Here is a 55,743-nt window from a genome sequence, read left to right as displayed (position 1 = left end):
CGCGGCGAGCCGAGCATGGACACCGTCGCCTCCCTCGCCCCCGACCTCATCGTCGCCACCACGGACCTCAACCCGGCCGCCGTGAAGCAGCTGCGCGAGGTCGCCCCGGTCATCGAGGTGACCTCCGCCGACGGCACCGGTCAGATCGACCGGATGCTGGGGAACGTGGACCTCATCGCCAAGGCCACCGGCACCACTGACCGGGCGAAGTCGCTGCGCGAGGACTTCGAGGCCAAGGTCGCCGAGGGCAAGAAGGCCCTGGCCGACGCGGGGATGGCCGGCAAGGACTTCGCCTTCGCCGACGGCTACGTCGCCTCGAACCAGGTCTCGATCCGCCCCTACACGGCCACCTCGCTCATCGGTGAGGTCAACGAGGCCGTCGGCCTGAAGAACGCCTGGACGGTGAAGGGCGACGAGGCCTACGGTCTGGGCACCACCGACGTCGAGGGTCTGACCAAGCTGCCGAAGGACACCCGGTTCGCCTACATCGGCAACGACGACGACCCGAGCGCCACCCCGTTCACCGGTGAACTGGCCGACAACGCGGTGTGGAAGTCCCTGCCGTTCGTGAAGGCCGGCGACGTGCACCGGCTCGACGACGGCATCTGGATGTTCGGCGGTCCCGGGTCGATGGAGGCGTACATCGACGCCGTCGTCGGCGCCCTGACGAAGTAGCGGGGCCATGGCCGTCACCGCAACCGAACCCACCGCGGCCCCTCCGTCGACGGTTCCCACGTCCCGGTCGGGCGCGGCCGCGGTGACGGCCGGAATCGTCCTGCTGGTCGCCGTCCTCGCCGTCGTCGACATCACGCAGGGCACCGCCGCCGTCGGTCCGTCCGAGGTCTTCAAGGCCCTGACCGGGCGGGCCGACGCGGGCGACGCGTCCGTGGTCGTCGCCTCGCGGCTGCCCCGGATGACCGCGGGGCTGCTGGTCGGCGCCGTCCTCGGCATGGCCGGCGCGGTGCTCCAGGCGGTCAGCCGCAACGTGCTCGCCTCCCCCGACACCCTCGCGGTGAACGCCGGTTCCTACCTGGCGCTGGGAGTGGCCGGTGCGACCGGCGTGTCGCTGCCGATGCTCGCCTCGTCCGGGGTCGCCTTCGTGGGCGGACTCGCGGCGGCCGGCGTCGTGCTCGGCCTGTCCGGTCTCGGCACGGGCACCGTCCGGCTGGTGCTGGCGGGCACCGCGCTGATGCTGGGCCTGAACTCCATGACGGAGGGCCTGCTGCTGCTCTTCCCCGAGCAGACCGAGGGCCTCTACGCGTGGAACCAGGGCAGCATCGCCCAGAACGGCTTCGACGGCGTCCTGCAGATGCTGCCGATCGCCCTGGCCGGTCTGGCCGGGCTGATGCTGACGGCCCGTCGGGTGGACGCGCTGGCCCTCGGGGACGACGCGGCGCGCGGTCTCGGCGTCCCGGTCCGGGCCACCCGGGTCACGGTCGTCGTGCTCGCGGCACTGCTGTCCGCCGCCGCGGTCACGCTCGCCGGCCCCATCGGCTTCGTCGGCCTGTGCGCGCCCGCCCTGGTGCGCCCGCTCGCCCGCAGGTTCCGCGGCTTCACCCGCTCCCGCGGCACGATGCCCGCGGCCGCCCTCACCGGCGCGGCCCTGGTGCTGGGTTCGGACGTGCTGCTGCGGGCCCTGGTCGCCGGTGAACGCGCGGTGTCCGTGCCCACGGGCGTGGTCACCAGCCTGGTCGGCGCCGTGTTCCTGGTCGCCATGGCGCTGCGGGTGCGGGACACCGCCGGGGCCGGGGCGCCGGACCGGCTGCGCACTCCCGGGCGGGGAGTGTTCCTGGCCACGGTCACGGTCCTCGTGCTGGTCCTGGTCGGGCTGGTGATCGCCGCCGTGCTGGTGGGCGACACCAAGCTGCTGCTCGGCGACGTCGTCAACTGGAGCCAGGGACGGGCCGGGCGCGCCGTCTCCTTCGTGCTGGACACGCGGGTGCCGCGGGTGCTCGCCGCGCTGGCCGCGGGTGCGGCGCTCGCCCTGGCGGGCACGCTCGTGCAGGCCGTCACGCGCAATCCGCTCGCCGAGCCGAACGTCCTCGGCGTGACCGGCGGTGGCGCGCTGGGTGCGGTGATCTTCGTGACCACGGTGCCGGCCGCCGGGACGTGGGGCGTCGCGGGGGCCGCGTTCGCGGGGTCCGCCGTCACCGCCGTCCTCGTCTTCGGGCTCGCCGCCCGGGGCGGTTTCCGGCAGAACCGGCTGGTCCTCGTCGGGATCGGCGTGGCGTCCGGGACGGCGGCGCTGATCAGTCTGCTGATCGTGCTCACCGACCCGTTCAACGCGACCAAGGCGCTGACCTGGCTGTCGGGTTCGACCTACGGGCGGACCATGCCGGACGTCGTGCCGGTCGCGCTGGCCCTGGTCGCCGGCATCGGTGTGGCCGTCGCCCGGCGCACCGAGCTGGACCTGATCTCGCTGGACGAGGACACGCCGCGTCTGCTCGGCCTGCGGCTGGCTCCGGGGCGCCTCGGCTTCCTGGTGATGAGCGTCGTCCTCAGTGCGACCGCGGTGGCCTGCGCGGGCACCATCGGGTTCGTCGGGCTGGTGGCTCCGCACGCGGCACGCGCCCTCGTGGGCCGGCGGCACGTGCGGGTCGTGCCGGTGGCGATCCTGCTGGGCGCCGTCCTCGTCTGCGCCGCCGACCTCGTCGGCCGCACGGTCATCGCCCCGGCGCAGCTCGGCGCGGGCCTGATGACGGCCGTGATCGGTACGCCGTACTTCCTGTACCTGCTGGTACGGAGCCGTCGATAGGGAGTCCGCGGGCGGAAAACCGGGTGCCCCCGGCTCCGTGCCCCCGTACGGTGCCGCCATGGACCGGCGCGGCGCGGGCGGGGGCCACGCGGGCCTGTTGAACGTCATCGATCTCGAGGCCACCTGCTGGGAGGGGCAGCCGCCGCCCGGCGCGGTGAGCGAGATCATCGAGATCGGTCTCGCGGTGGTGGACCTCGACGCCCGGGAACGGGTGGCGCGGCACCGGATCCTGGTGCGGCCCGCCCGCTCCCGGGTCGGCGCGTTCTGCACGGAGCTGACCGGTGTCACCCAGGCCGAGGCCGACCGGGGCGTGAGTTTCGCCGAGGCCTGCGACACGCTGGTGAGGGACCACGGCGCCGGTGTACGGCCCTGGGCGAGCTGGGGCGACTACGACCGCAAGCAGGTGGTCCGCCAGTGCGCGGCGGACGGGATCGCCTACCCCTTCGGCCACCCGGCCGAGCGCGCGCACACCAACGCCAAGGCGGTCTTCGCCGAGGCCCACGGGCTGCGCAGGCGTCCCGGCATGGCGCGGGCGCTGGAGATCGCCGGGCTGCCGCTCGAGGGGCGGCACCACCGGGGCGTGGACGACGCCTGGAACATCGCGGCGCTGGTGCTCCGGCTGGCCGGCACGGGGGCCTGGCCCGGCTCTTGTTAGACACGACGTCAAGTTACCGAACCGTAACAAGTCAGATGCTACCCCTGGTAACCCCTGTCCGGTTACGGTCCCGTAACCCCACAGGAGCAGCGCGGCCACGGCCCTGACCCCACGGGACCGCGGACGAGCGGATCCGGCCCTTCCCCAGGAGGTTCGCCATGCCCCCACGACCACGCATGCTCGCCGCGGCGATCGCCGCCGCACTCGCCGTCGGTGCGCAGGCCGTCCCGGCCGCCGCGGCCGACGGCGCGGCCACCGGCCCGTCGGCCACGACGTCCCGCGGCATCGAGATACCCGCCTTCTACACCCCGCCGTCCGAACTGCCCGCCGCCGACGGCACGCTGATCCGCAGCGAACCGCTGCCCCTGGCGCTGAGTCTGCCCGGGATCGACGGACCCCTTCCGGGACGGGCGACGCGGCTGATGTACAAGTCCACCGACGCGAACGGCGCGGCGGTCGCCGTGACCGGCGCCTACATCGAACCGGCCGCCCGGTGGCGCGGCGACGGACCGCGCCCCCTGGTCGCCGTCGCGCCCGGCACCATGGGCCAGGGCGACCAGTGCGCCGCCTCGATGGCCCTGGAACACCCCCTGCGGCTCAACGGCCAAACGGTCTCCGTCGGTTACGAGGACCTGTCGGTGTACCGCCTGCTGCTGCGCGGCGTCGCCGTCGCCGTCACCGACTACGTGGGCCTCGGCACCACCGACCGGCTGCACACCTACGTCAACCGCGTCGACGGGGCCCATGCCGTGCTGGACGCCGTACGCGCCGCGCGCTCCCTGGACTCGGCGTCCGTCACCTCCGAGTCCCGGGTGGGGCTGTTCGGGTACAGCCAGGGCGGCGGAGCCACGGCGGCCGCGGCCGAGCTCCAGCCCTCCTACGCCCCGGACGTCGAGCTGTCCGGCACCTACGCCGGTGCCCCGCCCGCCGACCTGACGGAGGTGACGGAGGCGATCGACGGCGGCGACCTGGCGGGCGCGCTGGGCTGGTCGCTGAACGGCTTCCTGCAGACCGAACCGGCCCTGCGGCCCATCGCCGACCGGTACATCGACGAGGCGGGCGGGAAGGCGCTGAAGGACCTGTCGACCATGTGCGTCGGCGACGCCCTCTTCGGGTACGGCGGCCGGAGCAGCACGGACTGGACGAAGACCGGGCAGTCCCTCGGCGACATCATCCGGGCGGAGCCCGCTCTCCAGGCCTTCCTGGCCGAGCAGCGCATCGGCTCGCGGAAGCCCGGCAGCCCCGTGCGTGTGGCCACCGGCACCGGCGACGACCTGGTCCCCCACGCCCAGGCCCGGCGACTGGCCGTCGAGTGGTGCGACAAGGGCGCGAAGGTCACCTACGTCCCCGTGGTCCTGCCGGGCGTGGGCAGCGGCCTGCTCAACCACTTCGCCCCGTTGCTCGCCGATCAGGGGAACGCCGTCTCCTGGCTCACCGACCGGCTCTCCGGCAGGCCGGCCGGCTCCAACTGCTGGAGCATGCCGGTACAGCCCTGAGCCGTACCGCACCGCCGCTGCCCGGGGCACCAGCGCCGCCCCGGGCAGCGGCTCCGGCATGCGCCCCTGCGCGGTTGCGGCACAGAATTCGCTCAGGCGAACTGTGGCGGAGCGGCAGGAAGGCAGCGGCGTGGTCGACGCGAAGTCCGACGGCGGGTCCGGTCCCCTGGGCGGGGCGAAGATGCCGAGTACGGTCGCGCGACTGCCGCGGCAGGTGCGCGAGGAGCTGGCCCGCCGGCTCCGCCGCACCAAGCGGGCCTTTCGCGAGGAGGACGTCCAGGTCGTCGAGGCACCGCTGCTCAAGCGGGCGGTCGGGGCCTCGGCCCTCGGCAACTGCATGGAGTGGTTCGACTTCGGCGTCTACAGCTATCTGGCCGCCACCATCGGCAAGGTGTTCTTCCCCGGTGCCTCGCCCGGCGCCCAGGTGATCTCCTCCTTCGCCACCTTCGCCGCGGCCTTCGTCGTACGCCCGCTCGGCGGCCTGGTCTTCGGCCCGCTCGGGGACCGGGTCGGACGGCAGAAGGTGCTCGCCACCACCATGATCATGATGGCGCTGGGCACCTTCTCCATCGGCCTCATCCCCAGCTACGCCACCCTCGGCATCGCCGCCCCGATCCTGCTGCTGCTCGCCCGGATGGTCCAGGGTTTCTCCACCGGCGGCGAGTACGGCGGCGCCACCACCTTCGTCGCCGAGTACTCACCCGACCGGCGGCGCGGCTTCCTCTCCAGCTGGCTCGACTTCGGCACCTTCGTCGGCTACGCGCTCGGCTCGGCGCTGGTCACCGTCCTGAACCTGTCGCTGACCGACGATCAGATGCTGCACTGGGGCTGGCGGCTGCCGTTCCTGATCGCCGGGCCGCTCGGCGTCATCGGCCTGTACATGCGGCTCAAGCTGGAGGAGTCCCCCGCCTTCCAGCAGCAGCTCGACGAGCACGAGCGGGGCCTGGCGCAGGAGTCGTCGGGCAGCGAGTTCAAGACGATCGTGCGCGAGCACTGGCGCCCGCTGCTGATCTGCATGGGCCTGGTGCTGCTCTACAACGTCACCAACTACATGGTCACCGGCTATCTGCCGACGTACCAGACGGAGACCCTGGACCGCTCCAGCGGCTTCGCGGACGTGCTGGTACTGATCGGCATGGTCTGGATCGTGCTGCTGATCACCTTCCTCGGCCGGCTCAGCGACCACGTCGGCCGCCGCCCGCTGTACGCCGTCGGCGCGGCGGCGATGATCGTCCTCGCCGTCCCGGCGTTCCTGCTGCTCAAGTCGGACGGCGTCTGGGCGCCGGTCCTCGGGGTGCTGCTGCTGTCCACCCTGCTGGTCTGCTTCGCCGCGCCCAGCGCCGCCACCCTGCCCGCGCTGTTCCCGACCGCCGTGCGGTACGCCGCGATGGCCATCGGCTTCAACTTCGCCGTCGCGGCCTTCGGCGGCACCACACCGCTGGTCGCCGAGGCGCTGGTGAGCATCACCGGCGACGACCTGATGCCCGCCTACTACCTGATGGCCGCCGGCGCCATCGGGCTGGTCACCGTGCGGTTCCTGCCGGAGAGCGCCCAGGTGCCGCTGCACGGCTCGCAGCCCATGGTCGGCTCCCGGCAGGAGCAGCGCGAGCTCATCACGACCTCGAAGGACCTCTACAGCTTCTCCAGGGACCGCTCGAAGGCCTCCTGACGCCCGGCCCCGGCTCGCCGCCCGCGCGCCAGCGGCCGCACCGCTCCCGACCCGACGGCGACCCCGGCGAAGACCAGGGCGCTGCCCACGGCCTGCGCCGCGCCGTAGGACCCCGTGCCGACGAGCGGGGCCGAGCAGGCGGCGGCGACCGGGATCAGTCCGGAGAACAGGGTGGCGCGCTCGGCCCCGATCCGCTGCATGCCCATGTACCAGCACACGAACCCGACGACGGTGACCACCACCGCCTGCCACAGCAGCGCGCCCGCCTCCACCGCGTCCGGCCGGGGCAGCCACCCGGTGCCGTCGGCCAGGACGCCGACGACCGCCGACTCGGCCGCCGCGACGCCGCACACCACGGCGGACAGCAGCCGCGGTCCCAGCGGCCGCAGTACGGGCACGGCCAGCACGGCGAACCCGACCTCCCCGGCCAGCGCGCACACCGAGAAGGCGATGCCCGCGCCGTCGGTGCGCCCCCAGCCCTGGACCGTGAAGGCGCCGACGGCCACGAACAACGCCCCGTACAGGACCACCCGTTGCGGTCTGCGCCCCTCCAGGAGGGGAACGACGACGGCGACGACCACGGGCGCGCAGCCCACGAAGACGCCGGGTACCGCGGGTTCCGCGGTGCGTTCCGCGGCGAGGACGGCCAGGTTGAAGCCGACCATGCCCACGGCCGCGAGCAGCGCGAGGCGCACCCACCGGCCGGCGCCGAGCGCGCGCAGCCGGGCCGTGGCGCCGGGGCCGGCCAGGGGCAGGAGCAGCAGGAGGGCCAGGCCGTAGCGCAGGAACTGCCCGCCGGCGTACGGGTAGTCGCCGAGCAGGCTGTTGGCGGTGAAGGACCCTCCGACGAGGACACAGGCGAGCGCGGCGAGCAGGGCCCCGCGCGTGGTGGTGGCGTTCATGCCGACGACGCTAGGAAACGCGGCGGTCCCTCACGGGGTCCACTTCAGGGGCGTCATCGGGGACCACTTGCCGACCGCTCACCGCTACGGCGGCCGTCACCGGTCGCCGTTTCCCGGGCCGTCCGGCTCCCGCTCCCGGTCCGAGCGCGGCCACAAGTAGGGCAGGTCGTCCGGGACCCCCGGGAACAGCTCGGCGTACACGGCGGGCTCCTTGCGCACCAGGGCCGAGCGGTGGCTGCGGTGGAAGGCCTCGTCGCCGAGCCAGGGCGGCAGTTCCCCGGCATCGGCCAGCTCCCGCTGGTCCCGCACCGGCTCGCCCGGGCGGAACTCGGCGAGCCCCGCGACGAGTGAGGCGGCGCAGCTGTCCTGGTGGCCCTGTTCGCGCCAGACCCGGCAGACGTCGAGGCCGTAGCGGACGAGTGCCTCCTCGTAGCCCGTCCACATCCGCACCGCGGGGTGCCGGCGCCAGCCGTAGCCGGGGACGGTGAGTCCGCGCAGCACCTGGAGCGCCTCCACGCGCTGTTTGCCGAGACGGCGCCGGTCCAGGGTCAGTGCCGAGTCCCGGAAGCCGGGGTGGGGAAGGAAGGTCTGCATCTCGGTGCCGCTCCGTTCAGCCGGGGAAGAGACCGCGGGCGCGCAGCTGTGCGCGGCGTTCGGCACAGGCGAGGTCGTCGCGCCGCAGGCGGCCCGCGGTGGCCCGCGTCAGCGGCCGCGGCGCCGGTGCCAGGCGGCGGGCCAGGGGGGATCCGGGCCGGTCCGAGGCGGCGAGCACCGCCTCGACGACCGCGGTGCGCGGCCGGCCGTTCGGGTCCGGGCCGAGCGGCGGGGCGTGGCTCTCCACGACGGAACCGGTGCCCTCGCCCTCGGTGATGCGCATGACGACGGTGCGGGGTCCGGGCGCGGTGAACTCGGCTCGTACGGGGACGACGAGACGACCGGTCAGCCGGAAGGACGCGTCCACGACGAAGCGGTCGCCGTCCCCGTCGCAGGGCGTGCTCTCCCCGGATGCCTCGACGACGGTGAGGTCCACGAAGGAGTACGGGTGGAACCAGACGCCGTGCCAGGGGTCGAGCCGGTTGGCGACGACGTCCTCGGGCTCGCAGGTTCCCATCCCGCCCGCCCCTCGCCGCCGCGGTGCGGGCGGGGGCGCCGGTGAGGCGGGCCGGGGCCGGCTTCCCGGAGAGCAGTACGGTCGGTACGCCGACGCCCGGCGTGGTCCCGCAGCCCGCGAGGACCGCGTTGTCGGTGCCGCGCACCAGGGTGCGGGGCCGCAAGGGCCCGGTCTGGGCGAAGGTGTGGGCGACCGGGCAAGGGGTGCCCGCGGCACGCCCCTGTGCGGTCCAGTCGGCGGGTGTCACCAGGCACTCCTCCACCACGGCGGCGGTGCCAGTCGGTCCGCGGCGTTCCGGGGTGGCGAGGAGGCGGTCGCGGTAGCGGGGCGCGAGGTCGCTCCAGGCGCGGGCCCCGGGGCCGATGTCGGTGCTGGGGCAGGGCGCGAGGACGTAGTGGAGGTGGCGGCCCTCGGGGGTCATCGCGCCCCCCGGTCCGCGAGCGGTTGGTCCGGCCGGTGTCCGCCGTGGTCGACCGTGCTGCGTGGCATCGCGGATCCTCTCGTACGCGTCGGCGCCATGCCTTCCCCCTCGGCCTCCGGCGCGACGCCGCGGGGGCGGGTTCCCGCCCGGCGGTCACCCGCCCGGCGGTATCGCCTCCCCCGGCGGGTACCCGTCTCGCGCCGTCCAGCGCGCCGCACGTCGCACGGACGACGCCGGGCGGAATACTCCGCCGGACCGGACCTGGCCGGAGCGGCGGACGGAAGGGAAGGAGGCGGGCGTGCTCGACGCGGACATCGTGGTCGTCGGCGCGGGGGCGGCGGGTCTCTCCCTGGTGCACCGGCTGGCGGCCGACGCGCGGCAAGGCACGGCGCCCTCCGTCGTCCTGGTCGATCCGCCGCCGGGTCCGCTGCGCCCTCCACGGCGCACCTGGTGCTTCTGGGAGGCCGGGGCCGGCCGCTTCGACCGGGCTGCGACGGCGTCGTGGGAGGCGCTGCGGGTGCACGGGCGGGACGGGACGGCCGTGCGGCGGCACATGGCGCCCGCCCGCTACAAGATGATCCGCTCGGACGACTTCGAGGCGCTGGTGGAGCGGGACCTGAAGGACCGTCCGGGGCTGCGGCGCGTCGAGGCCACCGTCGGCGCCCTGACCGGCCTGCCGGACGCCACCGTGCGGGTGGCGGCCACGGACGCCGCGGGGGCGCCGGTCGACCTGCGCGCCCGCTGGGTCTACGACTCCCGTCCGCCCGGCCGGCTCCCGGCCGCCCGCACCCGGCTGCTCCAGCACTTCCGGGGCTGGTTCGTCCGCACCGGTCGGCCGGTCTTCGACCCCGAGGTGGTCGACCTGATGGACTTCCGCACCGCGCAGCCGCGGCGGGGCCTGTCGTTCGGCTACGTGCTGCCGACCGGGCGGCACACCGCGCTGGTCGAGTACACCGAGTTCGGCCCGGCGCCCTTGTCGACCGAGGCGTACGACGGCGCGCTGGAGGACTACACGCGCCGCGTCCTGCGCACCGGACCCCTGGAGGTCCTGTCGGCCGAACAGGGGGTCATCCCGATGACCGACGCCGTCTTCGAGCAGCGTGCCGGGGACTGCGACCGGGTCTTCCGGATCGGTGTCGCGGGCGGCGCGACCCGGGGGTCCACCGGCTACACGTTCGCCGCCGTGCAGCGGCAGTCCGAGGCCGTCGCGCGTGCGCTGCGGGCGGGCCGCCGCCCGGTGCCGCCGCCCCCGCATCCGGCGCGGGCCCGGTGGATGGACGCGGTGCTGCTGCGGGCCCTGGACACGGGCCGGGTCGACGGCCCCGACCTCTTCTTCCGATTGTTCGACCGCGTCCCCGCCGGGCGGCTGCTGCGCTTCCTCGACGGCCGCTCGCGGCCGTACGAGGACATCGCGGTCGGGGTGCGCGTCCCCGTCCTGCCGATGCTGCGCACGGCGGCCGAACTGCCGTGGGTGCCGCGCCGCCACCTGCCCGTCCGCTGAGCTCCGACCCACCCGGGAGTCCCCGACGCCCCTGCCGCGCGAGGCCGCGCCGACCGCCGGCTCCGGCCGCGGGCCAGGCCACCATGACCGCCTCGTCGCGCCCGGCCCGGGCTGCCGCGTCCGGTTGCGCCGCTCCGCGCGCCGGCCGGGCCGCACGGACGGCGGCGCCGGACGCCGGGTCCTGGACCCGGGCTGCGGTACGCGGGCCTCGACCACCGTGCCGGCGGCGCGCGCCGGCTCGGGGCGCGCTGACACGGGCGGGCCGCCGCACCACAAACCCCGAGGCACGGCCCGAAGCGCGCTCCGGGCCGACCGGCCGCGGCGGTTCGGGACGCGGCGATACGGGCAGCCCGCGATACCACGTCCCCCGACGCACATGCCTGGAGCGCACGCTAGCCGACCGGCCGCGGCGATACCGGGCGCACCGACACGGGCGGGCCACGGCGCCGCGGGCGCGGGGCGCGCCGGTTCGGGGTCCGCCCAAGCCGACCGGCCGCGGCGGCACGGGGCGCGGAGGAACACACCGACCCCGGCGGTTCCGGGCACACGGACACCGGGGCGCCTCGGGTCGGGGCGCATCGACATCGGCAGGCCGCGGTGGCGCGGTGGCTACTGCCCCGTGTCGGCCGCTCGGTCGGCCAGGCCGCCCGCGCCCAGCGGGCCGGTGTGGCCCAGCGAGCCCTCGGTCTCCATCCGGGGCAGCTCGTGGCGGGACAGCCGTACCACCACGGGCGGCAGGGTCACGCGTCCCCACTGGACCAGGCGCAGCCAGCCCGGCACGTACACGGCGGTGCGGCGGCGCTCCACGGCGCGCACCAGCCGGGCGGCGACGTCCTGGGAGGGGAAGGTGCGGCGGGCCGGGGGCGGCATGTGGGCGCGCAGTTCGCGCAGGACCGGGTACCGGTCGGCGTCGCGGATCATGTCGGTGTCGATCCAGTTGAGGTAGGCGATGCCCACGGCGACGCCCCGGTGGGCCACCTCGGCGCGCAGCGAGTGGGTGAAGGCCTCCACGCCCGCCTTGGAGGCGCAGTAGGCGCTCATCAGGGGCGCGGCGCCGAGCGAGGCCAGCGAGGCGATCTGGAGGTGGTAACCCGCCGTGTCGAGCAGGTCCGGCAGGAAGGCCCGGACCGTGTGGGCGCTGCCGGACAGGTTCACCTCGACGACGCGGCGCCACTCGGCGGGATCGGACGTGGCGAACGGACCACCGTGCGCCACACCGGCGTTCGCCACGACGACCGACGGCCTGCCCAGACGCCGGCGGGTCTCGTCGGCCGCGTCGGCCAGCGCGGCGGGGTCGGTGACGTCGGTCTCGACGGCGAGCGCCGGGGTCGGCAGGTCCGCCGCCAGGGCGTCCAGGCGCGGTTTCTCGAGGCCCAGGAGGGCGAGTCGGGCGCCGCGGCGGGCGCAGGCGCGAGCGAGTTCGGCGCCGAGTCCGCGTGCGGCGCCGGTCACCACGACGGTGCGGTTCTGGAGGGGAGTGTCTGTCACCGGTCGGCCCTTTCCTCGGAGTCGTCACAGGATGCGAGGACGCTTCCCCGCGGTCAGCACCGGTCGCCGGCCCGGTCCCGACGGGTCAGGGCCCGCTGCACCCGGGCGAGGGCCGCGAACCGGTGCTGGCGCAGGGCGGCTCGCGCGGCGTTGGCACCGGGTGCCCCGTGCACCCCGCCTCCCGGGTGGGCGCCCGCGGAGGCGAGGAAGAGACCCGTCACCGGCGTCTTTGGCCGTCCGGTGCCGGGCACGGGCCGGAAGAGGAGTTGCTGGTGCATGGCGGTGGTGCCGCCGTTGATCGCACCGCCCTCCAGGTTGGCGTTCATGGCCTGCAGCGTCGGCGGGGCGAGCACGCGGCGGGCCCGGACCCGTGCGCGGAAGCCGGGTGCGAACCGTTCCACCTGGCGTTCGACCCGGTCGGCCATCAGCTCCTGTTCCCCGGTGTCCCAGCTGCCGGTGATGCCCTCCTCTCCCGCGTCGGCGCGGATGTCCTGCGGGACGTGGGTGTAGGCCCAGGCGGACTCGGTGCCGCTCGGTGAGCGGGTCGGGTCGGTGGTCGTCATCTGGCCGAACAGCGCGAAGGGGCGGTCGGGGACCTGCCGCATGGCGATCTGGGCGGCGAACCGGGTCAGCTCGTCGAGGCCGTCGGCGAGATGCACGGTGCCGGCCCGCGCCGCCTCCTCGCACCGCCAGGGCACGGGTCCGTCCAGCGCCCAGTCCACCTTGAAGGTGGCGAAGTCCCACTGGAAGTGCCGCAGGTCGGTGCGGACCTGGTCCGGCAGGTCCGCCGGGGGTACGAGCCGACCGTAGAGGGCGGGGACGGAGACGTCCGCGAGGACGGCGCGGCGGGCCGCGACCGTCTCTCCGTCGGCGGTGCGCACACCGACCGCGCGCCGGTCGCGGACCAGGACCCGGTCGACGCGCCGCCCGCAGTGCAGGATGCCGCCCCGGGCGCGCAGCCGGTGGACCAGGGCCTCGGTGAGGGCGCCGGAACCGCCGACCGGGACGGGGAAGCCGTAGGTCTGGCCGAGCATCGACATCAGCCAGCCGAACCCGCCGCTGCCGGCCGCTTCGGGGGCGAGGTCGGCGTGCAGGGCGTTACCGGCCAGGAGCAGTTTGCCGCCCTCGCCCCGGAACTCCTCCTCGCCCAGGCGGCGCACGGGCAGGACCAGGGTGCGGGCGAGTCTGAGTCCGCCCGCGCCGCGCAGCCGCAGGGCCAGCCTGGCGCCGGCGCGTACCGGCGGGAAGGGGGTGAACAGGGCGTCCACGATGTCGGCCCGGTAGCGGTCCCAGACCCCGTGGAGCCGTTCCCAGGCGGCGCCGTCCCCGGGTGCGAAGGCGTCGAGCGAGGCGGCGGTGGTCGCGACGTCGCGGTCGAGGACGGCGCAGGTGCCGTCGGTCAGGGGGTGGGCCAGTACGTGGGGCGCGTGGGCCCAGCGCAGCCCGTGGTCCTCCAGACGCAGACCGCGCAGGATCGGGGAGGCGGCGGCGAGCGGGTAGAAGGAGCTGAACAGGTCGTTGACGAAGCCGGGGGCGACTGTGTCGTCGTGCCGCACCGCGCCGCCCGGCTCGGGCTGCTCCTCCAGGACCGCCACGCTCCAGCCGGCGTCGGCCAGCAGGTTCGCCGCCACCAGGCCGTTGGGCCCGGCTCCGACCACGACGGCGTCCACGGCATCGACGGCCTCAGGCACGGCCGGTTCCCCATCGATAGTTCACGGAACCCACCGCGTCGGGCGGATCGGGCCGGCACTGGTCACCGGCGCGGGACTCGCACAGTTTCGCGAGCCTGGCGAGCATGGCGCGGTGCCGCACCTGGATCAGCGCCTCGACGCCGACGTTGTGCATCAGGCCGCCCGGACCCCGCAGGGGGTGCTCGTCCACGATCACCAGGCACTGCTCGCCCCAGGGGCGCAGTTCCACGGCGATCCGGGCCGTGCCCAGCCGGCCCGCCTTGGCCTCCAGCTCCAGTTCCGATCCCTCCACACAGCGTCTGACCACCGACTCGTTGTGCAGCAGCAGCGGCCCGAGCCGCACCTCGTACGCGATCGTGGAGCCGACCTGCGGCCACTGCCCGGCCTCGGGGACGACCTGCGAGGGGCCGACCACCCATTCCACGTATCTGTCTCCGTCCGCGAGGACGTCCCAGACGGCCTCCGGGGTCGCCTGGATCAGCCGGTGCCGAACCGCCACATGTGCCTCCCACGTCCAGTGGCCGCCGCCATGGGGCCGTCATTGCCGGGACGGATCCTGAGTGCCCCGTCGGCGACCGGCCAACCGAGGCGAACGGCTCGCGGCGCCGGAGCGCGCAGACCGGCGGCACGGAAAGATGCCGCATTGGCATGGACCTGATGACAAGGACTGGCTAAGCTCGATGCGACCCGATGAGAGCGCTCTCAAACCGCGGTTGTTCCATGCCATCTGTTCCACCCCCACCTTGCTGGAACGACGAAGGGCAACTCCCGTGAGACGCAGCAGACTCAGGCGCCTCGGCCTGGCCGGCCTCCTCGTGCTCGGCAGCCTCACCGCGGTCGGCACCCTGCCGGCCTCGGCGGCCGACGCCCCCTCCGCCTCCCCCTCCGCCAACGAGCAGCCCGCCTCCGCCGGCCTCCTGGAGGCCATGCGGCACGACTTCGGCCTCACCCGGGCCGAGGCCGAGAGCCGGCTCGCGGCCGAACGCGACGCCACGGCACTGGAACCGGTGGCACGCCGGGCCGCCGGAAAGGCCTTCGGCGGTTCGTGGTTCGACGCCGACGCCGGGAAACTGACCGTGGCCGTCACCTCGGACGCCGCACCCTCGACCCTCCGCGCGGTCCGCGCGACCGGGGCACAGGTGCGCACCGTCGAGCACAGCGCGCGGCAGCTGGACGCGGCCAAGGCACGCGTCGACCGCCTCGACGCACCCGCGGGCGTCAGCAGCTGGCGCGTGGACCAGAGCGCCAACACCGTGGTCGTCGACGTGGTCGCGAGCGACCGTTCTGACAACGATGTCCAGGACTTCCTGAAGCAGGCCCGCGAGGCGGGACCGGTCACGGTGCGCTCGGTGCCGTCGGCCCCGCGGACCTTCGCCGCGGGCACCGTCGGCGGCGACCCCTACTACACCGGCAACGTGCGCTGCTCCATCGGCTTCTCGGTGCACGGCGGGTTCGTCACCGCCGGGCACTGCGGCCGGGCCGGCGCCGGTGTCAGCGGCTGGGACCGCTCGTACATCGGCACGTTCCAGGGCTCGTCCTTCCCCGACAACGACTACGCGTGGGTCAGCGTGGGCAGCGGCTGGTGGACCGTGCCGGTCGTGCTCGGCTGGGGCACGGTCTCCGACCAGCTCGTGCGCGGTTCGAACGTGGCACCCGTGGGCGCCTCGATCTGCCGCTCCGGCTCCACCACGCACTGGCACTGCGGCACCGTGCTCGCCCGCAACGAGACGGTCAACTACAGCGACGGCTCGGTGGTGCACCAGCTGACCAAGACCAGTGTGTGCGCCGAGCCCGGCGACTCCGGCGGCTCCTTCATCAGCGGTGACCAGGCGCAGGGCGTCACCTCGGGCGGCTGGGGCAACTGCTCCGGCGGCGGGGAGACCTGGTTCCAGCCGGTCAACGAGATCCTGAACCGCTACGGCCTGACCCTGCACACGGCCTGATCCGGCGGGGGCGGGGAGGGGCGGGCCGTGCACCGGTCCGGCCCTCCCGCACCGCCGGTTTCCGGGCCGCCCCGCCCCGACCGGGTACGCGGGCGGTTCAGACGTCGCCGGGACCGGCCCCCGGCTCCGGTCCGTCGAGGACCGTCGCCGTGGTCAGCCGGCGGTAGGCGGCCCGCGCGTGGACCAGACGGGCCAGCGCCGTGCCGGCGAGGGTCGCGCCGAGCAGGCAGGCCAGCCAGAACGCGTCCCGCCGGTCGGCCCAGGTGAGGACACCGGCCGGCGGTATGGCGAAGCCGTTGAGGGAGAGCCAGCACAAGACGGCCGTCCCCGGCGCGGCCGTGAACCGGGCACAGAGTCCGAGCAGGGCCGCCAGCAGGGAGAGCACGACCAGGGCGAGACCCGGCCGTCCCGAGCCCACGGTGCCGTTGAGGACAGCGACCAGGAACAGGGCGCCGCCGAACGCTCCCGCCCACACCAGGGGAGCCGCGACCGGCCTGGGAACCGGTCTGGCACCGCTGCCCAGGGGCACCCACTCGATCATGCTGACGGCTCCTTCCCATCCCGGACGCGTCCGACCACGGCGTCGCGACAACGGCCCTGTGGGCAGATTGTCCCACCGGGACAGGCGGTGCCCTTCCGCCCGGGACGACGACCGGCCACCTGTGTGACCTTGCCGGGACACCCTTTTCGGCCAACCGCTCCGCCGCCGCGTGCGCGGACAGCGAGGCTTCTACCGCCCCGCCTCCGCGTGCCCCGAGGCGGGCGAGGAGACGGACGGAGCGGAGGTCCCGGCCGGCACCGGCCCCCCGTCCGCCTCCGTCTCCTCGCCGGTCCCGCCGCCCGGCACCGCGACCGGTGCGGTCGTCCCGGGCAGCCGCCGGCCGGCGGCCCGCAGCGCGTCGGCGAGCAGGTGGGCGCGTCCCGCGACGACGGGTCCGAGGACGGCGAGGACGAGTACGTAGCCGGCGTTGAAGGGCGCGAGCCGCGCGTCCAGTCCGGCGCCCGCGGCCACGGCGGCGAGAATCAGCGCGTCCTCCACCAGGACGAAGCCCAGGGTGCGCGGACCGAGCAGGATGCCGGCGAGCCTGAACAGGGGGATCGTCGGAAGTCCGATCCTGCCGCCGAGGCGGGCGAGGAACGCGGCGGCCACGAAGGCACCGCCCATGGCACGCAGGGTGTCAGCGTGTCCCACGGGTCACCGCCTTCACCCGCGCGGAGGGCCGGGAGGGCTTGACTCGACTGGTTGTTCGCTGCGCAGTCGTTCGTTGCCGGGCTGGTCGTCGTCGGGGTGAGGCCACGTCGGGGGCCGGTCACGAGCCCGCACGACGAGGATCCGCGCGCGGGCCGCGTCCGCGGCGTACGCCACCGTGACCAGCCGCCGTCCCGGCACCCCGGTGCACACGGCACACCGCACCGAACCATGCGGAAGCGCCCGCGAACGGGAGGGGCAGGGCTTTCCGGAAACGTCCGCCGGCCCCCGAAAGAGCCCCGGAGCGCGGCGTCGGTCCAGGTCGCACGCCGGGCGGCCGCGCGGCCATCGGGGACGACACCCAACTGGTCCGAGGGCCGGCACCCGTCGGCCTGTCGGGCAGGAGAGCCGCTCGGCGGCCCGAGGAGGAGGCGCCGCGGCCGACTCGGGGATCCCGGCCGCGGCGCGCCCTGCCGCCCCGGGCGCGGGAGGACGGCGCGCGGCGGGGCATGACCGGCGTCTTCCCGCGCTCCCCACCACGACACTGCACCAACCGAGTGATCGTCAGGGGCCGCGCTCCTGCTCGCTGCTTCCCGGCCGGCCCTGCCGGGCCGTGGAGGCCCACTGGTCCCTCGCGGTCAACCTCGGTGGCGGCGCCCTCCTTTCGACTGACACCCGCCACGGACCGGACCGGTCTTCCGCCGCATCCCCGTGCGCCCGGCGTGGAATTGCCGTCCGCCCCGCCGCGGGAGGCGACGGGGCGGACGTTTTGCGGACGGTCCGTCAGCACGGTGTGGTTGCCATCAACTTCTCGAAGGAAGCCATGCAGTCCGGGCAGTGTCGCGCCCGTTCACCGTCGGATGCTTCTCTGCGTTCGCGGAGCTGCTGTCCGCAGAGTGTGGCCGCGGCCTGCTTGGCCAGTACGTGCCACACCAACGCTCCGCCCGCCTTCTCCGGGCCCACGCACATTTCGTACATGATCGGCCTCCCAGCCTGGACGCCGCTGACATCTTCCAGGAGACACCGGTTCGGCCGTGACCAGTAGCGTGCGGGGGCCATTCGGGTGATGACCGCTTCCGCCGCCCGGGGGCGACCGCACACCCGGACGGCTGCAAACGATCAGCCAACCGGTCCTGCACGGGTGCGCGTGACGTGTCGTCAGGGTGCGCGTACGCCGGTGACGGCGAAGCCGCTGCGGGGGCGGGTGGGGATGCGGTGCAACGGGATCCGCAGGTCCTGCTCGGGGACGGTGCACTCCAGGCGCGCCAACCGCACGGCCAGCACCTGGAGCAGGCCGACGGTGATGCGCTCGCCGGGGCAGCGGTGACCGCCGGCGGGGTCGCCGCCGCCCTGCGGGATCAGTGCGTCGGGGCCGGGGGGCCGGTCCAGGAACCGCGCGGGCCGGAAGGAGTACGGGTCGCCCCAGAGCTCCTCGTCGTGGTTCTGCCCGTACAGGGAGGGGCAGCCGCGGGACGACGCGACGTTGCTGATGTTCGAGTGGCGGCCGCCCTCGAAGGCCGGGCCGGCGTACCCGCGCCCGCTCCGGCGCTGACAGCCGGCGCAACGGAGCGGGCGGGAGCGGATTTCGGCCTCCCTCACACGGCGTTGCCCCGCGCGCGCAGCCAGGCGTGGACGGTGTCCTTGTCCGAGGGTGTGATCCTGACTTCTCCTGCCACGTAGGGGCCCTCGTCCTCGGTGAACCCGGTGTCCGTCACCCGGGCGGTGACCCAGGTGGCCAGGTCCTGCGCGGCCCGTTCGGACAGCGCGCCCCGCTCCCATCCGTCCCGCGCCTGCCCCGCGGCCTCGGGGTCGTGCCGTTCGGTCTCGGCCAGCCACGCCGCCACCAGCCGTTCCACGGTCCGGCCGGCCGGGTCGTTCTCCTGCCGCACGCGCTCGTCGCTCATGGCGACCGAGTGCCCGCGATCCCCGCACCACGCACCCGACACCGGGCACCGGCGACGGGGCGCGGTGTCGGCGGTACGGCGCCGGGTACCCGTTCGCGCGGGGTCGGTCCGTGCCGCCCCGCTCCTGCGACGGCGCCGGCCCGGGAAGGGGACAGCGATGAGGCAGCCCGCCGACGACCACGCCCACGACAGGCGCGCCGGCGTCTCCGAGCTGCACCCGGCCGCCGGGGACCCGGGCCCCGGCCGTCCCCGGCACGAGGCACCTCACGAGGACCTCCCCCTCGACCGCAATCAGGCGATCCTCCAGGCCGCCAAGCAGGTGGGCTCGATCCTCAAGAAGTCGGAGCACCCCTTCGCACTGGCCGGCAGCGTCGCCGTGTACGCGCACGGCGGCACCCAGAACCTCCAGCACGACGTCGACTTCTGCATCCGGCCCGAGGACGTGGACGCCGTCGCCGCGACGCTGCGGGAGGCGGGGCTCGCGGTATACACGCCGCCCGAGGACTGGCTGCTCAAGGCGGACTGCCTGGGGCAGCAGGTCGACCTCATCTTCGAGCTGGCGCACGAACCCGTGACGACGGAGCTGCTGTCCCGCGCACGGGAGCTGTCGGTCGACTCGGTGCTGATGCCGGTCCTGGCGCCGACCGATCTGCTGCACGGTCTGCTGGCGGCCTTCTCGGAGCACCATTGCGACTTCGGTGCGGTGCTGCCGATCGCCCGCACGCTGCGCGAGAAGATCGACTGGGAGGCGCTGCGCCGCGACTGCGGCGACGCCCCGATGCCGGCCGCCTTCTTCTTCATCCTCGAACGGCTGGAGATCATTCCCCCGGCCGGCCCCGCGGCCACCGCCCCGAAGGAGGAGCAGCCATGAGCGACCCCGCAGGACACCAGGGGCCCGCGGCGAGCGGACCCGCCTCCGCCGGCGGGAGCCCCGAACCCCTCGAAAACCCCGAGAACGTCGAGTACCGGGTGGCCCACCTGCAGGAGCGGCTCGCCGCGGAGGAGCTCGGTGAGCTCGGCGTGCGGGCCGAGATCCGGGCCGGGGCGGTCGCGGTCACGGGCACGGTGCCCTCGGCGCGGTGCCGGGAGACCGTGCTGCGCGTGGCCCGCGAGGAGCTGGCCGGGCTGACCGTGCACACGGACGTCGTGGTGGCGGAGACCACCAGCCCCGACCATGCCGAGGAGCTGTGATGATCCGCGTCGCCGCCGTCGGGGACATCCACATGGGACCCGACAGTCAGGGGCTGCTGCGGCCCGCGTTCGAGACCCTGCCCGACTGTGCCGACCTGCTGCTTCTCGCCGGGGACCTCACCCGGCACGGCACACCGGAGGAGGCCCGGGTGGTCGCCCGGGAGGTACGCGACCTGCCGGTGCCGGTGGTGGCTGTCCTCGGCAACCACGACCACCACGACGAGCAGCCCGAGGAGGTCACCGCCGTCCTCCGGGAGGCCGGCGTGACGGTGCTGGAGGGCGAGAACACCGTCGTGGACTGTGCCGGGGGCCGGGTGGGGGTCGCGGGCGTCAAGGGGTTCGGCGGCGGGTTCGTCGGCCGCAGCGCGGGCGAGTTCGGCGAGCCGGTGATGAAGGAGTTCGTGCGCACCACCCGCCGCTCGGCGGACAGTCTGCACGCCGCACTGAAGGAACTGGCCGAGGCGGGCTGTGCGGCGCGGGTGGCTCTGACCCACTTCTCCCCCGTCGCCGACACGCTCGCCGGGGAGCCGCCGGAGATCCATCCGTTCCTCGGCAGCTATCTGCTGGCGGAGGCCATCGACACCGCCGGCGCCGACCTGGCCGTCCACGGTCATGCCCACCTGGGTGCGGAGCACGGGATGACGGCGGGCGGGGTCCGGGTGCGCAATGTGGCGCAGCCGGTCATCCGCCGGGCCTTCAACGTCTACCGGCTGGTCGCGGCCTGACCGTCCCGCCGCCTGCCGCCAGGTCCGGCCGCGTCCTGCGTCGTACGCCCCAGGCAGGTGACGTCCGCCGGGTCGAGCCCGGACGCGGCGATCTCGTGGAAGCCCAGCCGGTCGTAGAAGGCCCTGGCCGGTGTGTTGGCCGTGGCCATGACGAGGTGGACGGCGGGGACGCCGCGCTCGCGCAGCGCGCGCCAGAACGTCCGCATCAGCGCCCGGCCGTGGCCCTGCCCCTGCCAGTCGGGGAGCAGGTCGATGTGCAGATGGGCCGGGTACGCGGCCAGCTCGGGCACGACCATGCGCTCGGGGTCGTGCAGCAGCCCGGCCATGACCTCGTCCGGGGTGCGGATGCCGGGCGGGCCCTGCGGCGCCGGGTAGCGGTCCGCCACCCGCGGCAGCCACTCGGTCCGGAAATCCTCGGCGAAGCGCGCGGTGTCCGCCGTCCCGAGGATGTAGCCGACGGCGCGGCCCTCCCCGTCGTCCAGCACGAAGGCCAGGTCCGGGTCGAGGTGGACGTAGGGGGCGGCGAAGATGGCGGGGAGGATGGCGGGGTCGGCGTACACGGGCCGGCTGTCCCGGCCGTTGTGCGCGGTCCGGACGCAGATGTCGTCGAGGGCCGGGGCGTCGGCGGGGCGATAGGGGCGCACGGAGGCAGTCGCTGTCACCGCAGCATCCTGCCCCTCTGGGAGCGCTCCCACAAGTGGTTCGCTTCGATCGCACCCGCCCGGGCACCCGCGGCCCGCAGCGCGGCGGAACGACGTCACGCGGACGGCGGTTGGCAGGAGGCCGACCTCGCCCGCTGGTCCCGCGAGCACGTACGGCGACTCGCCGAGGCCGGCGCGGAGCACGGCGTGCGGCTGGGCGACCCGCCGGACCACTCGCCGGACGGCGTCCTCGCGACACTGCGCGAGAAGGCGTCCGAGGCGGTCGCGCACCGGCCGGAACCCGGCCTGCTGCTCCTGCGGGAGTTGCACGTCGCCGCGGCGGAGAACTCACTGCACTGGGAGACGATCGCCCAGGCCGCCCAGGCGTCGAAGGAGAGCGGGCTGCCGGCGCTCGCCTCCGCGTGCCGCCCCCGGTCACTGCGCCAGATGCGCTGGACCAACACCATGATCAAGAACTTGTCGCCCCAGATTCTCACCAGTCTGTGACCTGCGTGTTCCCCGTCCGGTGCGGTGCCGGCGGACACCGGCGCCGCACCGGACGCCGAATGGCGCCGACCGCCGGGGGCACCTCATGATCCCAACGGGGCCACACCCCGCTGATGCCCCGTCGACCCTGACACCCCCTCGGAGAGAGCGAGACAGCGTCATGAGTCTTCTGCGTCTGGCCGGCCGGCCGATGCTCGCCTCGATGTTCGTCGCGGGCGGCCTGCAGTCGCTGCGCAGGCCGCAGGACGTGGCCCCGGCGGCCGAGCCGATCGTGCGGCCGGTGGCCGACCGCGTGCCGGTGCTGCCGGACAGCACCGAGCAACTCGTACGGCTCAACGGCGCCGTTCACGTGGTGGGCGGCCTGATGCTCGGGCTCGGCCGCTGTCCGCGGCTGGCCGCGCTGGCCCTGGCGGCGACGCTGGTCCCCACCACGCTGGCGGCCCACCGCTACTGGAACGCGGAGGACCCCTCCGACCGCGCCCAGCAGCGCATCCACTTCCTGAAGAACCTGTCCATGATGGGCGGGCTGCTGATCGCCGCCGACGACACGGGCAGCGCGCCGTCGCTGCTGTGGCGCGGCCGGCACGCCGCCCAGGGCCTGCGGCACGACGCCCACCTGGTGCACCGTTCGGCCCGCGCCACGGCCGGGCCCGCCGCCCGCGCGGGCGGCGTCCGCGCCGGGCTGGGCGCCTGAACCGGGCGTTAGCCCACCGCGCACGGGGGGACCCGGTCGCCCGAATGCTTCCGTGGCGGATCGGTCCCGCGACCGCCACGACCTTCTGGAGGTGGAACATGGGACACGGAGGAAACGTCATCGACGAGCTGACGACCGATCACCGTGAGGTCGAGGAGCTCTTCGGCAAGATCGAGGCACTGCCGTCCGGTCACAAGGACCGCAAGCTGTACGCCGATCAGGCCACGATCGAGCTGGTCCGGCACTCGGTGGCGGAGGAGGCGTACCTCTACCCGGCCGTTCGTGAGCACGTGGCGAACGGCGACGCCCTCGCGGACAAGGAGCTCGAGGACCACGCCGGGGCCGAGCAGATCATGAAGGACCTGGAGGGCTGTGCCGCGGACGACGCGGAGTTCGACCGGTTGATCGGCAAGCTGATGAGCGAGATCCGTGAGCACGTCGCCGACGAGGAGGGCAATCTGTTCCCGAGGCTGCGCGAGGCGTGCCCCGCGGACGCCCTGAACCAGTTGGGCGAGAAGGTCCGGCAGGCGAAGAAGACGGCGCCGACCCGGCCGCACCCGTCCACCCCGGACAAGCCCCCGATGAACAAGCTGCTCGCCCCCGGTGCGGGGATGGTCGACCGGGTGCGGGACGCGCTGTCGGGGCGGGGCAAGTCCGGCTGAGCGGCCACCGCCTCCACCCGTGCGAGGGGCCCGTCGCCACGGCGACGGGCCCCTCGCACGCGCCGCGTGACGACGCCCGTCCCTACGCCCGCCACTCCCCCGTCCGCTCCTGCGTCGGCTCGCCGGTCGCCGTCGGCAGCGGATCGGGCCGTTCGCGGAGGGCGGCGACGGTGCGTTCCAGGCCGTCCCGCCAGGTCACGCTCGGCAGCCAGCCGAAGATCTCGCGGGCGAAGCCGGTGACCGGCCGGGGCTCGGCGCGCCCGTCCCCGGCGTCCTCGACGAACACCAGCGGCGAGTCGGAGCCGGTCAGCTCGATCACCAGCCGGGCGATCTCGGCGGCGGTGGGCTCCTCGTCGCCGCCGATGTCCACCGGCCGCACGGAACGTCCGGCCGCGACCAGCAGGATGCCGTCGACCATGTCGTCGACGTAGCACAGCGGGTGTCTGCGGCCGCCGTCCCCGGGGACGGTGACCGGCCGCCCGGCCAGCGCCTGTTCGATGGCGGCGGCCGGCATCCCCGCGCCGTCCGTCCGCATGCCGGGTCCGTAGCCGGTGAACAGCCGGACGATCCCGGCGTTCGCGCCGTGGGCGCCCGCGTGGGCGGCGATCAGGGCTTCGGCGAACCGGACGGCGTCCGCGCAGACACGGTGGGGCCTGACCGGGTCGGCGTCGTCCGGTGTGCCGTCGCCGCGGGCGTCGGTGCACACCGGCGGCGAGGAGGCGAGCAGGAACCGGGCGCCGTCCCGGCCGGCGACGGCCAGCGCGTTACGGGTGCCCAGGCTGCCGGCCTCGAGGACCTCCACGGGCCGCTCGGGCCGGGCGGCCGGGGAGGCGGGGCCCGCCAGGTGCAGGACCAGGTCGTAGGGGCCGGGGAGCACGTCCGCGCAGCCGGGTTCGGAGATGTCCCGTTCCAGGAAGCGGAACCCGGAGCGGCCCGCCAGGTGTGCCACCTTCTCCGCGCGTCCGGTGGAGAGGTTGTCCAGGCAGTCGACCTCGGCGCCCGCGTCGAGCAGCCGGGTGCACAAGTGGGAGCCGAGGAATCCGGCGCCGCCGGTCACCAGGACCCGGCCCCAGGGCGCGCGGGACTCCCCCCGTGGGCTGAACGCCGCCGTCGGCATCATGAGGACGACCTTTCCTCCTCGTCGAGGCGCCGCGGGAGCGACGCGGTGTGCGTTCGCGGTGTGCGCACCCGTGCGCTCACGGAGCGCCGAAAACGTGCCCCGAGTGCCCCACCGGGGCACTCACATGCGCCGGCGCTCGGCCGCCGGGCCCTCTGGCCGTGACCGCGGTCACGGCCGAAGTCCCGCCCCGCGGAGCCCGGTGCTGCGGCCGAGTGCTGTGATCAAGCCCACTCGGTTCACCAAGTGCGGAGCGGGCGGCGACGGTTGGCCCGTCCGAACGCCGGGCCGGAGTACGGGGCGGCGACGACTCGCCGGTTCCTTCTGCCACGATGGTCGGCGCCGTCTCCGGCTCAGTGGAACGGCCGTGCAACGCAGCCGGCCTACTCGTTCCCGTTCCTGTCCCCCTCCGGGTCCCGTGACCCGCCTTCGAGTGGCGCCCCGTGTCTCCTTCCTCCCTTTTTGCCCCGCCGCCTCCCGCCCCCGCGCCGTCCGGGCCTGCGAGCACCTCGCCGTGGCGGTCCCTGAGGTACCGCAGCATGCGCTGGTGGTCGGTCGCGAACTTCGTGTCCAACGCCGGTACGTGGATGCAGCTGACCGTGCAGAACCTGCTGGTCCTGCAGATCACCGGGTCGGCCGCCGCGACGGGCCTGTCCATGTCGGTCCAGGCCGCGCCGGCCCTGTTGATCAGCGTGTTCGGCGGTGCGGCCGTCGACCGCTGGCCGCGCAGGCTGACGGCCGCGGTCAGTCAGGCGCTGCTCGGCTCGGTCGCCTTCGTGACCGCGCTCATGGTGGCTCTGGACCGGCTCGATCTGACCTCGCTGATGGTGCTGGCGGCCGTCACCGGTGTCATCGCCACCGTGGACGGCCCGGCGTGTTCCCTGCTGGGCAACGACCTCGTCCCGCGCGAGGACGTGCCGTCCGCGATCGGGGTGGGCGCGCTGGTGCACCAGGCGGGCCGGCTCACGGGCGCGGCGCTCGCCGGCGTGACGGTCGGCTTCCTCGGCACGGCCGCCGCCTACGCCGCCAACGGGCTGTCGTTCCTGTTCGTGGCCTCGGTGATCCCCTTCCTGCGACCGGTGCGCGGTGCGGCCGGGCCCGCGGCGAAAGCGAAGGAGGGCGGTACGCGGGACACCATGAGCGTGCGGGAGGGACTGGCCTTCTTCGTCCGCCGGCCCCGGCTGCTGGCGCTGGCGGGTGTCACGGGGGTGAGCGCCGTCTTCGGGCGCAACTACCAGCTGACCCTGGCCGTGCTGGTCACCGGGCCGCTCGCGGGCGGCGCCGGGTCGTTCGGCACGGTGTCCACGGTGCTGGCGGTGGGCGGCATCGTCGGCGCCGTACTGGGCGCCCGGCTGCGCCGCCCGTCCGTACGGGTGGTGGGCGCGCTGGCGGCGGCGGGCGGGCTGCTGCAGGTGGTGGCGGGCACGTCGCCGTCGCTGGCGGTCCTGCTGGTGATGGTGCTGCCGATGGCCGTCGTGGAGTCCGTCTCCGACACCGCCGGCACCGCGGTGCTGCAGACCGACCCGCCCGCGCACATGCGGGGCCGGGTGCTCGGTGTGTGGGGCAGCATCGGCACGGTGTGGAGCCTGGGCGGGCCGCCCGCGCTGGGCCTCCTGATGGAGCTGGCCGGTGCGCGCGGCGCCCTGATCGCGGGCGGGCTGATCATCGCCGGCGCCATCGGTGCCGGCCACCTCCTGCGCGAACGCCGGACGACGGTGCCCCGGGTGTCCCCGGTGGCGAACCTGGAGACGGCCGCCTGAGGCTGCTCCCCGGTCCCCCCGTCGGGGGTGGGCGCCGTGTCCCCGGCCGGGCTCGGCTCAGGCGACGAGGGCCTGGCCCGGACCCAGCCGGGCCACGAGCTGGGCGTGGTGCAGGGAGGCGACGGGGGCGACGAGGTCCGGGTGGCGCAGCAGGGCCGCCGCACGGCGGTCGGCCTCGTCGGGTGCGAGCAGGCGCCGGAACTCCACCGACGTTGCGGCCACGGGGCCGCCCGCGGCCAGCGCGGCGACGGCCGGCCCGGCCAGCGCCGGGTCGGTCAGCAGACAGGCCGCCCAGCTGGCGATGACCTCGTCCACCCAGGTCCGCCAGGCGTCCGGGTCGGCGGACGTCGCGCCGTCGGCGCCGGTGATCCAGTCGAGCCGGGCGGACCCGCCGGGGCCCGCTACGCCCAGCAGGGCCACGTCCATCGCGGTGGGATAGCGCAGCCGGGCCGCGACCGTCACGGCCTGCCGGGCCTGCGCCTCGCACAGGGCGTCGGCCAGCGCGCCGCCGGAGGCCGGGTAGGCGCGCAGGAGCCACTGTGCGGTCGCCGCGATGACGGGGGAGAGATCTGTGTGCACTGCCGGGCCGTCCGAACTGCTCGTCGTGGGGAACACGGGTCCTTGGAAACGGTAGCCCGGGGCGCACCCGGCGGGACATGGCGCGGCTCTCGCGCGCGGCGTGGCCTCGGCCACATCCCGTCCTGCCGACCGGTGCCCCGGCCCGGGGTGCGACCCTGTACCCCGGGCCGGGGCCGGGGTGCGACCCTGTACCCCGTTCGCCGATCACCGGGTTCCCGCCCGGCTCACCGGTGTGGAGGAAAAGCCCTGAGTACCGCCGTCCTCTCCGAGGCCGTCCCCGTCGCCCTGCTGCTGGGCGTCCTGGCCTTCGCCGTGCTGCGCCCCCGGGGGCTGCCGGAGGCGGTGGCCGCCGTGCCCGCCGCCGTTCTGGTGGTGGCGCTCGGCACGGTCACCCCGCACCAGGCGTGGGAGCAGACCCGCACGCTGCTGCCGGTCGTCGCCTTCCTCGCGCTGGTGCTGATGCTGGCGTACCTGTGCGCGAAGGAGGGCCTGTTCGAGGCGGTCGGCGCGGCCGTGGCCCGCCGGTGCGGGGGCAGTCCGCGGCGGCTGCTGGGCGGGGTATTCGCCGTGGCCTGCGTGGTCACCGCCGTGCTCAGCCTGGACGCCACCGCGGTCCTGCTCACGCCCGTCGTGCTGGCCACCGCGTCCCGGGCCGGCGCCCGGGCCCGCCCGCACGTGTACGCGACGGCGCACCTGGCGAACTCCGCCTCGTTGCTGCTGCCGGTGTCCAACCTGACCAACCTGCTGGCGTTCGCGGCGAGCGGGCTGACCTTCACGCGGTTCGCCGCGCTGATGGCGTTGCCCTGGCTGGCCGCGATCGCTGTCGAGTACGCCGTGTTCCGCCGCTTCTTCCACACGGATCTGGCCGAGCCCGTGTCCGTCGCGCCCGCGCGCGTGGGCCCCGCGCCGGCGAAGGAGCCGGACGACGACGCCGGTGCCCGGCCGCCCGCGCCGCCCCCGCCCACGGTGCCCCGTTTCACCGTGGTCGTCGTGGCCCTCACCCTGGCCGGGTTCGCCCTGGCCTCGCCGGCCGGAGTGGAACCCGCCTGGGCTGCGCTCGGGGGCGTGCTGGTGCTCGGGGTGCGGGCGCTGGCCCGGCGCCATGTCGCGCCCCGGGAACTGGTGGGCGCGGCGGCACCGCTGTTCTGCCTGTTCGTCCTGGCCCTCGGCATCGTGGTGCAGGCGGTGGTGGTGAGCGGCCCGGCCTCGGGCCTGGGGCGGCTGCTGCCGGACGGGGACTCGTTGCCGGCGCTGCTGGGGGTGGCGGCGGTCGCCGCGCTGCTGGCCAACCTCGTCAACAACCTGCCGGCCGTGCTCGCCCTGCTCCCGCTGGCCGCGCCCGCCGGTCCCGCCCAGGTCCTCGCCGTACTGATCGGTGTGAACCTGGGCCCGAACCTGACCTACGTCGGTTCGCTGGCGACCCTGTTGTGGCGGCGCATCCTGCACCGGCACGGCATCGAGGTGGAGCTGGGCCGGTTCACCCTGCTGGGGCTGCTCACCGTGCCGACCACGGTCGCCGCCTCGACGGCGGCCCTGTGGGGGGCGCTGCGCGTCATCGGCACCTGACGCCCGCGGCCCGCTCCGGGCCGGGCGGCCGCTCACTGGGTCGCGACGACGAGGCAGCGCCTCAGTTCCGCCACGGCCTCGGGAGCGCCCTCGACGCGCACGCCGCCGTCCCCTGCGTCGCCGGCCCGGTTCCAGAGCGACCTCAGCACGCTCTGGGGGGAGCCGCTCAGCGTCACGTCGGCCGTGGCGTCACCCGCACCGTCCGCGACGGTGAACTCACCCGGACCGGTCCGCACCCGCCACGCCGTGTCGTCGCCGGCCCGCACCAGGAAGGTACGCCCCGGCGAGCCGTCCAGGATCTCGGTGAAGTAGTCGCCCCACTCGGTCACGGCGTACGCCGCGAACACCTTGAGCAGTTCGTCGATCCCGTCCACGGCGAGGTCGTCGGGTACGGCGGTGACGGGACGGCCGGTGGCGAGTTCGGCGTCGATGCGGTGGACGACGGTCTCCTGCGCCATCCGCCGGATCCAGAAGCCGACGCTCTGGTCGGGGCCGTACCAGGTGGCGGCCGGGTCCTCGGGGGCGCGGGCGGCGAACTCGGCGCGCAGCGCGGTGTAGCCGCGGTCGAGCAGTGCCGTCGGCGCCTCGCCGACGAACTCCTCCGGCGGCCACGGTTCGGGCTCCGCCCCGCCGCGCATGGCGGCGGTCTTGTGCAGGTAGACCTCGCCGACGTGGCGGGTCAGATCGGCGACGGTCCAGCCGGGGCAGGTCGGCACGGGGGCGTCGGCGTGGCTCTCCACGACGGCCCGCAGCCGGTCGTGATCGGCCGCGAGGCAGTCGAGGAATCGGGTGTACTCCATGGCGTCCGAGCCAAGCACACGTTCAGCGCCGGGACACGGTGTTTTCCGCGGGCTCAGCGCTCACCAGGCCGGGTTGGGGGCCGCTGGGCGGCGGACCGCCTCGGCCGCGTCGCGCAGATGCAGGGCGACGGTGATCAGGGCGCGCAGCGCGGAGGGCCGCAGGCTCTGGGCGCTCTCGGCGGCCAGCACCAGCAGACAGCCCGCGGCCTGCTCGACGACGGGGACGGAGAACGCGAAGTCGTCACCGTCGGCCCCGCGGAACGCGCGCCACGGCGTGGCGGCGCCGTCGATGGCCTTGTGCACCGCCTGCTCGAGGTGCTGTGCGGCCTGCCGGCACATGGGGGCGGGCAGGGTGATCGTGCGATGAAAGGCTGAACTGGTCATAGTCCCATTGCTCCCCCATGTCCGGGGTGTCCGATCGGCACACCGAGCGCTTTTCACCGTGTCGGCGGGCACCCGGACCATGCTTCGCCCGCGACACGGTCCTGCCGGCCACGGCACGGACCGTGGCCCGCCGCACCCGTGCGGGCGGGGCACGGACCGTGGCCCGCCGCACCCGTGCGGGCGAGCGCCTGGCGCCGAGGCACGGCCCCGCCCGACGCGGCGCGGCCCAGCCGGAGGCACACAATCCCTCCGACGCGGCGCTGACCAGCCGGAGACGGGGCGCTTCCGGCCTACGGCGACCCGAGAACGGCGCGATCCCGGCCCGCCACGCCCTGCAGGCCGACCGCCGCGACAAGGACCGGGCGGAGACGGCGCCCACCGACCGAGCGCGACACAGCCCCGCCGAACCCGGCACGCACCGACCGGAGACGGCACGCACCAGGCCGGATCACGGCACGAGTCCAGCCGGAGACGGGCGCTTCCGGCCTACGGCGACCCGAGAACGGCAAGGTCCCCGCCCGCCACGCCCTGCAGGCCGACCGCCGCGACAAGGACCGGGCGGAGACGGCGCCCACCGACCGAACGCGACACAGCCCCGCCGAACCCGGCACGCACCGACCGGAGACGGCACGCGCCACGCGCCGGCCGAAGACGGTACGGACCGACCGCACGGAGCACGGCCCGACCGGAGGCGGGACAGCCGGGCCACAGGCCGCGCGGAACCCGGCGTCCCGGGCGCGCTCCCGGCCCACCGTGGGACGGCGCCGGTCCGCCGTGGCGTGCACCCGCGCGGCCGGGGTGCGGTCCTAGGCTCGTGGCATGGGTTCCGTCAGTACGTCCTCGGCCGCCGCGGCGGCCCGGTTCACGGGTCGGGCGGTGACCGGTGAGCGCCCGCTGTCCGGGGCGCTCACCGAAGTCGGCCTCGACGACGGCCGCACGGTCGTGGTCAAACGCGCGGACGCCCCGGGTGCGGCGCGGGCGGAGGCGGCGGGACTGCGCTGGCTGGCCGACGCGGGCACGGTGCGGGTCCCGTCGGTGTACGGCGTGGACGAGCACCGGCTGGTCCTTGACCGGGTGGCGCGGGGACCGGCGAGCGCGAGCGCGGCGGTGCGGTTCGGCCGGGATCTGGCCGGGCTGCACGCCGCCGGGGCGCCGGCGTTCGGTGCCGCCCCGCCCGGCGGACCGGAGGAGGCGTACATCGGACTCGCCCCGATGCGCAACGCCACCGGGGACGACTGGCCCCGCTGGTACGCCGCGCATCGCGTGCTGCCGTATCTGCGCCGCGCGGTCGACGCCGGCACCCTCCGGGCGGGCGAGGCGGCCGACGTCGCGCGCGTCTGCGAGCGGTTGCCCGAACTGGCGGGGCCCGCGGAGCCGCCGGCCCGGCTCCACGGCGATCTGTGGAACGGCAACGTGCTGTGGGGCGTCGACGGGCACGTCCACCTGATCGATCCGGCCGCGCACGGCGGGCACCGGGAGACCGACCTGGCGATGCTGCGCCTCTTCGGCTGTCCCCACCTGGACCGGATCCTGGCGGGTTACGAGGAGGCGGCACCGCTCGCCGAGGGCTGGGCCGGCCGCGTCGCCGTGCACCAGCTCTTCCCGCTGCTGGTGCACGCGGTGCTGTTCGGACGGGGTTACGCCGAGCAGGCCGGCACGGCGGCACGCGCGGCGTTGCGGCAGGCGGGGTGAGACCCGCCGTGGGCCTCACGGCGGGTCACTCCCCGCCCGCACACAACATGTCCCAACGGGTCACGTGTCCCACTGGGACACTTCCAGGTGTACGCTCGAAGGCATGACGGCAACGAAGCCCTCCCGCACCGCCGAGGACCCCACCGAGGACCGGCGGCAGCGCAAGGCGCGGCAGACCCGCGACGCGCTGGCCACCGCCGCCTGCGACCTGATCCTGGAGCGCGGGCCGGCGGCCACCACGGTGGAGGCGATCGCCGAGCGCGCGGACGTCACGCGCCGCACGTTCAGCAGGCACTTCGCCGGGAAGGAGGACGCGGCGCTCGACTTCGTCCGCCGGGACGGCGACCGGATCAACGCGCTGCTGCGGTCCCGCCCCTCCGTGGAGCCGCCCCTGCTCGCCTACCGCAGGGCCGTGCGGGACTGGCTGACGGATCGGGAGGACCCGGCCTGGCACGTGCGCCCCCGGATGCGACGCCTGCTGGCCCTGGCCGGCACCGAGCCCGAACTGTTCGCCGCCTACCAGCGCATCCGGGTCGACGCCCAGGAGGAGTCGATCCGCATCGTCGCCGGCCGACTCGGCGTCGACGACGCCCGGGACGTGCGTCCGGCCGCCGTCGTCGACGCCGCCGCCGGAGTCCTGATCGCCGCCCTGCGCCTGTGGGCGCGCGGGGACGAGCGGGACTCGGGAGCCGCAGACCTCGCCGCCCTCGTGGAGCGGGCCTACGACGCCCTGACCTCGGAGGCCGCGGCCGCGGCCCCCGACAGCACCACCGAAGAGTGAGAACAGCACCATGAGCACCACCGACACCACCCCCGCCCCCACCGAGTTCGCCGGCCGTACCGCCCTGGTCACCGGCGCCGCCTCCGGCATCGGTCTGGCCACCGCCCGCCGACTCGGCGCCGGCGGCGCGAACGTCGTCGTCGCCGACTTCAACGCCGAGGGCGCCGGGGAGGCCGCCGCCCATCTGACGGAGCAGGGCGTCCGCGCCGCCGCCGTCGAGCTGGACGTGACCCTCCCGGAGTCCGTGGAAGCGGCCGTCGAGTTCGCCGTCGACACGTACGGCGGCCTGGACCTCGCGGTGAACAACGCCGGCATCGGCGGCCCCAGCGCCCCGACCGGCGAGTACGACGTCGCGGCCTACCAGCGCGTCATCCGCACCAACCTCGACGGCGTCTTCTACTCGATGCGCTACGAACTGCCCGCCCTCCTGGCCACGGGCCGGGGCGGCGCCGTCGTCAACGTCGCCTCCATCCTCGGCTCGGTCGGTTTCGCCGGCTCCCCCGCCTACGTCGCCGCCAAGCACGGCGTGGTCGGGCTGACCAAGGCGGCCGCCGCCGAGTACGCGGCCCGGGGCGTCCGGATCAACGCGGTCGGCCCGGGCTTCATCGACACGCCGCTGCTGAAGACCATGGACGAGGCCGCCTACGAGGGCCTGGTCGCCCTGCACCCGGCCGGCCGCCTCGGACGGTCCGAGGAGGTCGCCGAGCTGATCGCCTTCCTGCTGTCGGACCGCGCGTCCTTCGTCGCCGGCAGCTACCACCTGGTCGACGGCGCCTACACCGCCGTCTGACCACCGGTCGTCCACCCCGGGGGGATCGAGAACAAAGGAGTTCGGTCAATGAAGGCACTGCAGTACCGCACCATCGGGGCTCCGCCCGAGGTCGTCACGGTCCCCGACCCGGAGCCCGGCCCCGGCCAGGTGCTGCTGAGGGTGACCGCGGCCGGCGTCTGCCACTCCGACATCGCGGTGATGGGCTGGCCCGCCGAGGGCTTCCCGTACGAGCTGCCGCTCACCCTGGGCCACGAGGGCGTCGGCACCGTGGCCGCGCTCGGCGCCGGGGTGACCGGTCTCGCCGAGGGCGACGCGGTCGCCGTGTACGGGCCCTGGGGCTGCGGCACCTGCGCCAAGTGCGCGGAGGGCAAGGAGAACTACTGTCTGCGCGCCGACGAGCTGGGCATCCGCCCGCCAGGGCTCGGGCGTCCGGGGTCGATGGCGGAGTACCTGCTGATCGACGACCCCCGGCACCTGGTCCCGCTGGACGGGCTCGACCCGGTCGCGGCCGTGCCGCTCACCGACGCCGGGCTGACGCCGTACCACGCGATCAAGCGGTCGCTGCCCAAGCTGGTGCCCGGCTCGACCGCGGTGGTCATCGGCGCCGGCGGTCTCGGTCACGTCGCCGTCCAGCTGCTGCGCGCCCTGACGTCCGCCCGGGTGGTCGCCCTCGACGTCAGCGAGGACAAGCTGCGGCTCGCCCGTGAGGTGGGCGCGCACGAGGCGGTGCTGTCGGACGCGAAGGCGGCGGACGCGGTGCGCGAGCTCACCGGTGGCCTCGGCGCCGAGGCCGTGTTCGACTTCGTCGGCGTGGCGCCCACGGTGCGGACCGCCGGGGCCGTCGCGGCCGTCGAGGGCGATGTCACGCTGGTCGGCATCGGCGGCGGGTCGCTGCCCGTCGGGTTCGGCACGCTGCCGTTCGAGGTGTCGGTCAACGCACCGTACTGGGGCAGCCGCAGCGAACTGATCGAGGTGCTGAACCTGGCCCGCGCCGGCTCCGTGTCGGTGCACACCGAGACGTACTCGCTGGACGACGCCCCGCTCGCCTACGAGCGGCTGCACGACGGCAGGGTCAACGGCCGCGCGGTGATCCTGCCCCACGGCTGACCGGCCCCCCCCCGGGGGGCGCGACCGGTCCCCCGTTCCGGTCGTGCCCCCTGCCCGTCGAACCTACGTGGACGTCTGCGCCGTTGTGAATCGTGCCGGTGCCCGCCGCCGGGTCCAAAGGACTCAGTCGTGCACAGGTGAGTCCGGATGGCCCGGTTTCGTCCCGTGCAGGGGCGGCTGGTCGAGGTCGCCGGTCGCCAGGTGGGCCAGCACGACCTCGTACAGGTCGCTGCCGGCGGCGAGCAGCTCGCGTTCGAGGACGGGTTCGGCGCTGCGGACGTGCTCGCGGACGGTCTGCGCGTGCATGCCGAGCTGCTGCGCGGCGCGCTCGGCGTTGCCGCCGGCGGCGATCCAGGTGCGCAGGGTGCGCCGCAGGTCCCGGCCGTCGGGGTCGAGCCGGCCCAGCAGGTCGCCGGCCCAGGCACGCAGCGCGGGCCCGGAGAGCAGGTCGGCGAGGCGGGCGACACCGGTCCGCCGGCCGGCGCCCGGCGGGGTCTCGGCCAGCCCGACCTGGGAGTTCAGGGCGAGATGGACGGCGGCCCGGACGGTCAGGTCGGCGAAGTCCGTGCACAGCAGCGACTCGACCCGGTCCATGCGCGCGCGGACCGTGTTGCGGCTGACGCCGAGGACCTTCGCCGTGTTGACCGCGGTGAACTCCAGGCCGAGCCGGGTGGTGGCGAGCAGTTCGGCGCGCGTGTGGTGCGACAGGGTGTCGAGCGGGCTCAGTACCCCGGCCGTCCAGTCGTGCAGCTCCGCCGGGTCCATCAGCAGCTCGGGACGGGTGCGCTCGGCGTACAGGGCCGCCTGCTGGGGCCGGAACCGGGCCACGGCCAGGGCACTGACGGCCTGTCCGTAGGCCGCGGCGGTGCGGGCGAGGCCCTGCCGGGCGCTGCCGCCGAGGAAGACGCCGGGACGGCGGCCGACGAGTGAGCGCAGCTCCTGCCCGGCCGCCTCGCGCGGCGCGAGGACGATCACGTGTGCGTCCACCGCCGGGCACCGGACGACCAGCGCCCCTTCCCCCGTCGCCGACACGCACTCCTCGGCGAGCCGGTCCCGTTCGGCGGGGCTGCTCTCCACGACGTACACGCAGGCCGTGTCGGTGTCGAGGAGACCGGGCCAGAGTCCGGCGGCCACGCGGCGGGCGGCGACGGTGTCCTCCACCATCAGCAGCTGCAGGATGGCCAGGCGCAGGTCGGAGGTGGCGCGCCGCAGCCGGAGTCCGGCCGCGGTCGACTCGTGGCCGGCCAGCAGCAGTTCGACCACCTGGGCGGTGTGCGTGACGATGTCGGAGACGCGCCGGTCGAAGGGTGTCTCGCGCGCCACCGTCAGGACGGCGGCCTGAGCCGGGTGGGACCGCCCCACCCGGACGAGCCGCAGATGACGGCCCCGGTCCTCGAGCGCGGCCGACGCGATCCGGCCGGAGGTGACGTCGGTGACCAGGCCCTCGTCGAGCGGGACGCGGATGCCGGCCAGCAGCCGGCCGGTGCCGTCCTGCAGCGACACGGTGGCGTGCGCGGTGCCGGCGAGCCAGGCCACGACCCGGTTCAGGTCGCGTCCGGCCGGACGCAGGTGCTCGAGCAGTTCCCGCGCCCAGCCCGCGTGCTCACCGGCCCCGGGTGTCCGCTGCCCTTTCGCGTCCTCTCGGCCCGCCACGTCGGCCTTCTCCTCGTCTCGCCCGGTTCCCGCTCCAGGCCGGGGACGTTACCTCATGGCTCTGTGCCGAGGCCCCCTTCCGGCGTCGGCGGCCAAGGACGCCGGGCCTGCCGGGCGGGGCGGCCGAGCGGGCATAAGCTCGGTGAATGGCGAAGTACTTCGACGTGCACCCCGACAACCCCCAGCCGCGCAGCATCGCCCAGGTCGCCGACAGCGTCCGGTCCGGCGCGCTGATCGCGTACCCGACGGACTCCTGCTACGCGCTGGGCTGCCGGCTCGGCAGCCGCGACGGCATCGACCGCATCAGGTCGATCCGGCACCTGGACAACCGGCACCACTTCACCCTGGTCTGCCAGGACTTCGCGCAGCTCGGCCGGTTCGTGCAGATCGACAACGACGTGTTCCGGGCGATCAAGGCGTCGACCCCCGGCAGCTACACCTTCATCCTGCCGGCGACGAGGGAGGTGCCGCGCATGCTCCAGCATCCGAAGAAGAAGACCGTGGGCGTGCGCATCCCCGACCACGTCGTCACCCAGGCCCTGCTCGCCGAACTCGGTGAACCGCTGCTGTCCAGCACGCTGTTGCTGCCCGACGAGGAGGAGCCGATGACGCAGGGCTGGGAGATCAAGGACCGGCTCGACCACGTGCTGGACGCGGTCGTCGACTCCGGGGACTGCGGCACCGAGCCGACCACGGTCGTCGACTTCTCCGACGGCGGGGCGGAGATCGTGCGGCGGGGCGCCGGCGACACGAGCCGGTTCGAGTAGCGGGCCGTCCACGAGGAACCGGCCGTCCAGAGGAACCGTCAGACCGCGAGAGAAGGGTGCAACCCCGCGATGACCGCAGTACAGGGAACCACCGTCGACATCCCCACCGCCGACGGCGTCGCGGACGCCTGGCTGACCCACCCGGCCGACGGGGGACCGTACCCCGCGGTCCTGCTGTTCATGGACGCCTTCGGGCCGCGCCCGTCCCTGCGTGCCATGGCGGACCGGCTGGCCGGTGCCGGGTACACCGTCCTGGTGCCGAACGTCTTCTACCGCAGCGGACGGGCACCCGTCGTGGAGCTGCCCGAGTTCATCGCCCCGGAGGCACGGCCGGACATCTTCCGGCGGCTCGGCCCGATCATGACGTCGCTGACGCCCGACCGGGCGACCCGGGACGCGGGCGCCTACCTGGAGTGGCTGGCCCGGGCCCCGCAGGCGGCCGACGGACCGGTCGCGGTGACCGGCTACTGCATGGGCGCCGGGCTCGCGCTGCGCACCGCCGGCACCTACCCGGACCGGGTCGCCGCGGTGGCCGGGTTCCACGGCGGGAACCTGGCGACCGAGGCACCGGACAGCCCGCACCGGGTGGCCGGGCGCCTCACGGGCGAGGCGTACTTCGCCCATGCCGACCAGGACCCCGGCATGCCCGCCGAGCAGCAGCAGCGACTGGAGGCGGCCCTGGCCGCGGCGGGCGTGACCCATCGCTGCGAGGTCTACGCCGGGGCGCACCACGGCTACACCCAGGTCGACACCTCGGCCTACGACGAGAAGGCGGCGGAACGCCACTGGGAGGCGCTGCTCGACCTCCTGAACCGGACGTTGTGACCCGACGTCCACGAAGACGGCCGCGGCGGGCCGGATTTGACGGTTCGGCCCCCGTCCGGCCCCCGGGCCGGGCGTTGTTACCGTGCCCGGGTGTCCAACTCCTCACGTGATTCCGCCGAGGGCGCCGGCTGGGGCTCCGCCGAGCCCGGCGCCTACCGGGCGCTGATGCCGCAGCGCACCGAGAAGCTGTCCTGGCTGGACCCGAGAACGCTGTGGGCCGCCCGCAACGGCGTGCTGGCCTCCTGGTTCGGGGACCCCACGGGCAGCACCCGCTCCCGCTGGGTGGCGCAGCGGTCCGCGGCCGGCGCACCGGGCGACAAGGTGATCCGGCGGGACGACCCCGACCGGTTCTCCTTCCTGGTCGTCGGCGACACCGGAGAGGGCGACGACCCCCAGTACGCCGTCGTGCCCGGGCTGTTGAAAGCGGGCGGCGACACCCGGTTCGCGGTCCTGGCGAGCGATGTGATCTACCCGGTGGGCAGCGCCGACGACTACGGAACGAAGTTCTTCCGCCCCTACCGCGACTACCAGGCGCCCATATACGCGATACCGGGCAACCACGACTGGTACGAGGACCTCGGCGGCTTCATGCGCGTCTTCTGCGACGACGCCCCGCCCCTGCCGCCGGATCCGGCGCCGCGCCAGTTCACCCCCGCATGGCTGCGGTCCCTGTTGTGGCACCGGCCGCGCCCCGACGACGGCCGGCACCTGGACGAGGCGCGCAAGCTGCGCCCCTCCGCCGCCCAGCAGGCCGTCCAGCCGGGGCCGTACTGGGCCGTCGACGCCGGCCCGGTACGGATCGTCGGCATCGACACCGGGCTGCTGGGAACGGTCGACGCCGAGCAGGGCGCCTGGCTGCGCGAGGTGTCGGCGGGAGACCGGCCGAAGATCCTCGTCACCGGCTCGCCCCTGTACGTGGACGGCGAGTACCACCCGTGCCCCATCGAGGGCGGCGGCACGGTCGACGACGTCGTGCGCGATCCCGCCCATCACTACGTCGCCGCGATCGGCGGAGACATCCACAACTACCAGCGCTACCCGGTCGACGTGGACGGCCGCACCGTGCAGTACGTCGTGGCGGGCGGCGGGGGCGCCTTCATGCACGCCACCCACACCATTCCGCGCGTCTCGGTGGCCGGGGTCACCGAGGACGACTTCCGGTCCTACCCGCTGCGCGGCGACTCGCTCGCCTTCTACAGCGCCCTGTACGGCCGCCGGCTGCGGCTGCGCCGCTTCTTCACCCTCACGGAGGCCGAGGCGACGGCCGTGATCGCCGAGCGCCTCGGTATCCGCACCGGCCGCGCCCCGGGCGGCGACGCGCGGGTCACCCGGCGTGTCCGGCTGGTCGCCGGACTGCTGGGCACGGCACGGCGGCCCGAGCGCCGCAAGCGGTTCCGGCTGCCCGTGCGCAAGCTCTACACGCAGTTGTTCTCGCCCGGTTCGGCGACGTACAGTCCGCCCTTCTTCAAGTGCTTCCTGCGCCTGGACGTGACGCCGCAGGCGGTCCGGCTGCGCTGTTTCGCGGCCACCGGCAACCGGGCGCAGGAGGAGGAGCCGCCGGTCGAGGACGAGGTGACGATTCCGCTCGAGTGACGTGGTCCAGCGCCCTCCGGTTGATCACCGGTCCCGGCCTGGGCGAGGCTGGGAGCGGGCGGCACACCGCCGCGCACAGTCGAGGGAAGGTCCCACGGTGATCAGCATCCCGGCGTACACGCTCAACGACGGCACCACGCTCCCCGCCCTGGGCCTGGGCACCTGGCCGATGAAGGACGACGAGGCGGAGCGGGCGGTCCGCGAGGCCCTTGGGGCGGGGTACCGCCTGATCGACACGGCGACGAACTACCGCAACGAGACCGGCGTCGGCCGCGGGATCGCGTCCGCCGGTCTCCCCCGCGAGGAGATCGTCGTGACCACCAAGCTGCCCGGCCGGCACCACGGCTACGAGGAGACGCTCGCCTCCTTCGAGGAGTCCCGCGCCCGTCTCGGGGTGGAGTACGTCGACCTGTACCTGATCCACTGGCCGCTGCCGCGCGTGGACAAGTACGTCGACTCCTGGAAGGCCATGGTGAAGCTGCGCGAGGACGGTCTCGTGCGGTCGGTGGGCGTCTCCAACTTCACGGCCGAGCACATCGAGCGGCTGGAGGAGGAGACGGGTGTCCTGCCGTCCGTCAACCAGATCGAGCTGCACCCGCTCTTCCCGCAGGACGAGCTGCGCGCCTACCACGAGCGCAAGGGCATCCGCACCGAGAGCTGGAGCCCGCTGGGCCGGGGCAGCGACCTGCTGGACGACCCCGCCGTCGGCGCGGTCGCCGAGGCGCACGGGGTGACGCCCGCCCAGGCGGTCCTGCGCTGGCACACCCAGCTGGGCGCGGTGCCGATCCCCAAGTCCGCCGACCCGGCGCGGCAGCGGGCCAACCTGGACGTCTTCGGCTTCGAACTGGACGCCGAACAGATGCGCACGGTGGCGGACCGCGCGCACCGCCGGATCGGCGGCGACCCGGAGCTGCACGAGGAGTTCTGAGCGGGGTACCCGGTCCCGGTCGGGGGATCTCCCGAATTTCCGATCTCCCGATCTCCCGGAAGGAGCGTCAGGTGGGCGGCGAGAGCGACGGGCTGCGCGCATACCACGGCAAACGGGACTTCGGCCGGACCGGTGAGCCGGCGGGGGAAGGGGCTCCCGGCGAGGGCGGGCAGCCCCGTTTCGTCGTGCAGATCCATGACGCGAGCACCCTGCACTTCGACTTCCGGCTGCAGGTGGCCGACGTGCTCAAGTCCTGGTCGGTGCCGAAAGGGCCGTCCGCGGACCCGAGCGACAAGCGGCTCGCGGTGCCCACGGAGGACCATCCGCTGGAGTACGAGGAGTTCGAGGGCGTGATCCCGGCGGGTGAGTACGGGGGCGGCACGGTCATCGTGTGGGACCACGGCACCTACGAGCCGCTGAGCCACGACCGCCGGGGACGGCCGGTCGACTTCGCCGAGTCGCTGGCGCACGGGCACGCCCGGTTCCGGCTGCACGGGGCGAAGCTGCGCGGCGAGTACGCGCTGACCCGCTTTCGCGGTGGCCCGGACCGAAGCGCCGGTGAGGACGCGGCGTGGCTGCTGGTGAAGACGGCCGGCGGCGGGCGCGGGCACGGCACCCCGGACCCCCGGCGGGCCCGGTCCGCGCGCACCGGCCGCACACTGGCCCGGGTGGCGGCGGAGGGCGGCCGGGGATAGCCGGGCGGTTCACTGAGCGGGCAGTGGCTGTTCGGCCCAGATGGTCTTGCCGGTGTCCGTCTGGCGGCTGCCCCAGCGCTGGGTGAGCTGGGCGACCAGGAGCAGTCCGCGCCCGCCCTCGTCGTAGGCGTGGGCGCGGCGCAGGTGGGGGGAGGTGGAGCTGGCGTCGGAGACCTCGCAGATGAGGGCGGTGTGGCGGATGAGGCGCAACTGGATGGGCGGCTCGCCGTACCGGATGGCGTTGGTGACGAGTTCGCTGACGACGAGTTCGGTGACGAAGGCCGTGTCGTCCAGTCCCCACGCCGTCAGCTGTTCGCCGACGGACCGTCTGGCGGCCGCCACGCCGACAGGGTCCGGGGCGACGTCCCAGGTGCGCACCCGGTCCTCGCCCAGCGCCCGGGTGCGAGCCAGCAGCAGCGCGACGTCGTCGCCTGGTTCCTCGGGCAGTACGGCCTTGAGCACGCCGTCGCCCAGCGCGTCGAGCGAGGTCGCGGGCGCGGCCAGGGCCCGGCACAGTTCCGTGGTGGCGTGGTCGACGTCGCGGTCGCGGTCCTCCACCAGTCCGTCGGTGTAGAGGGCGACGACGGAGCCCTCCGGCAGTTCCAGCTCCGTCGCCTCGAAGGGCAGTCCGCCCACCCCGAGGGGCGGCCCGGCGGTCATGGTGACGATCCGGGTGGTGCCGTCGGGCAGGAGGAGGGCGGGTGCGGGGTGACCGGCGGCCGCCAGGGCCAGTCGCCGGGACACGGGGTCGTACACGGCGTAGAGGCAGGTGGCGCCCAGTTCCGGGATCTCCGCGTCGCCTTCCTGCGTGCCGACGGCCGCGAGATGGGTGACGAGGTCGTCGAGGTGGGTGAGGAGCTCGTCGGGGGGCAGGTCGACGTCGGCGAGGGTGCGCACGGCCGTGCAGAGCCGGCCCATGGTCGCCGTGGACGGGATGCCGTGGCCCACCACGTCGCCGACGACGAGGCCGACCCGGCTGCCGGAGAGCGGGATCACGTCGAACCAGTCGCCGCCGATGCCCGCTGCGGACGCGGAGGGGAGGTAGCGGTGGGCCACCTCGACCGCGGCCTGTCCGGGCAGGTCCCTGGGGAGCAGGCTGCGCTGGATCGCCAGGGCGGTGGAGCGCTCGCGGGCGAAGCGCCGGGCGTTGTCGACGGAGACGGCGGCCCGGCCCGCCAGTTCCTCGGCCAGTACGGCGTCCTCGACGGCGTACGGCTCCCGGGGCGCGGTCCGGACGGCCAGGGCGACGCCCAGGGTGGTGCCGCGGGCCCGCAGGGGCACGGCCAGGACGGAGCTGACGGCTTCGCGGAAGGGGCGGTTGTGCGGGGCCTCGGCCTCGCGGGTGCGCATCCACCGGTCGAACTCCGGGTCGCCCGGGCCGGTGAGGACGACGCGGCCCTCCCGCATCGCCCGGGCGTGCGGGCTGTCGGTCGGGTGGACCTCGTGTCCGCCGAGGTGCACGGCGGGAGTGGGGAAGTTCTCGGTGGCGGAGGTGTGGGCCACCCGGCGCAGTTCGGCGTGCTCGGGCGGCTTGGCGAGAGGTTCGTCGTCGCCGAGGACCCAGTCGAGCAGGTCGACGGCGGCGAAGCCGGCGAACCGCGGCACGAGGAGCCCGACCAGTTCCTCGGCGGTGCGGACGACGTCGAGGGTGGTGCCGACGGTGGCGGCCGCGTTCAGCAGGGCCATCCGCTCGCGGGCCCGGTGCTGTTCGGTGCTCTCGAGCGCGGCCATGGCGACGGCGGTGAGCGCGCCGGACGCGTCGTGGACCGGCCAGATCTCCACGGTCCAGGCGTGCAGCCGGGTGCCGGCCGGCGCGGGCGCGTAGCTCTCGTACTGGACGCGTCGGCCGGTGTCGGCGACGACGCGCAGGTGGTGCAGGAAGGACCGGGCGTCGCCCTCGAAGTCCGCCAGTGTGTCGGACAGGCTACGGCCGATCAGTTCGTCGGCCGACCGGCCCATCATCCGGCATGTGGTCTCGTTGACGTGCACGAAGCGCAGGCCGGGGTCGAGGACGGACATCGACAGGGAGGCCTGCCGTACGGCGTCGTCGACCAGGGTGGGAGCGGGGCCGCCGGGCGGGGCGGCGGTCACCGCCCAGCCGGCCGGTGCTCGGTCGGCGCCCGGCAGCGGACCGGCCCGCAGCCGCAGGCTCACCGGGCGGCCGTCGCGGTGCCGGATCACGGCGGTGCCGGACAGGGGGGTGCCGGCACGGGGGCCGGAGGGGGCGTCCCGCGCGAGCAGGTCCCGCGCGGGACGCCCCACGACCTCCTCGGCCGTGTATCCGGTCAGGCGCCGCGCGCCGTCGCTCCATCCCGTCACCAGTCCGCGGGCGTCGACGATCACCGTGGCGGAGGAATCCTCCATGCCGTCCAGGATCATCCCAGGACGATGCGGTATCAACCGGGACGGGGCGCGAGTGGCTCGGTCACCGCCGGTGGGCGCGGAGCGCGGCGAGGGCGCGGTCGGCGTGCGCGTTCATCCGGATTTCGCTGCGGACGACCTCCAGCAGGGTGCGGTCCTGCCCGATGACGAAGGTGACCCGCTTGGTGGGAGCCAGGGCGAACCCCCGCTTCACCCCGAACCGCTCCCGGACCGCGCCGTCGGCGTCGGACAGCAGCGGCATGCCGAGGGTGTGGCGTCCGGCGAACTCCTGCTGCCGGTCGACGGGGTCGCCACTCACGCCGACCGGCCGCGCACCGACCGCGGCGAACTCGCCGGAGAGGTCGCGGAAGTGACAGGCCTCGGCGGTGCAGCCGGTGGTGAGGGCGGCCGGGTAGAAAAAGAGGACGACGGGCCCGTCGGCGAGCAGTTCGGACAGGCGGCGCGGGGTGCCGGTCTCGTCCGGCAGGGTGAAGTCCTCGACGGTGTCGCCCACGGCCGGGGCCCGGCTCACGACCGGCCCTCGCTGCCCCGGGCGACGCCGCGCGCCCACAGCACGAGCGGCACCTGCACGGGCAGCCGTCCGAGGGCGGCGGCCTTCTGCGGGGTGGGGCGGTGCCGCCAGTCCCAGGCCATCTTGACGTTGGCCGGGAACACTCCGACGAAGAACGCGGCGGCACTCAGCGCGGCGGCCCTGCGGGTGCGCGGCACGGCGAGTCCGGCGGCGAGCGCGAGTTCGGCGACACCGCTGGCGTACGTCCACGCCCGGGGTGTGCCCGGCAGGGAGCGCGGCACGGTGGCGTCGAAGGGCCGGGGCCGGGCGAAATGGGCGACGCCCGCGGTGGCCAGCAGGCCGGCGAGCAGCAGGGGTGAGCGTTCGGACCGTGGCACGGTTCCTCCTCATTGGGGCCTGCCGCGCGATATTACTCGACGGTAGGGTCGCCGGTGTCCACACCCTTCGGGCGCGTGCGGACCCACGGTCGGACCGGGCCGTCCGCCGCACGGCCGGGGGCCGGTCGGTCACCCGGAACGCGCGTCACCTCCCGCTTCGGGGCGTGACGGGCGCCAGCCACATGCCCACGATCGCGTCGACGAGGCCGTCGGCCGCCTCCCGCCAGCTGGTGCGCGGGGTGGGGCGGTTCTCGGCGAGCGCACGCTCCCGCTCCTCCGCGGTGTGCACGATGAGGTGGCGGGCCATGTCGCCCCGCTCCGCGACCACCTCGGCCGGCAGCGCGGGCATGCACCGGTTGCGGCCCTCGATGATCGCCCGCAGGGAGACGGAGGCACGGGACTCCTCGGTCATGATCTGGCGCAGCGCCGGATCGGTCATGACCTGGGCGCAGAACCGCGCGTACCAGGTGGGGCTGCCCAGCGCCGCCAGGTGGTCGAACTGGGGACGGACCAGGCAGTCCACCCAGTCACGGAGGTCGGGCGCGTCTCCGAGGGCGGCGAGCTGCCGGGCGCGCAGTTCCTCGACCCGCTCCGAGTGGCGCTGGGCGATGGCCCGCACCAGGTCCGCCTTGGTACCGAAGTGGTAGCCGACGGCGGCGTTGTTCCCCTGCCCGGCGGCCTCGCTGACCTGGCGGTTGGAGACGGCGTACACGCCGTGTTCGGCGAAGAGGCGCTCGGCGGTGGTCAGGATCAGCTGCCGGGTCGCGTTGGCCTGTTCCGTCCGGACCGTCCTGCTCGCCATGATCACCACCGCGCCGGGACTCTCTCCGCACCGCCCACGACAACCGGTCCCTCGAGTCGTCGCAGGTCCGCCGCCGTAGGGCGGACTGTCACGGAAGCCTACGGGGCGGCCGCGCCGGGTCGCCGCCCGGCCCGGACGGGCGTTCCCTCTCCATACCGGTAGGATACTTCAAGCGACTGACTTAAAAGTCTGCGCTCGGCTCTCGCACACACGGCAACCCCCATCGACACTCATCGCTCGAAAGGCTTTTCCATGCCCGCTTCCCCCGCCGCACCGCGGCCGAACGCCGTGGTGGCGGTACTGGCCCTGGCCGGAATCGTCGTCGCGCTCATGCAGACACTGGTCATTCCGATCATCCCCGAGCTGCCGAAGCTGCTGGACGCGTCGGCCTCGGACGCGGCCTGGGCGGTGACCGCCACGCTGCTCGCCTCCGCGGTGGCCACCCCGGTCGTCGGCCGGCTCGGCGACATGTTCGGCAAGCGGCGGATGCTCCTGCTCAGCCTGGTGCTGCTGATCGGCGGCTCGGCGGTCTGCGGACTGAGCGACGCGCTGGTCCCGATGGTCGTCGGCCGCGCCCTGCAGGGCCTGTCCGCCGCCGTGATCCCGCTCGGCATCAGCATCATGCGCGACGAACTGCCGGCCGAGCGGCTGGCCGGCGCCACCGCCGTGATGAGCGCCTCCCTCGGGGTCGGCGGCGCGCTCGGCCTGCCCGCGGCGGCGCTGATCGCGGACAAGCTGGACTGGCACATGCTGTTCTGGCTCTCCGGCGCGCTCGGCGCCCTCTCCCTGGTCCTGGTACTGGCGCTGGTGCCGGAGTCGGCCGTGCGCACCGGCGGCCGGTTCGACCTGCTCGGCGGCGTCGGCATGGCCGCGGGACTCGCGAGCCTGCTGCTGGCCATCTCCAAGGGCGGCGACTGGGGCTGGTCCTCGGGCACCACCCTCGGCCTGTTCGCGGCGGCCGTCGTGATCCTGCTGGTCTGGGGCTGGTGGGAGCTGCACACCCCGGAGCCGCTGGTGGACCTGCGCACCACCGCCCGCCGTCAGGTGCTGTTCACCAACCTGGCGTCCGTCGCGATCGGCTTCTCGATGTTCGCGATGTCCCTGGTGCTGCCGCAGCTGCTGCAGTTGCCCGAGGCCACCGGTTACGGACTCGGCCGCTCCCTGCTGACCACGGGGCTCGTGATGGCGCCGTCCGGCCTGGTGATGATGGCGTTCGCCCCGGTCTCCGCGAAGGTGTCCCGGTCCCGCGGCCCGAAGGTGACGCTGATCATCGGCGCCGTGATCGTCGCGGCCGGCTACGGCCTGAACATCGTGCTGATGTCCGAGGTCTGGCACCTGGTCCTGGTCTCCTGCGTGATCAGCGCGGGCATCGGCTTCGCCTACGGCGCCATGCCGTCGCTGATCATGGGCGCCGTGCCGCCGAGCGAGACGGCCGCCGCCAACAGCCTCAACACCCTCATGCGGTCCCTGGGCACCTCGGTCGCCAGTGCCGTCGCCGGTGTCGTCCTGGCCCAGATGACCGTCGACCTCGGCGGCTTCGCCCTGCCCTCCGAGAACGCGTTCAAGGCGGTCATGGCCATCGGCGCCGGCGCGGCCCTGCTGGCCGCCGCCATCGCGTCCTTCGTCCCCCGGCACCGCCCCGCCGGCCCGGCGGCCCCGGCGTCCGCCGACGGTGCCGCGGCGGAGCCCGCCCCGGTGCGCTGACCGCGACGGCGCCGGCCACGCCCGGGACCGGCGCCGTTCGGGCGAACCTCGCGGGCAACGCGCGTGACGACGTCCGGGCCCGTGGAGAACTGACCTGTGGAGCTGCCGCTGATCCCTCCGATGCTCGCCACCCCCGGCACCCTGCCGCCCACCGCGCAGGACGCGCGCTGGGCCTACGAGACCAAGCAGGACGGCCAGCGCGCCGTGGTCTACCTGCCCGGCGACGGAAGCGTCCTGCTGCGGGCCCGCTCCGGCCAGGACATCACCGCCGCCTACCCCGAGCTGGCGCCGCTCGCCGCCGCGCTCGGCGACACTCCCGCCGTACTGGACGGCGAGGTGCTGGCCCTGGACGAACGGGGCCGCGCCGACTTCCAGTTGCTCCAGTCCCGGATGGGCCTCGCACACGCCCCGGGCCGGGCGGCGCACCGGGCGGCGCGGGTCCCCGTCCACCTGGTGCTGTTCGACGCCCTGCACCTGGCGGGCCGCTCCCTGCTGCGCACGCCCTACGCCGGCCGCCGCGAGCATCTGACGGACCTCGCCCTGGACGGGCCGTCGTGGTCGACCCCGGCCGCGCTGGTCGGCCACGGCGAACAGGCCCTGCGGGCCACCCGCGAGCACGGTCTGGAGGGGCTGGTGTGCAAGCGACTGGACTCGGTGTACGAGCCCGGGACCCGCTCCCGGGCCTGGATCAAGATCCGCAACATGCGCAGCGAGGACGTCGTGATCGGCGGCTGGCTGCCCGGCAAGGGGCGGCTCGGCGGCCTGCCCGGCGCCGTGCTGGTCGGCCAGCGCGCCGCGACCCGGCTGCGCTACGTCGGCGGGGTCGGGACCGGCTGGAGCGAGGGCGAGCGCACGGAGCTGGCCGGGCTGCTGGCGGCCGCCGCGAGCGACGTCTGCCCCTTCGACCCGGTGCCGAGGGTGCCGGGGGCGCGCTGGGTCGTGCCCCGGCTGGTCGGCGAGGTCCGCTACAGCACCCGTACCCGCGAGGGCATGCTGCGCCAGCCGTCCTGGCTCAGGCTGCGCCCGGACCTGACGCCCGAGGAGTCGGCCGCGGACGTCCCGGACGACCTGGTGTGAGCGGCTGACCGGCTCTCAGAAGTTGGGCCGCCCTTCACCGCGGGGACGCCCGGGCCCCCTTGGCGCGGGAGCGAAAAGAGGGGACCCTGAACTCCCCTTCCCCCCACAGCCGTTGGGCTGACCCAGCCTGAGGAGGACGCGATGCGCTCGCGTACCGCCGCAACGCCCCGCCAAAGATGGCTCACCGTACCGCTCGGTGCCCTCGCCCTCGTCCTCGCCTTCCCCGCCACCGCGTTCGCGGCCCCGCCGCCGGGGCTGCCCGGCAACGCCGACCCCCTGGAACGGACGTACCAGCCCGCCTACGACTACGACACCGACGGCTGCTATCCGACCCCGGCGATCGGCGCCGACGGAGCGGTCAACGGCGGACTCAAACCGACCGGCGCCCTCAACGGCAACTGCCGCGACGCCTCCGACCTGGACAACACCAACGGATACGCGCGCGCAAGGTGCGACGGCGACTGGTGTGCCTACATGTACGGGCTCTACTTCGAGAAGGACCAGGCGCTGCCCGGCAGCAGCCTCGGCGGCCACCGGCACGACTGGGAGCACGTGGTGGTGTGGGTGAAGGACGACACGGTGCGGTACGTGTCGACGTCCAACCACGGCTCGTTCAGCGTGCACGAGCGGTCGGCCGTCCGCTTCGAGGGCACCCACCCGAAGATCGTCTACCACAAGGACGGCATCGGCACCCACTGCTTCCGCCTGGCGACCTCGGGCGACGAACCGCCGGAGAACCACAAGGGCACCTGGCAGTACCCGACCCTGGTGGGCTGGAACGGCTACCCGGCGGGCCTGCGCGACAAGCTCAGCGCCTATGACTTCGGCAGCGCCAACTTCGGCCTGAAGGACGGCAGCTTCGCCTCCCACCTGGCCGCCGCCAAGCCCGCGGGCGTCCCCTTCGAGCCGTACGCGTGAGACGGAGGGCGAAAACGGGCCGTTCGGGCGGACCTCGGCCCGTGGACGCCGCCGCGCGCACTATCGTGTCCGCATGTCCGCCCCCGAACTGATCCGCATCGTCTCCCGCGACTCCCCCATGGCGCTGGCTCAGGTCGAGCGCGTCCGGGCCGAGTTGGCGGCCCTCCACCCCGGCGTGCGCACCGAGGTGGTACCGGTGAAGACGACCGGCGACAAGTGGCTCGGGGACCTGTCGCGGGTGGAGGGCAAGGGAGCGTTCACCAAGGAGGTCGATGCCGCGCTGCTGTCGGGCGAGGCCGATCTCGCGGTGCACTGCGTCAAGGACGTGCCCGCCGACCGGCCGCTGCCCGCCGGCACGGTGTTCGCCGCGTTCCTGAAGCGGGACGACGTGCGGGACGCGCTGGTCCACCCGGACGGGCTCACCCTGGACGAACTGCCGGAGGGGACGCGCGTCGGCACGTCCTCGGTGCGCCGGGTCGCCCAGCTGGCCGCCACCCACCCGCGTCTGCGGTGCGTGCCGTTCCGCGGCAACGCCAACCGGCGGCTGGCGAAGCTCGCCGCGGGCGAGGCGGACGCGCTGCTGCTCGCCGTCTCCGGTCTGGAGCGCATCGGCCGGGCCGACGTGATCAGCGAGGTCCTCTCCACCGAGGCGATGATGCCGCCGATCGGCGCGGGCATCCTGGCCCTGCAGTGCCGCGAGGGCGACAGCGCCCTGATCGACGCGGTGAGCGGCCTCGGGCACCCCGCGACGCACCGGGAGGCGACGGCGGAGCGCATGTTCCTGCACGTCCTGCAGGGGCACTGCAACAGCCCGATCGCCGGGCACGCGCATGTGGACCGGAGCGGTGAACTCTCGCTGCGGGCCTGCGTCTTCACCCCGGACGGCAAGGTCCGGCTGAACGCCCACGAGTGGGCGGGCCGCCTCGACCCGGCGACCCTCGGCACCTCGGTCGCCGTGGCGCTGCTGCGGCAGGGCGCCCGGGAGATCATCGACGGCATCGCGCACTGAGAGCCGGGCTCCCGCGCGGCCGCCCGGCGGGTCAGGCGGAGCCCTCCTCCGACTGGCCCCGCAGGAAGGCGCTCACCTGGTGCGCCACGCCCTCGTCCCGCACCGTGCCGCAGGCGACGGCCCCGGCCCCGTCGGGCAGCCCGAGGGCGCCGCTCCACAGCCGCCGGTCGGCCCACTCCTCGTCCACCCTCAGCTGCACCTGGACGTCCACCTGGTTCAGGCTCGCCTCCGGACCGGCTCCGTAGAGCACGGCGGTGGCCCGGCGCAGCGGGTAGACGTCGAAGCCCTCGACGAACTGGGAGTTGCGCCAGTCGAGGAAGGCGCTCTCCCCGTCGGGGCCGATCCGCACGTCGATCTGGCCGTCCTCCAGGTGGATGCCGAGAGGGCGCGCGCCCCGGTTCTCGACGGTCACCCGGACCCGGAAGTAGGTCAGCCCCTCGGCGGCGTCGTCACGCCCACGCGGCGGCTCGGCCGGCTCAAGACGGTGCACACGGACCCGCAGGCCGGCGTGCTCGTCGTACTCCTGCCAGTCCCCGACCACGTTCGGCTCGTACACGGTGCCCCTCTCGACCTCTCGACGTTGCTTCCTATCTGTGCGCCGATCGCAGTGTCAAATGGGCGGAATGCGCTGTGGCCAGCACCTTCGCCCCTTTGATCAATGATCAAGCGTTGCGCAGGGACGATCCGCCGACGCCCGTCCGGGCGATCACCCGGAGCGTGCCGCACATCACGTCCCGCGACCGGGCGGCCGCCCGGTCACCGGGATGCAGCCGTTCGAGTGGCCGTTCGGGGCATTCGCGCTCAGTATCCATATATACGAGGACTTGCCAGCTCCCCTGCTGAGGGAGGTGCGCGTGATGCGTGTCGCCGGCACAACCCAGCCCCACCCGCACGACGACGCCCCCGACACGGCCGCTGCGTTCGACCGGCTCGCCGGGCTGCCCGAGGGACCGGAGCGCAAGGCGTTGCGGGACGAACTCATCCGGGTCTGGCTGCCCATGGCGGAGCGGATCGCCGTCCGCTTCCGGGGCCGCGGCGAGAACCTGGAGGATCTCTATCAGGTGGCGGCCCTGGGCCTGGTCAAGGCCGTCGACCACTACGATCCGGAGCGCGGCCACGCCTTCGAGGCGTACGCGGTGCCGACCGTGACCGGCGAGATCAAACGGCACTTCCGCGACCACATGTGGACGCTGCACGTGCCGCGCCGGATCCAGGACCTGCGCAACCGGGTCCGCAAGTCGGCCAAGGAGCTGGCGCAGACCACGCCGGGCCGCGCCCCCACCGTCGAGGAGATCGCCGAGCACGCGCAGCTGACCACGGTCGAGGTGCGGACCGGCATGGAGGCCCTGGAGTGCTTCTCCGCCCTGTCGCTCGAGGCGGAGATGCCGGGCACCGACGGGTACGCCCTCGGCGACGCGCTGGGCGGCCCCGACCCCGCCTTCGACGCGGTCGTGGACCGGGTGGCGGTGCGGCCCTGTCTGGAGGCGCTGCCCGAGCGCGAGCGCACCATCCTCTACCTGCGCTTCTTCGGGGGGATGACGCAGAGCCGCATCGCCCAGCAGCTGGGCATCTCCCAGATGCACGTCTCCCGGCTGCTCAGCGGCTGTTTCGACCGGATCCGTAAGGAGATCCTGCAGGAGGCCCGCTGAGCGGGAGCCCGCCGCACGCGGCCCGCCCCAGGCGGTCTTCCAGAGCGGCCAGGATTTCCGGCGGCATCACTCCGGTGCGCCCCCAGATGAGTACCGTTTCCGCCACATTGCGGAGTTTGATGTTCGTATGCTGGGAAACCTCCTTCAGGACGCTCCACCCCTCGTCCGGCGTCACCCCGCCGATGACGACGACCACACCGATCGCCTGGTCGACGACGGCGTGCGAGACGACCGCCTCCTTGAGCTGCCGGACCTGCTCCTGCAGCCGGAAGATCTGGTCCGAGTCGGCATCCGGGTCCGGGCCGGGGCCCGGACGCGTGTGGGTGGGGGGCACGGTCATCACGGGGCCTCCGTTTCGACACCCTGTCCGGGGTACTCGCCAGGCGCCCGCCGCACTCCCGGCCGGACACTGGTGTCGAGCCGGTGGCTGCCGGTGGACGAGACCAGGACACGACTGCCATGAACCACGACACGACCTCCTCCACCCGCGAAGAGGGCCTGCTCTCCACGCACTCCGTGTACGGCGCCCCCTGCTGGGTGAGTCTCACCAGCCGTGATCTGAAGGCCACCGAGGAGTTCTACTCCGCCGTGCTGGGCTGGCAGTGGCGGCCCGCCCGGCTGGGCGAGCCCTTCCGGATCGCCCTGGCCGACGGGGTGCCGGTGGCCGGGATCGCGGCCGTGGCCGCGATGTGGCAGATGGCGGTGGCCTGGACGCCGTACTTCGCCGTGCGCAGTGCCGACGAGGCCGCGTCGCGGGCGCAGGAGCGCGGCGGCACGGCGGCGGTCGGCCCGATCTCCCTGCCCCCGGGGCGGGCGGCCCTGCTCGCCGACCGGGACGGCGCGACGTTCGGGGTCTGGGAGGGCGCGCTGTTCTCGGACTGGGACGCCTGGCGCACCAAGCGTCCCGCCTTCATCCGGCTGCACACCCGTGACGCCTTCGACGCCGCGATCTTCTACGGCGAGATCTTCGAGTGGGCGTCGGGGCAGGGCTGCTGCGAGGTCCGGTACGAGGGCGACGAGGTGGTCCTGCGCCACGAGGGCCAGGTCGTGGCCCGCATCGAGTCGGGGGCGCTCGGAGCGGCCCCCGACCCGGCCGTGCGGCCGCACTGGCAGGTGCACTTCGCGGTCGAGGACGTCGCGGCGTGCGCCCGCGCCGCGGAGTTGCACGGCGGCAGCGTGCTCTTGCTGGAGGCGGACGAGGCGGTACTCCGGGACGCCGACGGCGCGCAGTTCACGGTGACCGCGCGCCGCCTCGGCAGCTGACCTCACCGGCTCACCGGCCGGTGCGGGACGGCCGGGAGAGCAGCACTAGGCTGCGCTGCTCGACGGTCAGCCTGGTGCCCGCCTTGTGCTCGGCCTCGTCGGGGACGCCCTCCGGGTCCGCGGTGTCGACCAGCGTCGTCCAGCGTTCGCCGTACGTGACGTCGGGCAGCCGGAAGTCGGCCGGCTCCCAGTGGCTGTTGAACAGCAGTAGGAAGGAGTCGTCGACGACGGCCCGGCCCCGGGAGTCGGGTTCGGCGATGGCGTCGCCGTTGAGGAACACGCCGACCGTGTGCGCGTCGGAGCGCCGCCAGTCGTCGTCGGTCATCTCCCGCGCGTCGGGCAGCAGCCACACCAGGTCGGGCAGCGGCTGGTCCGCGTGGGTGAGGGTCTCCCCGCGGAAGAAGCGGCGCCGGCGCAGCACCGGGTGGTCGGCGCGCAGGGCGATCAGACGCCGGGCGAAGTCCAGCAGGGCGCGCTGTTCGTCGTCGAGCCGCCAGTCGATCCAGGAGATCTCGTTGTCCTGGCAGTAGGCGTTGTTGTTGCCGCGCTGGGTGCGGCCCAGTTCGTCGCCGTGGCAGATCATCGGGATGCCCTGGGAGAGCAGCAGCGTGGCCAGGAAGTTGCGCTGCTGCCGGCCGCGCAGCTCCCGCACGGCAGGATCCTTGGTCTCGCCCTCCGCGCCGCAGTTCCAGGACCTGTTGTGGCTCTCGCCGTCCCGGTTGTCCTCGCCGTTGGCCTCGTTGTGCTTGTCGTTGTACGAGACGAGGTCGCGCAGGGTGAACCCGTCGTGCGCGGTGACGAAGTTGACGCTGGCGCGGGGGCGGCGGCGGCTGTGCTGGTACAGGTCGGAGGAGCCGGTCAGCCGGGAGGCGAACTCGCCGAGCGTGTGCTCCTCGGCGCGCCAGAAGTCCCGTACGGCGTCACGGTACTTGCCGTTCCACTCCGACCACAGCTGCGGGAAGTTGCCCACCTGGTAGCCGCCCTCGCCCACGTCCCAGGGCTCGGCGATCAGCTTGACGCGGCTGATCACCGGGTCCTGCTGGATGAGGTCGAAGAACGCGGACAGCCGGTCCACCTCGTGGAACTGCCGGGCCAGGGTGGCCGCGAGGTCGAAGCGGAAGCCGTCGACGTGCATCTCGGTGACCCAGTACCGCAGCGAGTCCATGATGAGCTGCAGCACGTACGGGTGGCGCATCAGCAGGCTGTTGCCGGTGCCCGTGGTGTCGTAGTAGTGCTGCCAGTCGCCGTCCACCAGGCGGTAGTACGAGGCGTTGTCGATGCCGCGGAAGGAAAGGGTGGGGCCCTTCTCGTTGCCCTCGGCGGTGTGGTTGTAGACGACGTCGAGGATCACTTCGAGGCCGGCCTCGTGCAGGGTCTTGACCATCGACTTGAACTCGCTGACCTGCTGGCCCCGGGTGCCGAGGGCGGCGTAGCCGTTGTGGGGCGCGAAGAAGCCGATGGTGTTGTAGCCCCAGTAGTTGGACAGGCCCCGGTCCTGGAGCACCCCGTCGTGGACGAACTGGTGCACCGGCATCAGCTCCACGGCCGTCACGCCGAGGGACGTCAGGTGCTCGACGACCGCCGGGTGCGCGAGGCCGGCGTAGGTGCCGCGCAGTTCCTCGGGGACGCCGGGGTGGGTGCGGCTGAGTCCGCGGACATGGGCCTCGTAGATGACGCTCTCCGAGTAGGGGCGCCTGGGCGGGCGGTCGTCGCCCCAGTCGAAGAAGGGGTCGGTGACCACGCCGAGCATGGTGTGCCCGGCGCTGTCGCCCGGGTCGGCCTTGCCCCGGGCCCGCTCGAAGAGGGAGGCGTGGTTGTCCACCAGCCCGTCCACGGCCCGGGTGTACGGGTCGAGGAGCAGCTTCGCCGGGTTGCAGCGGTGGCCGACGGCCGGGGCCCACGGGCCGTGGACCCGGTAGCCGTAGCGCTGTCCCGGGCCGACGCCGGGCAGGTAGCAATGCCAGACGAAGCCGTCCACGTCGGGCAGCGGGACGATGCTGTGGTTGCCGTCGTCGTCGACGAGCACGAGGTCGACCCGCTCGGCGACCTCGCTGAACAGGGCGAAGTTGGTGCCCTGTCCGTCGTACGCGGCCCCCAGGGGACAGGGGAGCCCGCTCCACACGGGCGCCCCCTTCCAGTTCGGCCTGGCGCGGGTCACCGGGCCGCCTCCAGCACGCCGTCGCCCGTACGTGCCCAACCGGCCGCCCGGGCCACCGGCATGATCTCGCGCGGCACTTCCAGCCCCTCCTGGGTGATCGGCTCGGGATCCGTCGCGACCAGCGGGACGCGCTCGCCGGCGCGGGCGCGGCGCGAGAACCAGATGACCTTCGAGCCGGTGTCGGTGGCGCAGCAGCCCCAGCCGTCGCTGTTGGCGGCGAGGTGCTGCAGACAGGTGCGCAGGTCCTGGTCGGGACGGAGCGCCTGGTCGTTGCCCCCTACGGCCGTGATGAGGTGCTGGCGGTTCCACCACATCTCGATCGACGTGTTCTTGTCGCTCGCGTGCTCGTCGATCGCCAGCAGCAGCATCTGGGCGCCCGAGCAGACGGGTTCGACGAGGTTCTCCAGGTCCCAGAACCGGAGGTGAGCGGCCAGGATGCGCCTGACCTGTCCGACCCGTTCCGGGCTCACTTCCACGTCGAGGTGGTAGTAGCAGGGCACTGCGGTCTTCATCGTCGTGGCTCCTCACCGCGAGGGCTCTCGCTCCTCCGCGCCCCTTGGGGGACGGGCTCCCCGATCACGAAGCGTGAGCGCTGATCGCTTCTGAGTCACTCCAGAGTGGGAGCGGTAGTCCATTCGTGCAACACGAGCAGCTCGGGGCGGGAATCGGGGCCGGGATCGAAGCCGGAGCGACCCCTCGGCAAGAAGTTGAAGTTCCAACAAGACGGGGTGTCACCGTCCATGCACCATGTGTGAAGAACTCGATCGTCCGTACCACCGGACCGTCCGGAAGGTGACCGGCCATGCTGCTCCCCGCGAAGAGCGAAGTCGCCCGGCATCTGCGGCATTACCGCGCCTGGGAACGTTCGATGCTGGCGTCCCCCACGGACGTCACCGTCCGGACCACCTTCGAGGACGCCGGATACACCCTCTGCGTGCTGATGGGGAAGCGGTGCGCACGCGAGGCCGCGGACGCTGCCGAAAGGTATCTGCGGACGAACCTCGTCACCCATGCGCAGGAGCAGCCGGAGCGGTTCGCCCCGTCGGGGCACAGGGCTCCGTCCGGCGCCGTCTGACCCGATCGGCCCCACCCGATCGGCCCAACCCAATCGGCCGGGCCCGCGCCCGGCCCCGAGCACGGCGGAGGTGAGACGCGGATGAGTGCGACCGTGGGGATCGGACGTATCCCGGTGCGGGACGTCCATCCGGTGGTGGACAACGGCAGGCGCCCGGCGAAGGCGGTGGCGGGAGAGACGTTCGAGGTCACCGCGACCGTGTTCCGGGAGGGCCACGACGCGGTGGCCGCCAACGTCGTGCTGAAGGACCCCGAGGGCCGACCGGGTCCGTGGACGCCGATGCGGGAGCTGGCCCCGGGCAGCGACCGCTGGGGTGCACAGGTCACTCCGGGTGCACCCGGCGACTGGACCTACCGGGTGGAGGCGTGGAGCGACCCGGTCGCGACCTGGCGGCACACCGCGCGGATCAAGGTCCCGGCCGGCATCGACACCGGTCTCGTGCTCGAGGAGGGGGCCGAGCTCTTCCGGCGGGCCGCCGCGGGCGTGCCGGCGGACTCCGGGCGGGCGGTGGTGCTGGACGCGGCCCGGACCCTGCTCGACGACACGCTGCCGGTGGCCACCCGGCTGGCGGCGGCGTTGACGCCGGAGGTGGACGCGGTCCTGGCCCGGCATCCGCTGCGGGACCTGGTCACCTCCTCCGAGCCCCTCCCGCTG

Annotated in this window: 52 protein-coding genes and 5 pseudogenes (1 of these 57 only partly in view); 32 read left to right on the top strand and 25 right to left on the bottom strand. The window is 74.3% G+C overall.

All coding sequences use genetic code 11. The features are described 5' to 3' along the window. The 5 genes from cdtB to AB0P07_RS28925 form a co-directional block, all read left to right on the top strand. Positions 1 to 675, top strand: the 3' portion of a protein-coding gene (gene cdtB / locus AB0P07_RS28945) for a siderophore ABC transporter substrate-binding protein CdtB (protein ID WP_365555693.1). It extends 309 nt beyond the left edge of the window; only the last 675 of its 984 coding nucleotides appear in the window; the start codon falls outside the window, past its left edge; the stop codon is at positions 673 to 675. 7 nt (positions 676 to 682) lie between these two features. Beyond that, on the top strand, positions 683 to 2,755 hold the full coding sequence (locus AB0P07_RS28940; protein ID WP_365555691.1) for an iron ABC transporter permease: 2,073 nt from the start codon (positions 683 to 685) through the stop codon (positions 2,753 to 2,755). Between the two features lie 58 nt (positions 2,756 to 2,813). Then, positions 2,814 to 3,410, top strand: a complete 597-nt coding sequence (locus AB0P07_RS28935; protein ID WP_365555689.1) for a 3'-5' exonuclease — start codon at positions 2,814 to 2,816, stop codon at positions 3,408 to 3,410. Positions 3,411 to 3,568: 158 nt separating this feature from the next. Further along, a complete protein-coding gene (locus tag AB0P07_RS28930) occupies positions 3,569 to 4,906 on the top strand; it encodes a lipase family protein (protein ID WP_365555687.1) in 1,338 nt (445 codons plus the stop codon). 181 nt (positions 4,907 to 5,087) lie between these two features. Next, a complete protein-coding gene (locus tag AB0P07_RS28925) occupies positions 5,088 to 6,575 on the top strand; it encodes an MFS transporter (protein ID WP_365555861.1) in 1,488 nt (495 codons plus the stop codon). Here AB0P07_RS28925 and AB0P07_RS28920 read toward each other — a convergent pair. The 4 genes and pseudogenes from AB0P07_RS28920 to AB0P07_RS28905 all read right to left on the bottom strand — a co-directional run. Beyond that, positions 6,539 to 7,477, bottom strand: coding sequence for an EamA family transporter (locus tag AB0P07_RS28920; RefSeq protein WP_365555685.1), 939 nt, complete (start codon positions 7,475 to 7,477; stop codon positions 6,539 to 6,541). The genes AB0P07_RS28925 and AB0P07_RS28920 overlap by 37 nt on opposite strands. Before the next feature lie 96 nt (positions 7,478 to 7,573). Then, positions 7,574 to 8,071, bottom strand: a complete 498-nt coding sequence (locus AB0P07_RS28915) for an MSMEG_6728 family protein (protein ID WP_365555683.1) — start codon at positions 8,069 to 8,071, stop codon at positions 7,574 to 7,576. A 16-nt stretch (positions 8,072 to 8,087) separates the two neighbouring features. Next, positions 8,088 to 8,591, bottom strand: a pseudogene (locus tag AB0P07_RS28910) (DUF5914 domain-containing protein); the annotation flags it as partial. A 34-nt stretch (positions 8,592 to 8,625) separates the two neighbouring features. Further along, positions 8,626 to 9,036 (bottom strand): annotated as a pseudogene (locus AB0P07_RS28905) (phytoene synthase); the annotation flags it as partial. A 271-nt stretch (positions 9,037 to 9,307) separates the two neighbouring features. On the opposite strand from AB0P07_RS28905, the gene AB0P07_RS28900 reads away from it, so the two are divergent. Next, a complete protein-coding gene (locus AB0P07_RS28900) occupies positions 9,308 to 10,510 on the top strand; it encodes a lycopene cyclase family protein (protein ID WP_365555681.1) in 1,203 nt (400 codons plus the stop codon). A gap of 609 nt (positions 10,511 to 11,119) precedes the next feature. Here the strand turns inward: AB0P07_RS28900 and AB0P07_RS28895 are convergent. Genes AB0P07_RS28895 through AB0P07_RS28885 form a run of 3 tightly spaced genes read right to left on the bottom strand, consistent with a single transcriptional unit; the run spans position 11,120 to position 14,188 of the window. Beyond that, positions 11,120 to 11,998: an SDR family oxidoreductase gene (locus tag AB0P07_RS28895; RefSeq protein WP_365555679.1), complete on the bottom strand. Its 879-nt coding sequence runs from the start codon at positions 11,996 to 11,998 to the stop codon at positions 11,120 to 11,122. A gap of 53 nt (positions 11,999 to 12,051) precedes the next feature. After that, complete coding sequence (locus tag AB0P07_RS28890; protein ID WP_365555677.1) at positions 12,052 to 13,689, bottom strand: NAD(P)/FAD-dependent oxidoreductase; 1,638 nt, start codon at positions 13,687 to 13,689, stop codon at positions 12,052 to 12,054. Next, positions 13,682 to 14,188, bottom strand: a complete 507-nt coding sequence (locus AB0P07_RS28885; RefSeq protein ID WP_365555675.1) for an SRPBCC family protein — start codon at positions 14,186 to 14,188, stop codon at positions 13,682 to 13,684. The genes AB0P07_RS28890 and AB0P07_RS28885 overlap by 8 nt, the downstream gene beginning before the upstream one ends. A 271-nt stretch (positions 14,189 to 14,459) precedes the next feature. Here AB0P07_RS28885 and AB0P07_RS28880 point away from each other — a divergent pair, with 271 nt between their 5' ends. Then, positions 14,460 to 15,632, top strand: a complete 1,173-nt coding sequence (locus AB0P07_RS28880; protein WP_365555673.1) for an alpha-lytic protease prodomain-containing protein — start codon at positions 14,460 to 14,462, stop codon at positions 15,630 to 15,632. Positions 15,633 to 15,729: 97 nt separating this feature from the next. Here AB0P07_RS28880 and AB0P07_RS28875 read toward each other — a convergent pair whose 3' ends face one another. The 4 genes and pseudogenes from AB0P07_RS28875 to AB0P07_RS28860 form a co-directional block, all read right to left on the bottom strand. Continuing rightward, positions 15,730 to 16,173, bottom strand: a complete 444-nt coding sequence (locus AB0P07_RS28875) for a hypothetical protein (RefSeq protein WP_365555671.1) — start codon at positions 16,171 to 16,173, stop codon at positions 15,730 to 15,732. Between the two features lie 489 nt (positions 16,174 to 16,662). Beyond that, a pseudogene (locus AB0P07_RS28870) lies at positions 16,663 to 16,824 on the bottom strand (cation/H(+) antiporter); the annotation flags it as partial. A gap of 1,155 nt (positions 16,825 to 17,979) precedes the next feature. Further along, positions 17,980 to 18,276, bottom strand: a pseudogene (locus AB0P07_RS28865) (cytochrome P450); the annotation flags it as partial. Between the two features lie 140 nt (positions 18,277 to 18,416). Continuing rightward, positions 18,417 to 18,725 (bottom strand): hypothetical protein, encoded by a 309-nt coding sequence (locus tag AB0P07_RS28860; RefSeq protein ID WP_365555669.1) that lies wholly within the window; start codon positions 18,723 to 18,725, stop codon positions 18,417 to 18,419. A 157-nt stretch (positions 18,726 to 18,882) separates the two neighbouring features. Between AB0P07_RS28860 and AB0P07_RS28855 the strand changes: the two genes are divergently transcribed. The 3 genes from AB0P07_RS28855 to AB0P07_RS28845 are packed head-to-tail and all read left to right on the top strand — an operon-like array spanning position 18,883 to position 20,641. Beyond that, a complete protein-coding gene (locus AB0P07_RS28855) occupies positions 18,883 to 19,596 on the top strand; it encodes a nucleotidyltransferase family protein (protein ID WP_365555667.1) in 714 nt (237 codons plus the stop codon). After that, positions 19,593 to 19,916, top strand: coding sequence for a BON domain-containing protein (locus tag AB0P07_RS28850; protein WP_365555665.1), 324 nt, complete (start codon positions 19,593 to 19,595; stop codon positions 19,914 to 19,916). The genes AB0P07_RS28855 and AB0P07_RS28850 overlap by 4 nt, the downstream gene beginning before the upstream one ends. Then, positions 19,916 to 20,641, top strand: coding sequence for a metallophosphoesterase (locus AB0P07_RS28845; RefSeq protein WP_365555663.1), 726 nt, complete (start codon positions 19,916 to 19,918; stop codon positions 20,639 to 20,641). The genes AB0P07_RS28850 and AB0P07_RS28845 overlap by 1 nt, the downstream gene beginning before the upstream one ends. Here AB0P07_RS28845 and AB0P07_RS28840 read toward each other — a convergent pair. Next, positions 20,620 to 21,303 (bottom strand): GNAT family N-acetyltransferase, encoded by a 684-nt coding sequence (locus AB0P07_RS28840; protein ID WP_365555661.1) that lies wholly within the window; start codon positions 21,301 to 21,303, stop codon positions 20,620 to 20,622. The genes AB0P07_RS28845 and AB0P07_RS28840 overlap by 22 nt on opposite strands. A gap of 123 nt (positions 21,304 to 21,426) precedes the next feature. Here AB0P07_RS28840 and AB0P07_RS28835 point away from each other — a divergent pair. The 3 genes and pseudogenes from AB0P07_RS28835 to AB0P07_RS28825 all read left to right on the top strand — a co-directional run. Continuing rightward, a pseudogene (locus AB0P07_RS28835) lies at positions 21,427 to 21,789 on the top strand (hypothetical protein); the annotation flags it as partial. Between the two features lie 160 nt (positions 21,790 to 21,949). Then, positions 21,950 to 22,483, top strand: a complete 534-nt coding sequence (locus AB0P07_RS28830; protein ID WP_365555659.1) for a DoxX family protein — start codon at positions 21,950 to 21,952, stop codon at positions 22,481 to 22,483. 98 nt (positions 22,484 to 22,581) lie between these two features. Continuing rightward, positions 22,582 to 23,145 (top strand): hemerythrin domain-containing protein, encoded by a 564-nt coding sequence (locus AB0P07_RS28825; protein ID WP_365555657.1) that lies wholly within the window; start codon positions 22,582 to 22,584, stop codon positions 23,143 to 23,145. A gap of 82 nt (positions 23,146 to 23,227) precedes the next feature. Here the strand turns inward: AB0P07_RS28825 and AB0P07_RS28820 are convergent, their stop codons facing one another. Beyond that, positions 23,228 to 24,265, bottom strand: coding sequence for an NAD-dependent epimerase/dehydratase family protein (locus AB0P07_RS28820; RefSeq protein ID WP_365555655.1), 1,038 nt, complete (start codon positions 24,263 to 24,265; stop codon positions 23,228 to 23,230). A gap of 536 nt (positions 24,266 to 24,801) precedes the next feature. Here AB0P07_RS28820 and AB0P07_RS28815 point away from each other — a divergent pair. Next, a complete protein-coding gene (locus AB0P07_RS28815) occupies positions 24,802 to 26,022 on the top strand; it encodes an MFS transporter (RefSeq protein ID WP_365555653.1) in 1,221 nt (406 codons plus the stop codon). A 57-nt stretch (positions 26,023 to 26,079) separates the two neighbouring features. On the opposite strand, the gene AB0P07_RS28810 is transcribed toward AB0P07_RS28815, so the two are convergent. Then, the gene (locus AB0P07_RS28810) at positions 26,080 to 26,601 is read right to left on the bottom strand and encodes a hypothetical protein (RefSeq protein WP_365555651.1); all 522 of its coding nucleotides are present in this window, start codon (positions 26,599 to 26,601) and stop codon (positions 26,080 to 26,082) included. Between the two features lie 246 nt (positions 26,602 to 26,847). On the opposite strand from AB0P07_RS28810, the gene AB0P07_RS28805 reads away from it, so the two are divergent. Then, complete coding sequence (locus AB0P07_RS28805) at positions 26,848 to 28,167, top strand: SLC13 family permease (RefSeq protein WP_365555859.1); 1,320 nt, start codon at positions 26,848 to 26,850, stop codon at positions 28,165 to 28,167. Positions 28,168 to 28,199: 32 nt separating this feature from the next. Here the strand turns inward: AB0P07_RS28805 and AB0P07_RS28800 are convergent, their stop codons facing one another. Together AB0P07_RS28800 and AB0P07_RS28795 are read right to left on the bottom strand one after the other, a co-directional pair. Continuing rightward, positions 28,200 to 28,967 carry a maleylpyruvate isomerase family mycothiol-dependent enzyme gene (locus AB0P07_RS28800; protein WP_365555649.1) on the bottom strand — a complete coding sequence of 256 codons (768 nt, stop codon included), beginning with the start codon at positions 28,965 to 28,967 and terminating at the stop codon, positions 28,200 to 28,202. 60 nt (positions 28,968 to 29,027) lie between these two features. After that, the gene (locus tag AB0P07_RS28795) at positions 29,028 to 29,351 is read right to left on the bottom strand and encodes a hypothetical protein (protein ID WP_365555647.1); all 324 of its coding nucleotides are present in this window, start codon (positions 29,349 to 29,351) and stop codon (positions 29,028 to 29,030) included. 819 nt (positions 29,352 to 30,170) lie between these two features. Here AB0P07_RS28795 and AB0P07_RS28790 point away from each other — a divergent pair. From AB0P07_RS28790 to AB0P07_RS28775, 4 genes are all read left to right on the top strand, one after another. Next, positions 30,171 to 31,043 carry a fructosamine kinase family protein gene (locus AB0P07_RS28790; protein WP_365555645.1) on the top strand — a complete coding sequence of 291 codons (873 nt, stop codon included), beginning with the start codon at positions 30,171 to 30,173 and terminating at the stop codon, positions 31,041 to 31,043. Between the two features lie 103 nt (positions 31,044 to 31,146). Then, positions 31,147 to 31,824 (top strand): TetR family transcriptional regulator, encoded by a 678-nt coding sequence (locus AB0P07_RS28785; RefSeq protein ID WP_365555643.1) that lies wholly within the window; start codon positions 31,147 to 31,149, stop codon positions 31,822 to 31,824. 10 nt (positions 31,825 to 31,834) lie between these two features. Beyond that, entirely contained in the window at positions 31,835 to 32,614 is a 780-nt protein-coding gene (locus AB0P07_RS28780; protein WP_365555641.1) for an SDR family NAD(P)-dependent oxidoreductase, read from the top strand. A 48-nt stretch (positions 32,615 to 32,662) separates the two neighbouring features. Further along, a complete protein-coding gene (locus AB0P07_RS28775) occupies positions 32,663 to 33,703 on the top strand; it encodes an NAD(P)-dependent alcohol dehydrogenase (protein ID WP_365555639.1) in 1,041 nt (346 codons plus the stop codon). A 123-nt stretch (positions 33,704 to 33,826) separates the two neighbouring features. Here AB0P07_RS28775 and AB0P07_RS28770 read toward each other — a convergent pair whose 3' ends face one another. Further along, entirely contained in the window at positions 33,827 to 35,356 is a 1,530-nt protein-coding gene (locus AB0P07_RS28770) for a helix-turn-helix domain-containing protein (protein ID WP_365555637.1), read from the bottom strand. Between the two features lie 146 nt (positions 35,357 to 35,502). On the opposite strand from AB0P07_RS28770, the gene AB0P07_RS28765 reads away from it, so the two are divergent. From AB0P07_RS28765 to AB0P07_RS28745, 5 genes are all read left to right on the top strand, one after another. Then, complete coding sequence (locus AB0P07_RS28765) at positions 35,503 to 36,123, top strand: L-threonylcarbamoyladenylate synthase (protein WP_365555635.1); 621 nt, start codon at positions 35,503 to 35,505, stop codon at positions 36,121 to 36,123. A gap of 69 nt (positions 36,124 to 36,192) precedes the next feature. Then, on the top strand, positions 36,193 to 36,948 hold the full coding sequence (locus AB0P07_RS28760; protein ID WP_365555633.1) for a dienelactone hydrolase family protein: 756 nt from the start codon (positions 36,193 to 36,195) through the stop codon (positions 36,946 to 36,948). 90 nt (positions 36,949 to 37,038) lie between these two features. Beyond that, on the top strand, positions 37,039 to 38,541 hold the full coding sequence (locus tag AB0P07_RS28755) for a metallophosphoesterase (protein WP_365555631.1): 1,503 nt from the start codon (positions 37,039 to 37,041) through the stop codon (positions 38,539 to 38,541). 97 nt (positions 38,542 to 38,638) lie between these two features. Next, positions 38,639 to 39,469, top strand: a complete 831-nt coding sequence (locus tag AB0P07_RS28750) for an aldo/keto reductase (protein ID WP_365555629.1) — start codon at positions 38,639 to 38,641, stop codon at positions 39,467 to 39,469. 71 nt (positions 39,470 to 39,540) lie between these two features. Beyond that, positions 39,541 to 40,164: a DNA polymerase ligase N-terminal domain-containing protein gene (locus AB0P07_RS28745; protein ID WP_365555627.1), complete on the top strand. Its 624-nt coding sequence runs from the start codon at positions 39,541 to 39,543 to the stop codon at positions 40,162 to 40,164. Positions 40,165 to 40,173: 9 nt separating this feature from the next. On the opposite strand, the gene AB0P07_RS28740 is transcribed toward AB0P07_RS28745, so the two are convergent. The 4 genes from AB0P07_RS28740 to AB0P07_RS28725 all read right to left on the bottom strand — a co-directional run bounded on the left by AB0P07_RS28740 (position 40,174) and on the right by AB0P07_RS28725 (position 44,236). After that, positions 40,174 to 42,528 carry a SpoIIE family protein phosphatase gene (locus AB0P07_RS28740; RefSeq protein WP_365555625.1) on the bottom strand — a complete coding sequence of 785 codons (2,355 nt, stop codon included), beginning with the start codon at positions 42,526 to 42,528 and terminating at the stop codon, positions 40,174 to 40,176. 61 nt (positions 42,529 to 42,589) lie between these two features. After that, positions 42,590 to 43,057, bottom strand: coding sequence for a peroxiredoxin (locus AB0P07_RS28735; protein WP_365555623.1), 468 nt, complete (start codon positions 43,055 to 43,057; stop codon positions 42,590 to 42,592). Further along, positions 43,054 to 43,434: a DoxX family protein gene (locus tag AB0P07_RS28730; RefSeq protein ID WP_365555621.1), complete on the bottom strand. Its 381-nt coding sequence runs from the start codon at positions 43,432 to 43,434 to the stop codon at positions 43,054 to 43,056. The genes AB0P07_RS28735 and AB0P07_RS28730 overlap by 4 nt, the downstream gene beginning before the upstream one ends. A 145-nt stretch (positions 43,435 to 43,579) precedes the next feature. After that, positions 43,580 to 44,236, bottom strand: a complete 657-nt coding sequence (locus tag AB0P07_RS28725) for a TetR family transcriptional regulator (RefSeq protein ID WP_365555619.1) — start codon at positions 44,234 to 44,236, stop codon at positions 43,580 to 43,582. A gap of 252 nt (positions 44,237 to 44,488) precedes the next feature. On the opposite strand from AB0P07_RS28725, the gene AB0P07_RS28720 reads away from it, so the two are divergent. The 4 genes from AB0P07_RS28720 (at position 44,489) to hemC (ending at position 48,944) form a co-directional block, all read left to right on the top strand. After that, positions 44,489 to 45,940: an MFS transporter gene (locus AB0P07_RS28720; RefSeq protein ID WP_365555618.1), complete on the top strand. Its 1,452-nt coding sequence runs from the start codon at positions 44,489 to 44,491 to the stop codon at positions 45,938 to 45,940. A 96-nt stretch (positions 45,941 to 46,036) separates the two neighbouring features. After that, on the top strand, positions 46,037 to 47,017 hold the full coding sequence (locus tag AB0P07_RS28715; RefSeq protein WP_365555617.1) for an ATP-dependent DNA ligase: 981 nt from the start codon (positions 46,037 to 46,039) through the stop codon (positions 47,015 to 47,017). A 141-nt stretch (positions 47,018 to 47,158) separates the two neighbouring features. Further along, entirely contained in the window at positions 47,159 to 47,935 is a 777-nt protein-coding gene (locus AB0P07_RS28710) for an NPP1 family protein (protein ID WP_365555615.1), read from the top strand. 73 nt (positions 47,936 to 48,008) lie between these two features. Further along, on the top strand, positions 48,009 to 48,944 hold the full coding sequence (hemC, locus tag AB0P07_RS28705) for a hydroxymethylbilane synthase (protein WP_365555613.1): 936 nt from the start codon (positions 48,009 to 48,011) through the stop codon (positions 48,942 to 48,944). 31 nt (positions 48,945 to 48,975) lie between these two features. On the opposite strand, the gene AB0P07_RS28700 is transcribed toward hemC, so the two are convergent. Next, the gene (locus AB0P07_RS28700; RefSeq protein WP_365555611.1) at positions 48,976 to 49,500 is read right to left on the bottom strand and encodes a hypothetical protein; all 525 of its coding nucleotides are present in this window, start codon (positions 49,498 to 49,500) and stop codon (positions 48,976 to 48,978) included. 301 nt (positions 49,501 to 49,801) lie between these two features. Between AB0P07_RS28700 and AB0P07_RS28695 the strand changes: the two genes are divergently transcribed. Beyond that, on the top strand, positions 49,802 to 50,593 hold the full coding sequence (locus AB0P07_RS28695) for an RNA polymerase sigma factor SigF (protein WP_365555857.1): 792 nt from the start codon (positions 49,802 to 49,804) through the stop codon (positions 50,591 to 50,593). Here the strand turns inward: AB0P07_RS28695 and AB0P07_RS28690 are convergent. Then, positions 50,541 to 50,933, bottom strand: a complete 393-nt coding sequence (locus tag AB0P07_RS28690; RefSeq protein ID WP_365555609.1) for an ANTAR domain-containing protein — start codon at positions 50,931 to 50,933, stop codon at positions 50,541 to 50,543. The two genes, AB0P07_RS28695 and AB0P07_RS28690, sit on opposite strands and share 53 nt — an antisense overlap. A gap of 119 nt (positions 50,934 to 51,052) precedes the next feature. Here AB0P07_RS28690 and AB0P07_RS28685 point away from each other — a divergent pair, with 119 nt between their 5' ends. After that, positions 51,053 to 51,856 (top strand): VOC family protein, encoded by an 804-nt coding sequence (locus tag AB0P07_RS28685; protein WP_365555607.1) that lies wholly within the window; start codon positions 51,053 to 51,055, stop codon positions 51,854 to 51,856. A gap of 10 nt (positions 51,857 to 51,866) precedes the next feature. Here AB0P07_RS28685 and glgX read toward each other — a convergent pair whose 3' ends face one another. Beyond that, a complete protein-coding gene (glgX, locus tag AB0P07_RS28680) occupies positions 51,867 to 54,014 on the bottom strand; it encodes a glycogen debranching protein GlgX (RefSeq protein WP_365555605.1) in 2,148 nt (715 codons plus the stop codon). Further along, on the bottom strand, positions 54,011 to 54,526 hold the full coding sequence (locus tag AB0P07_RS28675) for a pep a2 (protein ID WP_365555603.1): 516 nt from the start codon (positions 54,524 to 54,526) through the stop codon (positions 54,011 to 54,013). The genes glgX and AB0P07_RS28675 overlap by 4 nt, the downstream gene beginning before the upstream one ends. A gap of 290 nt (positions 54,527 to 54,816) precedes the next feature. Here AB0P07_RS28675 and AB0P07_RS28670 point away from each other — a divergent pair, with 290 nt between their 5' ends. Both AB0P07_RS28670 and AB0P07_RS28665 read left to right on the top strand, forming a co-directional pair. Next, the gene (locus AB0P07_RS28670) at positions 54,817 to 55,089 is read left to right on the top strand and encodes a DUF5133 domain-containing protein (protein WP_365555601.1); all 273 of its coding nucleotides are present in this window, start codon (positions 54,817 to 54,819) and stop codon (positions 55,087 to 55,089) included. Between the two features lie 81 nt (positions 55,090 to 55,170). Beyond that, on the top strand, positions 55,171 to 55,743 hold a 573-nt coding region (locus AB0P07_RS28665), incomplete at its 3' end, for a maltotransferase domain-containing protein (protein ID WP_365555598.1).

Source organism: Streptomyces sp. NPDC085944 (assembly GCF_040686295.1).
Lineage (GTDB): Bacteria > Actinomycetota > Actinomycetes > Streptomycetales > Streptomycetaceae > Streptomyces > Streptomyces salinarius.
Note: the sequence above shows the minus strand (reverse complement) of the source record. Positions and strands in the feature narration are given on the sequence as shown.

Coding starts and splice junctions, on each gene's coding strand:
- AB0P07_RS28850 (WP_365555665.1), top strand. CDS start 19,593: ATGAGCGACCCCGCAGGACACCAGGGGCCCGCGGCGAGCGGACCCGCC.
- AB0P07_RS28855 (WP_365555667.1), top strand. CDS start 18,883: ATGAGGCAGCCCGCCGACGACCACGCCCACGACAGGCGCGCCGGCGTC.
- AB0P07_RS28760 (WP_365555633.1), top strand. CDS start 36,193: ATGACCGCAGTACAGGGAACCACCGTCGACATCCCCACCGCCGACGGC.
- AB0P07_RS28780 (WP_365555641.1), top strand. CDS start 31,835: ATGAGCACCACCGACACCACCCCCGCCCCCACCGAGTTCGCCGGCCGT.
- AB0P07_RS28825 (WP_365555657.1), top strand. CDS start 22,582: ATGGGACACGGAGGAAACGTCATCGACGAGCTGACGACCGATCACCGT.
- AB0P07_RS28725 (WP_365555619.1), bottom strand. CDS start 44,236: ATGGCGAGCAGGACGGTCCGGACGGAACAGGCCAACGCGACCCGGCAG.
- AB0P07_RS28920 (WP_365555685.1), bottom strand. CDS start 7,477: ATGAACGCCACCACCACGCGCGGGGCCCTGCTCGCCGCGCTCGCCTGT.
- AB0P07_RS28815 (WP_365555653.1), top strand. CDS start 24,802: ATGCGCTGGTGGTCGGTCGCGAACTTCGTGTCCAACGCCGGTACGTGG.
- AB0P07_RS28925 (WP_365555861.1), top strand. CDS start 5,088: ATGCCGAGTACGGTCGCGCGACTGCCGCGGCAGGTGCGCGAGGAGCTG.
- AB0P07_RS28765 (WP_365555635.1), top strand. CDS start 35,503: ATGGCGAAGTACTTCGACGTGCACCCCGACAACCCCCAGCCGCGCAGC.
- AB0P07_RS28690 (WP_365555609.1), bottom strand. CDS start 50,933: ATGACCGTGCCCCCCACCCACACGCGTCCGGGCCCCGGCCCGGACCCG.
- AB0P07_RS28860 (WP_365555669.1), bottom strand. CDS start 18,725: ATGAGCGACGAGCGCGTGCGGCAGGAGAACGACCCGGCCGGCCGGACC.
- AB0P07_RS28685 (WP_365555607.1), top strand. CDS start 51,053: ATGAACCACGACACGACCTCCTCCACCCGCGAAGAGGGCCTGCTCTCC.
- AB0P07_RS28830 (WP_365555659.1), top strand. CDS start 21,950: ATGAGTCTTCTGCGTCTGGCCGGCCGGCCGATGCTCGCCTCGATGTTC.
- AB0P07_RS28935 (WP_365555689.1), top strand. CDS start 2,814: ATGGACCGGCGCGGCGCGGGCGGGGGCCACGCGGGCCTGTTGAACGTC.
- AB0P07_RS28695 (WP_365555857.1), top strand. CDS start 49,802: ATGCGTGTCGCCGGCACAACCCAGCCCCACCCGCACGACGACGCCCCC.
- AB0P07_RS28875 (WP_365555671.1), bottom strand. CDS start 16,173: ATGATCGAGTGGGTGCCCCTGGGCAGCGGTGCCAGACCGGTTCCCAGG.
- hemC (WP_365555613.1), top strand. CDS start 48,009: ATGTCCGCCCCCGAACTGATCCGCATCGTCTCCCGCGACTCCCCCATG.
- AB0P07_RS28775 (WP_365555639.1), top strand. CDS start 32,663: ATGAAGGCACTGCAGTACCGCACCATCGGGGCTCCGCCCGAGGTCGTC.
- AB0P07_RS28845 (WP_365555663.1), top strand. CDS start 19,916: ATGATCCGCGTCGCCGCCGTCGGGGACATCCACATGGGACCCGACAGT.
- AB0P07_RS28785 (WP_365555643.1), top strand. CDS start 31,147: ATGACGGCAACGAAGCCCTCCCGCACCGCCGAGGACCCCACCGAGGAC.
- AB0P07_RS28720 (WP_365555618.1), top strand. CDS start 44,489: ATGCCCGCTTCCCCCGCCGCACCGCGGCCGAACGCCGTGGTGGCGGTA.
- AB0P07_RS28800 (WP_365555649.1), bottom strand. CDS start 28,967: ATGGAGTACACCCGATTCCTCGACTGCCTCGCGGCCGATCACGACCGG.
- AB0P07_RS28670 (WP_365555601.1), top strand. CDS start 54,817: ATGCTGCTCCCCGCGAAGAGCGAAGTCGCCCGGCATCTGCGGCATTAC.
- AB0P07_RS28820 (WP_365555655.1), bottom strand. CDS start 24,265: ATGATGCCGACGGCGGCGTTCAGCCCACGGGGGGAGTCCCGCGCGCCC.
- AB0P07_RS28795 (WP_365555647.1), bottom strand. CDS start 29,351: ATGACCAGTTCAGCCTTTCATCGCACGATCACCCTGCCCGCCCCCATG.
- AB0P07_RS28915 (WP_365555683.1), bottom strand. CDS start 8,071: ATGCAGACCTTCCTTCCCCACCCCGGCTTCCGGGACTCGGCACTGACC.
- AB0P07_RS28740 (WP_365555625.1), bottom strand. CDS start 42,528: ATGGAGGATTCCTCCGCCACGGTGATCGTCGACGCCCGCGGACTGGTG.
- AB0P07_RS28710 (WP_365555615.1), top strand. CDS start 47,159: ATGCGCTCGCGTACCGCCGCAACGCCCCGCCAAAGATGGCTCACCGTA.
- AB0P07_RS28930 (WP_365555687.1), top strand. CDS start 3,569: ATGCCCCCACGACCACGCATGCTCGCCGCGGCGATCGCCGCCGCACTC.
- AB0P07_RS28790 (WP_365555645.1), top strand. CDS start 30,171: ATGGGTTCCGTCAGTACGTCCTCGGCCGCCGCGGCGGCCCGGTTCACG.
- AB0P07_RS28675 (WP_365555603.1), bottom strand. CDS start 54,526: ATGAAGACCGCAGTGCCCTGCTACTACCACCTCGACGTGGAAGTGAGC.
- AB0P07_RS28940 (WP_365555691.1), top strand. CDS start 683: ATGGCCGTCACCGCAACCGAACCCACCGCGGCCCCTCCGTCGACGGTT.